This is a genomic window from Pseudoalteromonas sp. SG41-5 (assembly GCF_014164495.1).
GTDB lineage: Bacteria > Pseudomonadota > Gammaproteobacteria > Enterobacterales > Alteromonadaceae > Pseudoalteromonas > Pseudoalteromonas rhizosphaerae.
On record NZ_JACJFH010000016.1, the window covers coordinates 1 to 57671 of the forward strand.

The window sequence follows — 57671 nt, forward strand, 5'->3', positions numbered from 1 at the left end:
GCCCATCACCGCCATATTGTGCGCCAATCAATGCAAATAACACTTGGTTTTGACTTATTGAAAAAGTAGACCCGCTACAAAATGCCCACTGCCTAGGTGAGAATGTAGTAGCAATCATTTTTATTTCACCGACAAATGACTCAGACATGCTAGTTTCCTTTTTTAATTTCTAGCTGGAAAGGTACCTTCCAGTGCAATACAAAAATTAAGTACGAGTAAAGGTTGAAGATTAGTATGTGGCGACCCACTCCCGCTACTACTAACAACATCCTGAGCAAGTTCTGTCAAATCTAACGATGAACCGTATACGAAAGGTTCAGCTGAGGTACCCTTATTATCCTTTGATTCAGAAAATATACGATCTGTAAACGCGGGGCTATTAGCGGCTATGCTAGCCGTAGCTTTTACTGCATGCGTATGCGCTGGCATTTCATCTAACGTTAACCTAACCGTTTCCTCCCCTGAACTATCTCCAGCATAAAAGGGACGGTTTTCAGTGCTCAAAAACCCACTACCGATAGGCGTGCGCCCCCGTAAGTCCGGTAACTTAAAATCACTTGTTCCATTACCACCAAACTGAGTCCCTAATAGAGCATACAGTGCCCCATTCTGTGTAATTGCGATCACTCCACCATTACAGAATGCCCAATTTTTTGGGGCAAAATCAAACGCAAATGGTCGTATTTCAGATATAAACGGATCAGCCATATAAATCTCCCTACTCACTTTTATTAAACGAATAATTTAGTCTATTAAACACGAAGTACTATTTTTGTGTCGTGATGTATATCTCATACTCAGTTTCGCTATTTGGTGATAGAAACAGCTCTGCATCATTAAATGCATCGTGTGTGAGTCTATATGTGCCTTGTTCTAAAGGTTCATTTGCAGAGCCTTTAAGCAAAACACGAAATGCATCCCATTGTTCCCCATTCAGTTTTGTTCTATCAACTGATGATACCTTTAACTCTACTTCACCATCTTGACCAGCAACCTTAACAATTGACCCTTGTGCTCTTTCAACATTTTCAAACGTAAACTTTTCCATATTCAACTCCTGTGTTTAACTTCGCTTAGTCACACACCACTCATTAATTTCACTGGGTGTGGGTACCACGCCATAAATTCATATGGCGGGCTAATTGATTCAACTTGAAACCCTAAACGCGCATACAACTGCTTAGCAGCAAAATTATATTGCTCAACGGTCAGTGTTAAAGGTGCACCAGATTGTAATGCAGCACTTTGAAACGATTGGATTATCGCTGAGCCAAAACCATGCCCTCTCGCACTTGGTAAAAAGCCAATATCGACGATACGAATTTCATTTGGGCCAAAATCAATGGTTGCCTTACCGATTGCTTCATGATGTTTTTCAATAATAAAGTACATTGCATTGGGGAACTTATCTCCATACCCTTGGGTTTGAGCTTTAAACTGCATTTCCACAATTGACTCTACAAAATCTTTTTCGCCATCAATTAACTGTAAGTCTTGTCGCATTAAACTATGCAGCTTTTCTAAAAAAGGCTTATCGTTTGCATTTGACGGTCTTATATTTAAGCCCTTAGGAATATTAAGTTTCATTACCTCTTTAGCTCCTTAGCTTACTTTTTTTACTACAATATGTTTTTTCTTTAGAGTTCATAATTAAATCCAACAACCACTCATTAACATTACAGTCTATGACAAGGTTGATTCTTGGTGTATCACCAGTATTTATTACAGAATGTTCCGCATCGGCATTTATATACCAACAGCTGCTCTGACTTATTGGAACTTTTAAATCATCCACTAAAAATTCAACATGTTCAGATGTCTCTAAAGAAATATGAATACGTGCCTGGGCTGATAGCTCAATACTCAATCCAAGGTCTCGGTGGGGTTTAATCAAAGAGTTGGGGGAAAGGCGCATAAGCCGTGCAGATAAAATGTTACATTTAAATTGTGACAATAACTCACTAATAGAAGGTAAATATTGAAGGTGATCGCCATCAATAAAACTTGAGCTAGACTCAATTGCGAAAGATTGCAGAATCACATCCTTATCAGCATGTTCAACAGGCACTCTTAAAGGCAATACATCCCAATCGCCCTGATAACACTGGGTATTAACATGTCTAACCCATTCTAATTTTTTTGCTACAAGCAAATCGGCAGACATCTTTTTTACATTATAAAAAATTTCAAGCTTGGCAAACGAAATGACTGGAGAGACTATATTCTCACCAGCATTAACAACTTCAGGAATAAGTATGTCATCATTCATTATTTGTTCTCAAACGAAGAGAATGAATGAGCAAGTATTTAATCTTAAAACAAAGTGTATACAGGATGGGGGTGAAATCGATTTCTGTATGTATATTGTTGCGGTATGTTGAGCTACTTTCACTCACTATAACGGCTTTAGCACATGACTCTAATTGCATTTTAAGTAAAGACTTTAAATAACAAATTATTGGTTTTGCGCGCCGTAAACGCTTTGTAAGCTGTGAACTTTGTGCTTCCATACTGAAATATTCCTTTGATATCCAATTATCGTGCTAAATTCTATTAGGGAATTAATGCTACATTCAGTTAAGAGCTTAGTTTAAAAGCTATAGGGTACAACTTTAATTTTCATTTATTTTATATAGCTTTAATTTATTTGACTTATATCAAACATCATAAAAAACCATAAAAAATAAAAGGCTTAGTAAATGCAGCTTAATTTAAATTATCTTGAGCATGGCACAGGAGTGTTATAAAAAACATTACACGTTATTACATGGCATCATTTTTATTCTTATAAATAACTGCAGGCTTGATTTTGCTTAGCTTTATAATGAGCTCATATTTATATATTGCACAATTCGAGGACTATTCGTCCTATTTGGACAACTACCATGCGGCAGTGTATGTTGCCAAACAATTAAACTGCCCGCTTTTGCAGGCAAAGGCGTACTGTGCCATTGTTGGCAATTAAAATGATGTGGATTGGTGTTTTTAGGTAAGCTAGCAAGCCAGCCGTCTATTTTTTTATGAAAACCAGGAACACAACTAAACGCACCTTGATCAGCGGTAACGTCAGTAAGGTACAGTAACCCTTGCGTTGCAAAGGTGAGCGGTTTATTAAAATTAATATCCCAGTGCAGATTTGGCCCGGGAAACTGCCAACTCAATGTCTCTGGCGGGTTAAAACCAACCCTATCTGTACTTACAGTTAAATTACTTTTACCCCACAGTTGCTCAAAAACATCCCGCACCTGAGGCTGCTTCCGAATAGCTTGCATTGTTATATCATTAAAAATTTGTACCATAACTCCTTGTTTAAGATCATGATTTCGGTACCATGAAGCAGGATTGTTTTTATCCATATTCAAACGTTCATAAATCATATTACAAACGTTTTCACATAGCGTTTTTTCTACCAACTCAGGAATAATAACGTAACCATTATCATCCCAGCTTTGCCACTGCTGTGATGTTAAAACATAATGACGAGGCTGATTTAGTAATATTTTTTGTTGTTTTGGGTCTTTTTGCTGAAAAAATGCTGCTACCTTTTCATTTAACTTACTTTTAACTGTATTTGAAATAGCTATGCCATAACGCTGTTCTACCCAGTTTTCGAACGTTAAAAAACTATCACTCGCAAAAATATATTCTATAGTCGGTGTAAGCCCTAAACCTAAAGTATCCATGATCATGACATCAAGCGACCATTCGTCTTCTATTATTTTTTTATCCGCACAGCCTTGTTTTTGTAATTGCGCTTTGTGCCACATTCGTTTTAATTGAAATAGACCTAAGCGCCCAGTTTCTTTATAACAAGGTAGTATGCTCTGCGTTGTTGTGTGCAGAGATGGCACTTTTGCTATCAATTCATTTTGCATAATAACTCCTTTTTCTTACCTGATTTTAGACAAGCAAAACACCTTAAATTGATTTATTAACACTAGCTAAACTTAATTAGAATAGAGTGCTATATTACTGTAAGCAACAATTGTAATTGCTAAATACAGGGAGTGGTATGAACACTGAGATTGAAAAAATTCTCGCCTTTGTTACTCATATTGGAATAAAGCACAGGTATCAAACGTTAAACGAAAAGACTTTTTTGCCGGGAATTAAAGTAGCCCAGGGAACTTTACTACTTGATTTAGAAAAATGCCTCTACCCTGGTGACATCCTTCATGAAGCAGGGCATATTGCAGTAACCTCAGAGACAAACAGAACCTGTTTAACCGGCGATATGAAAAACCATGATCACCAAGCCGCTGAAGAAATGACCGCGATTGCATGGTCATGGGCCGCAGCCTGTTACTTAAATATTGCACCCGATGTTTTATTTCATAAACACGGTTATAGAGGCAGTTCAGCTAGCTTAATAACCGCTTTTAGCAATAATACTGGCTTTGGCTATCCGCTGTTGTATTCATGGTTTATGTGCGAACAACCTGATCACCCCAACGGTTATCCAAACATGTTAAGGTGGCTTAGAGATGACGCCTACACACAAGCTCAACTAAAAAAATTACAATAAATACGATAAGGAATATACGTGCTTGATAATAACTTTTCCTCAGAGCAGCTTACTTTACTATGTGCTGACTTAGCTCAACTAAGATTAATAGCCGATTTAACACTTGCACCTACGATGCCTTACTTTGCTGAAAAACCTTATCCAATTGGCCGCTGTAGAGAAATAAGAGACGAGGTATTTACATTACTACAAGCACAACTGCCGCACACAAACAAACCTGGACTTAGCTTATTAAAAGGTCTTATTGCACAGGGCAATCCTTTACAAAAAGCCTGGGGTTCACTGCGGGATGAGTATTTTCAAAACGCATTTATTATTGGTCCTTGGTATATTGATGTTTCTAACGACACCGTGAATGCCAATAAACCCAGAGTAGAGATTTTGCCTTTAGCGACATCAAACTTTACCCCAATTAAAGATTTTACTCAGTTTGTAAAAATAGCCCGTAACTATTGGAAAGTTGAGGTGTATAGAAATGATGTATGCCCAGCTCTTGCGCCTTATATGCCACTTTTATGTGTTGGCGATAACGGTACTAGCTGGCTAGGAGCTGCAAACGACGACATGCTAAACATCGCAATAAACAGCCAATTTACCCAATCAAAAGCAATATTAAAAGTTCTGCCAAGCCCACCAAAAGAAATAATACAGCGCTGGCAATCGCTGTTATTAAACTTCACTCACGACCCTTTATTGATAACAAAAGGAGATGCAATCATCTTTTGTGATGAATACAGTAAAAAGTTACAGCACCCCGATCTAGCACACAGGGATGCCGCTGTGATTGCCTATTCATCGTTACCAAAGTCAGTGTGATTTAGAATATCAGTGCAACACTCATTGTAATGATGTGTAATAGAAAAGCCTGCCCTTGTCCCTGTACTCCTTAGAATTTATAAAGCGCTATGACACCTAGACTTATAGCGCTTTAACAAATTGTTAGCTAAAACGCTTGTAACCCCTGCCATGCCAATTGCAGCGCAAGTAAGGTTAAAACAACCCGAAAAATACGTTTAAACTTAGCCGCAGAAATCCGCTGTAATAACTGTAAACCAAGCCACGTGCCAAGCCCACCACTGATGATCATTGCCGCAACTAAAGGCAACCACTGCCAAAACGAAAAACCTACAAAGCCATACAAAATAGCTTTAAAAGTATGTTGCACACTCATACAAGCGGAAAAAGTAGCGGTATATCTTAGCTTTTCATAATTATTAACATACAAACAACTGCCCACTAACGGGCCACTTGCGCCAACAAACATCGATAAAAATGTTGTCACAGCACCAGCTGTACTGCGCCATAAAGCTGAGGTTTCACGCAACTTTGGCGTCACTCCCCATAATAAATAAAGTACAAACCCTGCCACGACAATTTTCATCAATTCAAGTGGAATACGGGTCACAATAGACGACGCAGCAAACGCACCAATAAGCCCACCGAGTGAAAAGTACGCAAACATACTTTTATCAAGGTGTTTAAAAGTCAGCATAAACCTATTGGCATTTGAGCCCAGCTGCACTAACCCATGCACCGGAATAACAATACTCATAGGCAATAACGATGCCATCACCACCAACAACATCAACCCGCCACCAGCACCAAAAGCCGCCGAAATCATCGACGTTACAGCCGATAATATAATAAGCCCAATCACGCTGAGCGGCGTTAATAAATCGCCAGCTAAAAATTCCATATAAGATCACTTGGCAAGTAAAAGAGAATAATGACGTTAACATGAGTAAAAATAAGATGCGAGTACCTAAAGCACCAGTAAAATGAAGCGCTTATTTCAATAAAATAAAAATAAGCGATGAGCTATTAAAACAATAAAACACTTCGCCTTAAACATAAAAAAACCCGCAAAATTGATTACTCAAATTTGCGGGTTTTTTAGGGTTTTTAAATCAACGAATTTAAAAACCGATATTGGTGGAGCTGGGGGAAGCCCAATCAACAAAATAACCCTATGTTATTAAAGAGATAACGATATTTTAAATTTCATAATATGGTACTGGCTGTGGTACTACCAATTCGCTATCGGAAAGGGATATGAACCGCCGTCTGAAGCCCTTTAAGCAAATGAAAAATAACAAATAATACTTTCAGCAGTTGTATATTATCGTGTATGTTCGAAGATTATAGATGCTGTTCCTATTCAAAGCAATATTTATGCTTTTTACAGCAATTTTAAGCCGTGTATTTTTTCATAATGAGGTGTTTTTATGGCAAGTGATCAACCAACTGCAAATGAAATTGAGAGTATTTATATTGATGGTCAACTCGTTCACCCTTTAGATATAGAAAATCCTGATGCCTTTTTTACAAATTTAGTGCGGGATGAACTTGAAAACTATTTAGTAGAGGAAATACAACAACTCGATAATTTAACAGCAGCAACAAACGTCTTTAATAAAATGGTTGATGAATTCATTAATTACGCTGTAACGACTTATCTTGGGCACGTAGAAACTGATTCAATAGTCGTTGTAAAAGAAGAAAGTACGATACTACAAGTTATTGAAGAGTATCGTGAAGCTGACGCAAAGCTAGGTGCAAATGAACTTAACCATAATAACTTAGATATTTTTGATTATGCGGGTGATTTACTAAGAGGGCTGGGAATTCCAAACTTGGGATTGGCTATAAAAGCAAAACGAATTGAAATTATGATTCGCGAGCAAACACAAATTCAACTTGAAAAAATAGGTGGGCTAAAATATTTAAATGCCCAAGCTATTGAACGCGGCAGGCAAGGTGGTCAAAACAAAGCTCTTAAACAAAAAGAAGTTGTGTTTTTTGTTTTAAGGGAATACGAAAATAACTATATGAATTCAAAGCATAGCCAAGCCCGTGCTGCAAAAATGATAAAAGATAAAACCAATGAGCACATCCAAAACACACCAGAACTAAGGGCACAACTTCAGCCGTTTAGCGAAACCTCTGAAGCCGTTTTGAAATGGATTTCTAACTTTAGTAGCTACATGACAAACCAAGTTTGGCCGCCAAAAACCTCATCTGCGGTTAAAGAATATTATGAGTCTAGGTAATAGGTCATTGTATGGTTTTGGTATTAATACCAACCCACGCTGACTAAATGATCAATAATAGACAATCAGCTTTTGGGGAAAAGGTACGGCCATAAAGCCGTACCCACTGTACCTCCGTTATTTTTTGCCTTGGTAATTAGGATTATTCGGGTTTAACTGATTACCACGATTATCCTGCGCTTTTTGATACGCAGGGTTATTACCTGAAGTACCTTTATTACCGTTATTTTGATTAGCTTTGTGATTGTTGTTAGACATAGTAGTCTCCTTTAAAGATTAAAAAGTAAATTCGATTTTAGGAACTTCAGCGATTGCTAAAGCTCCTTCAATCGTCGAATATCCTTTTTAAAATTTTTAAACGCTCTACAATCACTAGGGGTACTTGGCACCGTTACTTTTATACCTGAAGGTGTTATTAGTCTTGGGTGCCTGCCTTGTTTAATAGACCACCCTTTCTTCTTCAACAAGCTGCGCACTAGCATATTTATATCTTTGTCACTGCTATACTTTTTCATTAACAAAGTCCTAAAAGAGTAACTTTGTTTATTGACGTATAACATTGCTTCTTAGCATCACTGGTACCACGACGAAAATTACAGCTTTCTGTCATGTTACAGCTAATAGTGAACTCTTTAATGTTTGTCATGTAAACCTCCATTTGTTGCTGACAAACACAGATTCACCTAGTGCAATGCACTAAAAAGCTTTATTTTAAAATAATTACATTTTTTGAAAATAATCTAACAAATCATCAAATTCTTCAGCCTCTTTGTGCTGGGCATGGACATGACCAATAAGTTGTTTAACACCGCTATTATTAGCCTTAAATTGGTTTGATAACGCTAAAGCCTTTTCCATATCATTATTTAGATAAGCCAAAAGTAGGTTGTCTGTAGGGCTAATAAGTGCGGATTGGGTAAGGAGCGCATGAAGTAAACTCAGGTTTTTACCTAACACAAGCTGTGGGAGTGTAGCAAAAGGGTTGGGAAGCCTGACAGAATAAAGATCCATCTCACTTGCCAAGTCATCAATAAATTGAACTGCGTTTTGATTACTAAGAGCAATTCCCATTAAAGAATTATTTTCAGCAAAAAGCAGTTTAATCGTTTTTACAGATTCATCTCTAAAGCGCCTGTCTTCGAAAATCTTTTTTACGTCTTTAGGATCAGTAAAAATAGCATTCAGCAATAACGCGTTAAACAACACATCTAACTGCCCTTCAGCTAGATATTGTTTAGATCTCTGAACAACTTTCTCAGTATTAACTTTGATAAGCTTGTTTCGCACTAAAGAATTAGCTTTGTCTTTTAAGTAAGGACTCTCTTTGGCAACATCAATTCCAAATAAATCACGAATTGCATCGGGGATTGTTAAACCACTAGCCATTGCATGATGCTTCTTCAATTAACTCATTTGACGTTATTTCTTTGAGGTTTTTTCTAGTAATCGATAATTGAGCCACTGCTTTAGCTAAATCTAGCCACTTTCGAATTCCACCTTGTTGCCTATTCGACTGATAGTAATTAGGACAATTATGCTGTTGTTTTATATATTGCTGAAGAACGCCAATACAATAACCTGCTCTCATAGCTTCAGCCATTGACGTATGAAGTGCTGCAAACTTTCCCTGCTCGTTTTGACGATCAAAAATAACGGTCGCCTCTAAACAAGATGCCTGTAAAAAAGCAGCATCCTCGACTTCAAAAGTAGATTGCTTAGCATATATTTGGGTGCTATAGAGAATACATAGTAGGGTTAATCCGATTATTTTTGTCATACTTCATCCATGTTTTAGTTATTTATAGCATCATAATATGCTTCGAATATAAGGTTCTCGAAAAGCCCACTTATCAAGTAGGGTTTTTAGACGCATCAAAATCAACAGGTTTTTCAGTATGCTCTAATAGGTCAACTAATGGGGTTGCAGCATATACAGCCAAAATAGTCATTAATACTAGAGCAAAACGTATCGATTCAGACGTGTGATTTAGGTACTCAATACCTATGAAGCCTTGAGTACTTATCTCCGCAAAAATAACAAAATAACAGCCAGAAAATAAAATCAAATATACACTCGCTATTGAGAAAGCAAAGCGCTTCAGGGACTCTTTAAGCCCAACATTCAATCTATAACTTCGAGTAATAAAACGCCAAATAACCGCAACGAGTATGATAAAGGAACTTATTTCAATAATATCTAATTCGGCCAAACTCACGCTGTATTCAAAAAATGAAAACGGTATAAATAAAAGTCCTATTACAGTAACCAAACCATAAATTAAATTTAATAAAAAAGACCTGACACCCGCAACGAAGTGTACGAGTAGGTTATCAATTGTGCTAAGAAGTGATTTCATTTTCATCCTTGAATTTATTAGAAAATATATTTTTCAATATCATCCCTTGTTGCATAATAAAGGTCCAGAAAAATATAAGTAAATAGATTATTAAACTCAAAAGGGCAATAACATGGAAGACTTTAAACGCTTTGATGAAATAACACAGATGGATGACAGGCACCGGCTAATGGGCTTAATTACAGGAGCTCCTATTAGCCTTGAATACATTTACAAATGCTTAGAGCAAGAAAAATTACACACAAACGTACCTGAAGAGGTCAAAAATCAGTTTAATGTCCTTAAGAATATGGCTTTATATACATATTTTTCTTACTCCTTAGCGCCAGAAGTTAACTTCAAAACATACACTCTTTTTGAACTTTCATTACGTTTAAAAATAAAACCAGAAAAAAGAATGATGCTTCGACAACTCTTAAATCATGCAGTAACTCAACAACTCATCTCCGATAAAGGATTCCGACATATCAAATCACCTTCAAAAAATAATAAATGGTGTAAATCACTACCTAAACTATTACCAGATTTAAGAAACCCAAAGGCGCACGGCTCAACAAGCTTGACCGGTGACTGCCTAACTAACATATCAATATGTGTAGATTTTATTAATCAATTATTCACTGAAGCAGATTCAAGTAATGTTGATTAGCGAAAGTAATAGGCTGCAAAGTTTACAAATCATACTTTTATACTAATATTGGTTAGGGTTACTATAATTTTAATAAGGATGAATATGAATGTAAAACACACACCACCTAATGGCGAAAGCATTGTTCACAAAGGACAGAAAGGTGGGACAACTGGTTGTGGTATAAACACAAGAGATAATTCAACTCATTGGGCAAATACTACAGATAGGATCACATGCAACAAAAATGGTTGTAAGAATTAATTTAGCTTGAAATCAAGGGCCAACTTACTAGCCCTTAATCTACTTCTAAATCCAGTCGTAACTCTTTAGCTGCTCCCACGCGGAGGTTACATGCTCTAAAGACATTAAGCTCTTCTTACGCTCATTCCAATTTTGAATAGCCATAAATGCTTGCTCAGGTGTGTTTGCATGCTCTTGTTTAGCAACCCAATGAACTGTCGCTAATAACTCCACACCATATGGTGACTCATACCCTTCGATTAAATCTGTAACACGCGCTATTCGAGAACTTATTTCAGGGTTAGAGCTTGCTAAAAATAACTTTGCATCTTCGAGTGTAGTTTCAACTGGACGGATTTCAGACTCAACAACACCATCGCCTACACCTTGAATATAATGACCGTCCATCGTATTTAAAGCATGCCTTAACGCATCAGCATAAGGACCAAACTTATCTTTAACAAAGTTAAGTCGCATATCTTCACCAGCTGCCTGTAAAAAGTAGGCAAGCTTTTGCACTTCAATTTTTGATAAGCCATAACTAACTGATTGGTACGATTGTAATAGAGCTAAAATTGCAGCCCTACCTGGAGTCATTTTTGGCTTAGGGGTACTTGTTTGCATGTCTTGTGCTTTTATAGAATCTGTCGGTTCATATAAATAAACATCAAGTTCTGGAATGTCAGCCAGATACCTTAACATTAAAGGTTTTACTATTTCCCAATCGAGCCCACCATTACCACAACCTAAAGGTGGAATAGCAATAGATTGGATGTTTAACTCTTTAATACGAGCAACTAAATCTTGTAAACCAGCTTCAATATCTTTTAAGCGAGAATCACTGCGCCAATGACCTTTTGTTGGGAAATTAATAATAAGCCGAGGAGTGGCAAGTGCACCCAGTTCAAAAATAAACATTTTACCTAGGGCAACGTCTCCAGCTTTACAGGCTGTCGCATAAGCTTTGTAATTACTTGGCCATTTATTTTTAAACTGTAACGCAATACCTTTACCCATAACGCCAACACAATTAACGGTATTGACTATCGCATCAACATTTTGCTGTTGTAAAAGATTGCCCTCTACTGATTTAATACTCATACAGCCCCAAAATAACTCTTAAAAATACCAAGCTGGCATAACAACTACTGGCAAGTCTAACGCAAAGCGTCTCAAAATAGCATTAACTTCTTGCGCTTTTGTTTGGTTGGCTACACCAATTCGTACTCCCCAAGTAAGTGGTACTTGCTCTTTTATCAAAAACTCAGCCATACGTTTTTCTAGCCTTTGTGTATATCGAGGGTTAGTAGGCACTGCATGAAAAAATTTACAATACCCATCTAAACTAGGCTGTTCTGTTAGAAGCTCCCAGTCAATTAATGTATGTAATTGTTTTAAGTCCGTACTTGGTTTGCTATACGCAATAGTCGCATTTCGATCAAAAAATATATACTCACGCATACCTGAGCGATAAGCTTCCTCTATTGTTAATTCAAAATAAATAATATCAGTTTGACTATACTTACAACCCTCTACTCGCCCATTATGAATTGCAGATAACATTGGTGAACGTGGTGCAAAATAAAAAGGCACATAATCATGAATACTTCCACCAGGAGGGTTAATTACCTTTTTGTTAGCACGAGTGCTTTGCGCGCCTTTATGAGCAATATTATTGTATGTAATGCCTAATCCAGTTGACTTCGCTTTACTCCACAATGCTTCGTGCTGACAAATCATCGGCAAGTTATCAATCGCAGTAATATGGAATATTCGCACAGGCCTAGGCATGGTCATAAACGATTTGTCCTTTTGTAAGGGCGCTTTTCTGCATGTATTTTATCCGCAGGTTCTAGCAAACCTATTGCATCAGTGAAATACCGCAGTCCAGCCCATTGGTTATAGCAGCCAATTATATAAACTCGCTTTTTAGCTCTTGTAACAGCAACATTGAGTAAATTAGGTTTACTAGCAGCCCATTTAGCAGCCCCTGCACTATCAGTTGCACCTAAAACAAAAATTACTAATTTTTCTTCTTTACCCTGGAACGTATGAACAGTTCCTACCCGCCCTTCTAGCCAACTTTTAAACTCGGACTCACTAAATTGCTGGTGTGAAAAATGTTTATTGAGGTATTTAATCATGCCCTTTTTAACATTAGAAAATGGTGAAATGATATAGCAGTCAGGTAAATGATCTTCTCTATTGATGAAATCATAAAGCATTGAAAGTACATATTCAGCTTGTTCAGGGACAAAATGTTTACTCTGCTCTGTTCCACTAACGTCAAACCAGCTACTAGGGCCCCATATAAATGACTCTGTTTCAGCTATATCATCTAAACCATGAATCATTTTATTGTTATAAGCTATTTGATTTGATATTGAAAACATAGGATCACTACAACGACGATGCACGCGCAAAGGACTACCCAGCCATTTATCATATGCTATTTGCGAAGTTCCGTAAGGGTTTACTCTATCGGCAAGTTCCTGCACTGAAGTCAAAGAGGGCGACCAGTCAAGCCAATCATCTTGTAATAAACGCTCTCCCAAAAATTCAACTATGTCTGGCGGTATAGTAAATACAGGCTCAATTTGTAGTGGATCGCCAACAACTACAGCACGTTTTGCTCGTAATAATGCGCCAACGGCTAGCTGAGGTGCAGCTTGACCAGACTCATCGATAAATAACCAACCTATATCACCTTGCCCAAAGCTTGAAAACTGATTCGTTACCGATGCAAACGCGGAAGAGACTACCGGACAGATCATAAAAAACAATTGCCACATTAATTTCGCATCGTCTGGTTTAGTAATTTTGTCTTGCAATAAATCAGGGAGTTTATTGAGAGTTTGACTCAGGCCATTATTGTAACTCGCCACTAGCCAAGCTTCATGCAGGTTAAAAGCTGCAATCGTTAATTCAGAGCGAAGTTTATTAAGTGTTTGACTGTGCCCAAACGCCTTGCGCTGGTGGACTGTTGTATCTAAGTCATCGTTAGCTGATACAAACATCACATCAGGATGAAGCACCAGGATTTCTTTACACGCACTCTCCTCAGCATGTAATTTAGCTTCGAGTGTTACTACTTGGATTTTTAAAGCTTCAAAAGCTCTCTTTCTTTGTTCAACTCGTAAACAGAATGCACTATATAACACCCTTAGTTTACAGCTTTTAAAAATACGATAATGCCACCAAGGCAAACATTTCTGATGAAGCTTTGATGCAAAAAAATGACATTTTTTATAGCTGACTTCACCCTCTAAGCACTTTTGCTTTAGTTGCTCTAAACTATGCTTTAACCCAGTAAGCGCTTCTAAACGATGTAAATCTGCTATCGCTTTATTTACCGCCTTTTCTGCTTTTACATATAGCTGTTGTGCATCTTTAAATAATGTTTCAGGTTCGCCTTTTTGGCTTAATAATTTAATACCATCAACCAAAGTTGTATAGCTTTTAGAGACCTCATCGGTCTGCATCTTATCTGTTTTATCGAAGAACACTTTATTCGTGAAGCGTTTTCTATTGCCACTATTTCCTAATGCAGCTGCAATCATGCCCCAACAGTTATCTTTTTCTTCAAGACCTATTAAACGTTTTTGTTTTATTTCAACATCGGCTGCTACTTTTTGGGCCACTGATTGAAGATAGGTTAAGCAATTAAACTCATTCCCTAGCGCCTTAATTTGAGGCAGCTCCTTTGTGATATTTTCAACAGCATTATTGTTGCTAGAAACAACAACCATTTCAAAACCGGTGAGTGCAGGTTTAAGTACTTGTATTGAAGAGGCCTCATCACCTATTTTTATTTTCTTTGTTTTAGAAAATGCACCTTTAGCGCTTTTTAATCGAGACAGCACTTTTGCGCGCTTAACAATATTAGCCGCAATAATGTCTCGCAGCATAGTTGTTTTACCAGTACCTGGTGGACCGTTCACTGAATATAAGCCACCAGCTTTTATATGGTCACTAGCTGTATTTATCGAAAACTGCTGCATTAAACTCATAGTATGCTTAGCGCTATCTGGCCATCGCCCTAAGGGCGTATAATCATGAGAAAGCTTTTGCTTAATAATACTCTCGCCTGATTTACTCAATAAATCTGCATAATAGTTTGGTTTATTAAGTAAATATGAATACAACGGAGAACTAGTATCTAGCTCATTCTTTTCTACCAATTTAATAGAACGGGCTATATCTTCAATAAAAAAACTATTTAGTATAGGCACATCATTTTCATTAGTGTGTGAATCAAGCTGCTCGACAGATTCTGCGACTACTTCCTCAACATCAGAGCTATCTTCTTTTAATAAATCAGTAAGTTTACGTAACTTTTCTAAGGCAGCATCAGTAATCAATTTTGAACTTTCAGGAGCTGGCTCTCTGGGTGCATTGTTTAATTGCACTATTAAGGAATAACATGTTTCATTTGGTTTGAATCCCGCCCACTGGGACAAAAACTTTAAGATTTCAAATAGCTCAAAATGGGTAAATGCATCACTTGTATTAGTTTCGTGTTTAATGTTTCTAGCTAACTGATGAATTTTTTTTAATTTATCAGAAAAGTCCTCTACGTCTTGGTCAAAATCACTTTTTCGCAGACTATCTATTTCACCCTTTAATAATTTCCCTAAAGCCCATGGCGCAGTAGACATTTCAAGAGAATCAAGTTTAAGCTCAGCTTGTGCATTTAGTTTAATTTTAGCGCAGCAAGTAATACCGCCATCATCACGTCGCTGCTGCCAGTCTTCCTCTTTTTGAGAATTCATGGAGTGATTATCTGCTAAGCCTTTAAAGTACTCTTTCGTCTGCTGTGCAAACTCGTTACGATTAAAAATGCCAATATAAAGAGTATAGTTATATGCTTTATTGGGATGATAATCTTTGCCAGCCAAACGAATTTGCTGACGGTTAAACCAAGGCAAACTATTTGGATCGTTTTTTAAATCACTTGCTGTGTATTGTAAAAAACCATCATCAGCACCTGGTAGCATATTTTTTAAATCAAAGGTATTAAAGAACTCAGTTTGCAGCCAAAACTGCAAAACCTTTAATGCATGGTTTTTATCAAAATTCATTAATTAAACAATCCTTTTCATTTTTTATTACTGGCCCATCTAAAGTATCTGAAATGATATTTCTATCCATAAGTTTCAAAACCGAGCTATCAATATCAAATGGTAATACTTTAAGTGTGAGCCCGTTCTCAAAAATAAAATCAGGTAAAGGCTTCAAAAATTGAGGTGTCATAGGGAAGATCAGCCAAATCACTGCGGGTTCAAACTCCCCCTTCTGGTAAGTTTGGTTATAGGCCAACATCTGGTATATGTCGCCCTCACTTATTCCATATTTTTTGTTAGGTAAGCTTTCATCAATCACCTTCCACTTTGTATCACCAATAATTAATTTATTTTCTGCTTGAATATGTAAGTCAGGCTTTAATTGGAAAAGCTTGCCATTATTGGGGCGTTTTTTATTGTCGTTAGGCTTATGGCTGATTAAATATTGACTGCTGGTTTGTGTTTTAATGTCATAATTTTGAAATTGTTTTTTCAGACAAATTGGTACGTAATCCTCAAATACACGTTCCATAGGAAATAATATAGACAACATACTTTTAGAACCGTTTATCGATGTAGGACTTTGATCTTTAAAAATCATCTCGATCCACGGTCTAATCGCTTCATAGTGAGACAAATGCCTGCCCCGTTGCCAAGCATTGAGATCCTGCCATATAGCTTTTGAGCTTGTTACTTCTTCAAAGTGAAATAGTAACTCTCTGCAAAGGTGTTGTGTTTTTGCTGTCACGCGTTTGAGCGACCAGAGCAAAGCACTTTTAATTAATCGGTTTTCAGGGCGGTTAGTCGTTAGCTCGTCAAAGGCTATAAAGTGATGGTGTTTATTAACTAAGTTATGCCTGATTTGCTGGCTAACCAGTATTCTACCCTTTATAAAAGGCTCATTACTTTCATGCGTTTCATACTGCCTTGCCACACCACGCTTAATTAATAAGCTAATCTCTTGCAAAAACAATTGAATGAATACGTCAAGTAACGGCATTTTAGCCATATCTAACGATGCATTGTCAGCAACCTTACCTGGTAAATACTGTGTTGCCTTTAACATCTTTATGAGGTTGGAGCGGTTCCAGCTAATACTTTCATCACTCTCAGTATTTACGCTTTTCCGATGTGTTTTAGGCAATATTTCAATTTGATCGCCGCAAGGTAAGCAAATTACACCAACGTAGTTTTGGCAAACTAATACCTCTTGGCGCTTTTCAAAGCCATATCTAAATAACTTATCATGGTCTGCCTCACTGCAAGTTAACAGCTGTTTGAGCGCTTCAAATTGAGAGTGTTTTAGGTTTAAATGATCACCCTCATATTTAGTAATATTACTTTTATACAAGCGAGAAAACTCATAAACAGACCATGTACGCATAAACCTTCCTTAGTTTTGCTCTTGTTCAGAAAAAAGCTCGACAAAATTTTTGTCATCAATACCTTGATAAACAGCTGTATAGTTTTCAATCTCGTCAAAAGCTTTACTGTCTACAAAGTAAGACTTCGCTGCATACTCATCAGAGTCACCAAGCCAAGTTGTATGAGCATCTTTGAGCTCTGAAACAAATCCGTTGCCGTTAAATACTTGCTTAATTTTGTCCCAATCTTCAAAAAAGTATTCTTCCAGTAGCGGCATGATGTTAGTGATAAATACTTGTTTAAGATCCGCTAAGTTACTTACTTTCATTAATAAAGCATGGCCAATAATGTGCTCTCTATCTAATAAAAGTTCTATACGTTTATTAATAGTGAATAAGAGCTTTCTTAAGTTAATACCATCTACATTATCGCTTAATAATGAGTAGTCAGTTCTCAGCTCTTTAAATTCAAAGCGGCGTCTTAATGCTATATCTATATGCGTTAAAGAACGGTCAGCCGTGTTCATTGTGCCAATAATATCGAGGTTGCTAGGTACCGAAAAAGGTAAGTTTGAGTATGGCAAAGTAACGGTAAGTGAATGCTCTTTACCAGCCCGTTTATCTATTTCAATAAGGCTTATCAACTCACCAAATATCTTACTAATATTACCTCGGTTAATTTCATCAATTACTAAGGCATATTGATGTTTAGAGTCAGCTTCAGCACGCTTACACAGCCGTTTTAATATACCAGGCTTTACAACGTAACTTATATCACCATCGTCGTTAGTAACAGGCCTTAAACCCTCAATAAACTCTTCATATCCATAAGATTGGTGAAAAGTCACAAATTCAAAGCGCTTTATTTCGTCCTCAACAGGTGGGCCTGCTTTAAGCTCATTTAGTTGCTCTCTAAAACCAACAATTAATTCATGTTCTTTATCAACAATAGTCCACTTACTATCTGTATCTTTGTCAAAAATTAACGGTTCAATGCGCTTGGCGTACTTAACAGTTTTTGAGTCTTGAATTGCATGAGTTTGCAAAGCAGCCCAAGCTGTCTGACGTATATTGGCAGTTCTTCCATTAAGCGCTAACTTCTTGATAAAATACTCATGATTCACAATATCTGAGACAGATAAATCGTTATCTGCATCCAACAAGATAAGAGTAATAATTTCAAACCAACTTAAATCACTCAATTTATTATTCAACCAAACCCCAAGCTCTTCAGAAGTGCTATTTTCTGTGTATTGTTCTTTTAAAATCTTTTGCAGGGTAAAAGTTTTACCAGTACCAGGTGGGCCGTAGTAAATTAAGTTCGTTGATGTAGTTGTCATATGAGTAGCCAAATCTGAGTTAGTTGGATCACCATTATTGTAATCTCTCGGTAAATGCTTATTACCAGCAAGATCATTTTCTTTGAAAAACGCTTCGTTGCTTACCAGCTCAGCATTTAATTGTGCTTCATTACTTTCAAGGTCATCTGTCAACTCAATCGCAACTCCTTCTTCCCTGCCGTAACGCTCCGGAAACCAAACGATTAATCGGCCTTTATACACTTCAAACTGACCTGCAACTTTCCCTCGAGTTGAATCTAACTGGCGATTTCCAAACCTTAGGGCTGATTCAACATGATCTACATGATAAAAGTCAAAGTTTAAGTTACTTTGACTTATCACCCTGATTGCATCATCTAACACTGTAAAATTAACTGCTTTCTTTTTTAAAAAATTATCGAATGCTTGGGTAGCCCTACATTTTTCAACCCATTGAAACTGGCTGCTATTCTTTGAGTCTATTTGGGTTACGCCTAGATCTTTAAGTGAACAATCATAATATTTCTTTAAAATCCATTCCTCAAACTCTTGCCATTCACCTTTAGGAACTTTAAAAAAAGTACCGTTATAATTTGGTGTCCAGCCTTTCTTATCACCATGATAAGGCTTTAAAGAAGGTAACTCATGAATAATTTCATATTGCCTAAACACCCAACCTTCAGTAAACGGAGCGTTTTCAATTGGTAAAATATCACTAGTAACTTTTACTAATGCTTTAAGGTCGCCACTGCGTGATAGGCTAACAATGTCACCAATATCCACTTGATTAATGAAATGCTGCCCTTGAGACTTTTTAGTACTTTCATGTAATGAAAGGTAATTATGTTCATCCAACCAATCAGATAGCTCTTTTGGGATATCATTATATCCATGTGATAGCTTCCAAATTTTCATCATTCATCCCTTTGCTGATTAAGCGCTATTTTAGTTTTTTAGCTCTTTTATAATTTTCTCTAAATCTTCATGCCAATGATTGCTCGCCGCTGTACTTGATTTTACTAAATGAGCTTTATGTTTTTCGAGCTGGGATTTAATTGTAGCAACCCACTTTTCATCATTTGGTTTAGCTTCTAAGACTTGTTCAAAAGCGAATAACATACTTGAGAAAAACCACGTATATTTTGCGTATTCAGGATCATTTTCTCCTTCAGCAACGTAGTCACCGCTTGCAAGTTTAGGATGAGCGATACATAGTGCTAAATACTGCTGATATATTCCATGCGCTTGTGCTGAAGCCGAAGTATTGCGCCCTACCTGAACTTGCCAGAAAGCAATAGATAAAGCCCCTATTGCCACAAATAAACTAATAATTGGAACCCAGTTTTTCCAAGTCTCAATATTTAATAAAACGGCAAAACCTGTTTCAAAACATGTCATCTATTTACTCCTGCTGGTTTAGTTTTAACGGCTCTATATTTTTTTATTTTTCTTGTGAAAGCTGCTAAGTCAATATCAGCAGTACTAATTGATATTTGTTGACTTCCATGCGCATGAGATATTAAACGGTCATATCGTTCTTTATAAGGAGCTTGTATCGTAGAGCCTCCAAATTCGCCAATATTACAAATAACGATATGTTGATACATATGATATTGAAGAGCAGCAGCCATATTATCGAAGGTGTTTACATCTTGGTTATGAGCAACCACTACAAATAAATCTGTAGTATTTCTTAAATCCGCTGCAAGCTTGATATCTGTCGCGTCATAACAAATGGCTCCACTAATTCTGAAAGGCCCTTCATCATACCCATGTAATTCTAAAATGTGCTGGCAAGGCCTATAACCAGTAATACCAAGAGTAAGCTCATCCTGAGTCATGTTTTCTTTACCTTGATCTCTAATCACCCATTGCCTTCCGCTTTCTCTGTAGTCAGGTATGAACCACCTAGCTACATTAACTAACTTTCCTTCATGATTGGTAAATACCAATCCGGCAAAAATAATAGCACCAGTTGTATCAGCGAGTCGTTTGATGAGATCTTGATCATCAATATGTACAGCAACTTCTGCAAAAACAATTAAGTCAGCAAAGGGTTTAGTTTTTTCACCTTGAGCTTGTGCTTTACTTTCTAAAGTTTTTAACGTTAGTTTACAAACCGAAGATAAGTGCGCACGATGCTTAGTCCTATAGACGGGATTATCAAGTTCAGGATCGGAAACGTTAAAGTCCGACGACGTAGGCAAAAGCTGCTGAACTGTTGCGATCCTAAAGTAATTACGTTTGCTGGGCCTTGCAACTCTCGTTGGTAACGCAGGTAAGGAAGAAGCATGACAAATAAGACTATTTAAATAGCTCAACCTTTTTCTTAAGCAAAATTCAAATGTTTCTAAGCACTCTATAGAGCGTACGTCTAAATCACTCACAAATGTTGATTCAAATCCAGGCCACTGTAAGCAACGAATTAATAAGTCTGAAAACCAGTCTGTGACTGTAGAGTATTCCCCAGTTAAAGTTTCAGGTGAATGCATCATACCCATGCGCCTTTTGAACCAACTTGTTTTCACTCCTTTGTAAGCGACGATATCACCTTGCTTCCAACGGTTAGTTGTAAAGTCTGCACTACCAATTACAGAGGCCCTTAAGATAGTACCGATCCAGTAAATGACCTTTTTACTTTCACTATCTTTATCTATCCATTCCGGAAACTCATATCGAGGGTCCTTAAATGGTACAGTTCCTTTTCGCTTAGATTCAGCAATATTAACTGACGGTCTCCACAACTCAGACCAACTTGTAACCGCATCCAATTTAATTTCTATTTCAGCCGGTGTGGCACCCATTATCGGTGTATTTACAGAGTTCTCCGGTTGAGTTGCTTGTAATAAACTCAATGCTAACTTTATTAGCGCATGCTCAAACTCAAACCCATTTGAATCAGAATGAATAACCTTGGATAAAAGCTGCTTTTTAGCTCTAGGCTGAGTACTTGATTGAGGGGCTGCCCAATCAAATTTATTAGTAAGTGTTTGTTGAAATTTCCTTTTTTTAAGCTGTTTCCATATCGCATTCCAAAAGAGGCCGCCTCTCTTTGCGAAAACGTCCAAGACCTTAGCTTTATTTACATCATCCAAATCACACATTGACTTAATAAGAGAAGCAGCATAAATATCAAACTTTCCCGTCATTTGTGCTGAGATTTCATATAAGGCACAGTGTTCATATTTAAACTCTGATTGAGCGCCAGCCAAAATGATGTGCAACTCATTTTGGATAGTCGCATTTGCCTTTTCTTTAATAACGGGTTTATTAGTTGCCGCAAGTAACATTAATGCTTGTCTTTCAACAAATTTAGAACTTTTATTAGCGCTTGCAATAACTGCTAATGCATAGTTAGCAATCAAATCAATCACGGACTCCGGATTAATCGAACTTGGGTAAATTGACTTCTGAAATGACAATGTAAAATCAAGGCCACATCTAAATATGTCTGCCAGCAAATAATCCATCATTTGCGCTGTAATAGTGTCATTCACCTTTGCGCTATTCGAATAATTACTTCGAGAAAAAATAGCCTCAACAACTGGCTCAAATAAATCAGCTTCTGGATGAATTTCCATTGCCTTTCTCAACACTAATGCGAGCGAAGGATCTTTCATCCAAGCGGTAATCAACTTTTTAGCTAACAGTTCTTCTCCACCATCTGCGTTACTGATTCTGCGTTTATTTCTTACAATGCTTTCTAACCTATTTGCTGCAAATCGCTTTAATGTATCTGGGCGAATATCATGATCGTAATTAGTAATTTGTAACAACGCAGAATCATCATGGGAACTCGTTAAGGAAGGTAGCTCTATATCTTCAATATCTAAAAAGCTCTCTAAAAGACCTGTAACTGAATCTAAAACATCACGATCAGCTGGACCACTGAGCTCTCCTTGAACCATTTCAATCCGATTCGACATACTACCGCTATCGTCTAAATCTGAAAAAAGAGTCACCTTTGTTTTATTATCATTTAGTTTAAGATCAGTGCCTCCATACTTTCTCAAAAGGTTATTTATATTTCTATTTAAAGCACGCCTTATGAAGCCTACAGATACGTTTTTTACACTTATAACCAAACGCAAATCATCCACATACCGACAATAATCATGGACAATAATCGGACTTTGAGGGCTTAGTTTTCCACCGATTAATTCACCCACCTTTTCATCAAATTCGATTAAAAATGCATTGGCAAAAAAGCCTGCTGATACCAATCCTTGAGGTAAACCTTGCTCAACATTGCCTAGTTTTAAATCGGCAGCTAGTTTTAAATCGTGCTTGTCCCACTTCCAATCTGAAATGCGGCTAAAAGCATTCCAAAATTTGGGGCACTCTGGATTACCAAATTTTTTAGATATTATTTTTAATCTATCTTTTAGTAAGTCTCTACAGATTGTGTTGTAGAACTTTGATAAATCCAAATTAACAACGTAAACCTCCTCTGAAGAAGAAGCTTGATTTAAAACACTTCGACCTAACTCCATTGGCCTTTTTAAAAAATTTTGATAATCGGTAAAAAACTTTCTGTATGTATCGCTATTTCCCCAACGAAACCAAGCTTGATCTTTGTTTTTCCAATCACATACCAGTCTATTGCCGTAGCTATACACCTTGTTACTTCTTGCTTGTGCAAAACTCTGATTTTTATCGCTGCAATTACCTTGTTCTGATTCAACCGCATCAGCCAGGCACAACATAGCAGCACTAGCCCAAGTTTGATCTCTAATAGATATGTGAGCCAATGGTCTTATGGGTGGTTTTTCTGCCCGTTCTTTCGTATTTTTAGGATGCCAACCATCTTGATCAATAACCCATGTTTCACTTTTTGCAGCAGGTACCAGCTCTAAAGGTTTAAGCTTGTTTCTAATAATCTGCCTTTTCCATTCACTTACATTGTCTTCAATATTTAAAGCAGATACATCTAACTCCAATGTATCTGCATACCAGTTAAATGCACGAATATAATTATGTGTTTTTTTCCAAGCTTGAGTAAGCACTACTTCATCAGCAAGATATTTAATCGTTGGTTTTAAAGTACGGTATTTTGGGTTAATTAATTTCATAGCATCCCTGCATCAATTCTAGTTAATGCTGTTTTCAACGATAGCATCTGTGAGGTGGAATTTAGTAGTTTGTGCGTCGGTTAAACGGGCTTTAAGTTGGTCGCAAAGTGCCATTAGTTCATCGACTTTGGCTACTATTTGGTTCTGTTCACATAATGGTGGTAACGGAATTATCATTTCACCGACATCACCCAACCTAAAGCTATTTTTAATACCCCGTTGCGGGGCGTTAAACTGAAAGCTGGCTAATGGTGACCGCATAAGCTCTGGAAAATATCTATTTCTACATTCAGACATAAATCTTAACAAGCAAGTGTGTTGGTTAATATACGCTTCGCCAAAACCTTCTGGTATCAAACCTAAATTCCCAACATCGCCTGTAATTGAAATTAATAAGTCATCTTTCATTAAACTTGTTCTTGAGCCTTCCCCACCTATTGGAGGTGAAACATATCTTAAGTTATCTAGTCTTAGTCTGTAGTCTCCCCTAGCAAGATTTCCCATAGTGACAAAAATAGCACCTGAGTCAGAGTAATATTTCGCCCAATCTCTAGAGCCAGATGTAATTAACTCAGCAACATCCCAAACTCGACACCACTCCCAACCTCTAGGCAGTTCAAACGGTTTTTCTTCGTCGGTAATGGCTGGCAGTGGTTTTTGCTTTTTGATTTTTTTGTCTTTAATCAGTTGGGCTTTTTCTGCTGCTATACGCTCTAGGAGTTTGGCGGCGGGTTCGTCATTTGGGTTTTGTGGGACGAGTTTGCCCATTACGGCTAGTTGTAAAATAGTTTGCTTTAGCGTGTCGATGCTGGCGATGGTGGTGAATAGCGTGTCGAAGTGCTCGCTTAAGCGATGCCAGTTTTGTTGAAACTGTTCAGCGGTTTGTTCCGGTGTTGCTCCTTGCTCTGGCGATTGCAGCAAGGCCTCTAACAGCACTTCAACTAATGTTTGATGTGCTGTAATACTATTTTCAGTTTGCGCCTCAAGCGCATCACACAAGCTCATTAACTCATCGACTTTAGCAACGATGCGTTGTTGTTCCTTGGTAGGAGGTATAGCAACAACTATTGGGTAAACTTTACTTCCAGATATAACTGGTTGGGCTGTAGCACTATCATTTTTACTTAGGTTAGTATTTTTAAAAAGCCAATATAAAAACTCTATAAACAAGCCTTCTTCATCAAAACGAGTAATAAAAGCATTATCTGTAACCCAAGCTGAGTCAGGTGTTATATGAACTGAACCGCAGTAGAACCCAACTCTACCTATCACTAAAGTAGAGCTCGATACATTATAAGTATCATGGTAACCAGTAATGCCATTTCCACCATATACTGGTACATCACCGCCTTGTACCATTTTTTTTGATGTAAGATTTTTGCCTGAAGATATTTGGATAATATCTTGCAGCCTTGTCCACTCCCATCCTTTCGGCAATTCAAACGGTTTTTCATCCTCACTAATCTCTGGTAATGCTTTAGGCTTTTTAATTTTTTTATCTTTTACCAATTGTGCTTTTTCAGCGGCTATTCGCTCAAGCAATACTGAAGCGGGTTCGTCATTTGGATCTTGCGGCACCAGTTTTCCGCGCACTGCGAGCTCTAAAATAAGTTCGCGGAGTTTTTTAATGCCATGTAGTGAAAACTTTTTCGATGAACCACGACCTGATGACGACTTTTGCTCTATGGCCGTCGTCCAAATATCAAGGTGCTCGGTTATTAGCTGCTCTGCGCTTGTGTTTGGTGCTTTAGTCTCAGCCATTACTTGTCCTCGCTATCTTTAGCAAGGGCTGCTGACAATATGCCTTTAAGCTGATCGCGCAGTGCTTGTATGTCGGCTTGTTGTTTTGAGTAGTCGGCTAATAACTCTTCTGGGTCGTGGCTGATTACTTCGCCTACATGCGGGTTTTTAATATCGAGATTGTAGTTACGAGCAATAATATCGTCGATTGAAACCTTCCATGCTTGCTCTGTTTCAGTACGGCTGGCAAAGCCGTCTGCCTCATTGCCCCACCATTCAAGTTCGGTTTTAAATTCTTCAAACTTCATTGGTTTGGTTTTGTTGTAGTTTTTAACGCCTGCTGGGTATGGGTGCTCGTAAAACCACACGTCTTTTGTTGGCGTGCCTTTAGTAAAAAACAGAATATTAGTTTTAATGCTTGTGTACGGGGCAAATACACCATTAGGTAAGCGTACTATGGTATGTAAGTTACACTCCTCAACTAACAGCTTTTTAATTTTGGTTTTTACGCCTTCACCAAACAAGGTGCCGTCTGGCAATACAACCGCCGCGCGGCCTTTAGTGTTGAGCACTTCTATAATGAGCTGTAAGAACAAGTCGGCGGTTTCACGAGTTTGCATGTCGCTTGGGAAGTTTTTTTCTATGCCGTCTTCTTCGGTGCCGCCAAACGGAGGGTTGGTGATAATTACATCTACTTGGTCATCCCAGCTTGATAGCGGTTTATTTAGGGTATTGCCGTGTTTAACTTGTACCGGTACTTCAATGCCGTGAAGCATCATGTTGGTAGTACACAGTAAGTGCGGGAGTTGTTTTTTCTCTACACCGTGTATTTGCTTTTGCAATATTTGGTGGTCGTCGCCCGATTTAACATAGTTTGCTTTTACGTGGTCGAACGCACAGGCTAAAAAGCCACCGGTACCACAAGCAGGGTCCATGATTGACTCGCCTAGTTTTGGATCGGTTACTGCCACTATAAATTTAGTAATGGCACGCGGGGTATAAAATTCGCCGGCGTTACCTGCGCTTTGTAAATCTTTTAATATTTGCTCGTACAGGTCGCCAAATAAGTGGCGCTCTTTTGAGTCGGTAAAGTCTATTTCGTTTAGCTTATTAATCACCTGGCGCAGTAACGTGCCGTTTTTCATGTAGTTAAAGGCATCAGAAAATGCCTCTTTTACTACATAGCCGCGTGGATTTTTATCTACGGGTGCGGTTAGGTTTTTAAGCTCAGGGAATAGCTTGTCGTTTACAAACTCTAAAAGCTCATCGCCAGTTATGCCTTCGTTATCGGCCGCCCAATTGCGCCATAAAAACTGCTCAGGGATTGGCTCGCGGTAGTCGTCTAATTCTAGTTCTAGCTCTTCTTCTTGTGCGTCAAATACTTTTAAAAATAGTAACCACGACATTTGACCAAGGCGTTGGGCGTCGCCATCGACACCGGCGTCTTTACGCATAATATCTTGAATAGATTTAATAGCTGAACTGATAGACATAGTATTCTCTTGTTAGATTATTTTTATAAACAGCGGCTAAAAGCGAGTATGAAAGCTGTTTACTTTAAATGGTTTAATATTTGCTATCGCCAATACAGAACAACAAACATAAATTTAGGCTGTTTTAGGCGCTGGCATTTGGTAAATTTCGGCCTCGAGCTCTTTAAGTGCTTGCTCATATTGTGGTTTGCCACCAAAGCCTTTTTTCACTATTTCACTTAGGCTGCCAATTTCGTTAAACGGCGCCACTTTAAGCGCTTGCATAGATTCTATTTCTTGCACGCCTACATCAGCGTATTTTATCAGAAGGTTCTCGAGTACAGTGTGTGCGGTACCCGAATATTTAGTGAAATAGTTACGCTTTTGTACGTTATCTGCGCGTTCTTTACGAGTAAGGGGAGGTTGGTCGTAAACTACATGGCAGATCATATCAAATGGGTCCATATCTTTGCCTACTTCTTCCTCAAGCGCTGACCAAATAATCCCCTCTTGTGCAAGCTCATCAATAATTACTTGTTTACGGTCTGATTCGTTCCAGCGCTTTACAAAATCATCCAGTGAGCTGAATTGTTTACTCATGGTTTTACGGGTGTAATCTATAAATGACTCGGTAACAAGTTTGCCGTCGGTATCGTAATACTGTACTCGCTCTGCGACTTTATTAACGGTAACACCGGACACGCGGTACTTAACCATTTTGGTTGTTTCATCGTCCCACTCACCGTACTCCCCATCAGAAAAAGTACCACCGCCTTTGGGATCGTTAACGGTATCGCCTGTTTGGTCAGCAGTTGACTCGTCAATCGTTGATTGGCCTGCGTCAATTGTTTCGTCATCATGTGATTCAATATCAACATTTTCGTCTTCAATATCAGTGGGGGTTACTTTTATTACTTTTTCAGGTGTGCCATCAAAGCGTTTATCGGCAAATAACTCGGTGGCTTTTTTAAAATCAAGTATAGTAAACCAAAGCTTACCGTAGCGATCGTCAATACGCGTCCCCCTACCAATGATTTGTTTAAACTTGGTCATTGATTGTATATTTTGATCGAGTACTACCAACTTACAGGTTTTAGCGTCTACCCCTGTGGTCATTAATTCTGAAGTAGTGGCTATAACTGGGTAAGCTCGTTTAGGGCTACAAAAGTTATATAGTTGAGCTTTTCCTAATTCGTCATCGCCGGTGATCTTCATCACGTATTTATCGTTTTTAGCCATTTGCTCTGGATTTAAGTTAGCTATGGCTCGGCGCATACGTTCGGCGTGATCTATGTCGTTACAAAACACAATAGTTTTAGCCATAGGATCGGTGCGTTTTAAATAGTTAGTTATGGTTTCAGCTACCAGCTGGGTGCGCTCATCAATTACCATTGTTCGGTCAAAGTCTTTTTGGTTGTATATGCGGTCTTGTATTACTTCACCGTTGTTATCAACCTGGCCTTTTGTTGGTCTCCAGCCTTGTAGGTCTACATCAAGATCAACACGTACTACTTTGTATGGAGATAAAAAGCCGTCTTCAATGCCTTCTTTTAGGGAATAAGTATACGTAGGGTCACCAAAGTAATCAGAGTTTGATACCTCGTTAGTTTCTTTTGGTGTAGCAGTTAAACCTATTTGAGCTGCACTTTTAAAATACGTTAGTATTTCTCGCCAAGCACTTTCTTCGCTTGCGCTGCCTCGGTGGCATTCGTCAATAACAATCAAATCAAAAAAATTAGGATCTACGTTTTTAAATGCTTTTTGATGCTCTTCAGGTCCAGTTAGACCTTGATAAAGCGCCAAGTGAATCTCGTAAGCGGGATCAATCGTTCTGCCAGTAATTTTGGTCATTGCTGTATCGAACGGCGCAAAATCACCACTTTGAGTTTGCTCTATCAAAGCTGTGCGGTCAGCTAGAAATAAGATTCGTTTTTTCGCGCGTGATTTCCATAAACGCCAAATGATTTGAAACGCGGTATAAGTTTTACCGGTTCCTGTTGCCATAACGAGGAGTACGCGGTCTTTACCTGACGATATAGCCTCTACTGTTTTATTAATTGCTTGGAGCTGATAGTAACGAGGATGTTTACCACTACCATCATCATAATAGGCTTGATTAATTATAGGGAGTTGCGAGTCTGTATAGCCTTTGTAAGCACAGTATTTAGCCCAAAGTTCTTGCGGTGATGGGAAGTCTTCTAAGCGTATTTCGGTTTCAAGGTTATGCGCATCAGGCGTGCCGCCTTCGTTTTTAATTAAGGTGGTTTTATCATGGAAAATAAAGCCATCGCCATTAGAGGCAAATACAAAAGGCACATCAAGTAAATTGGCATAATCGAGCGCTTGTTGCATGCCCTTACCTACTTCGTGCTTATTAGCTTTAGCCTCAATGACAGCAAGTGGCATACTAGGTTTATGGTAAAGCACTATATCAGCCGATTTAACCGATTTACGTACACCGAGTTGTCCACGGACAATAACTTTGCCGTCGCGTAGCTTAACTTCTTGCCGTATTTGGGTAATGTCGTCCCACCCTGCTGTTTTAACTGCGGGTAGAATAAACTTACTGATTATATCGGTTTCGCTGAGCTTTCTTTTATCCATAATCTAACATTCCCTGCAATCCCATTGTTAATGTAACTAACTGACGAGAAAGTAATATGACGTTCAGTTATGCTATATAAAACAGCTCAAATAAGCAAAGGTTAGCGCTCTAGTTACAGCATTCAATAAGCGAGAATTATATAAATTTCTATAATAATGATGGGATAACACTCTAAAAAAGTGATAGAGTTTCATGAGCTTACTGTTCAATTAGAATCTTATGGTGGTAGATAAATGGAAATATCTTATAAAATTTATTGTAAGGGTGAAATTACTAGTGGAGAAAACCATGAAAATGTTGTGGCTGCTCTTTCTGATTATTTAGGCATATCTCTTACCGCAAGTAGGTTGCTTTTTGATGGTAAAACAAGGTGTATCTCAAAAAACTTATCCAAACAAGAAGCATTGAGAAAATACAATGATCTCAATAAAATGGGCATAAAGATAAGTTTGAAAAAATCAGAAATTGAGCCAACTAGCTCTAATGATGCTAATGACAATCAAAATGAAAAAGTTAAAGATTTAAAAGGTACCTACAAACAAGCAAAGCAAACAGTTACAGAATTAAAAGACAAATTATCAGAGTTTAGTAAAAATAATAAACACACAGTTACCGATGATGGTGCACTTAAAAATTCAGCTAAAAACACAAATTTTGAGGACAAATATTTTGTAGTAACTCGCTATTTTAGCTTTATAACTGCTACGTTATCATTGTTACTAGCCGCAATTTTAGTCTGTGTTTTGATTTTTGATTATTTAGATAGTAATAAAATTAAAAGTTTTGAAGAAAGTCAAATAGAGTTCAATACATTCAAAAACCAACTAGAGGATACTGAGAAGTCTCGATATTCAAGTGCTGGAGAGAATGAACTTAATAGCAATTTTGATATTACCACAGCCCAAGAAATTCAGCTTGAATATAATAAGAAAGTAGATATGTACTTTTCTTCAATTGAACAAAATATCAATGTATTTGCTAATGCGACAAAGGACATATCTGTAAAAGAGTATGGTAGTAATCAACTAAAAAACACTCTAAAACAAGTAGATTCGCAATACTCTATCGAGCCATATCACTTTTTTGAAACCTTATTAGAGTTTACTGAAGACTTAGGTGACAGCGGTGACTTTGTAAGTTCTCTTAAAGATGGAGATACAAGAAAAATAAATTGGATAGACTCTGTTACATGGTTTATTAATAACTATAAAAGTGAAATATCTTCAATTGCAGAAAGTAAGAGATATGCCGAATCCAAAAACTCTGAAAATCAAGAAGAAAGATTATATATTGCTATTCTTATTGGATTACTTTTTGGAGGCTTCGTAACTTACACAATGGTTTTAGCTTTGTTAAGAATAGAGAAAAACACAAGACCAACTAATTAAGTTGATAATCTTATACTCCTTCTCAATAGCTTTGACAGCACTTAAGAAGGAGTTTTTAGAATTAATCTACCTAAAACATTAATTAAATATTCACTCCACCAAATCATCATTTCTTTTCTGCGCGCTAAATGTTGAGCACAGTTGTATGCCCTTCTAACTTCATTCTTATCAGTATGTGCAAGCGCACTTTTCTATTAAATCAGGGTCAAACCTTACTCCTTTAATTTCGTACCCTAACAGTCGCAAACTAAGGCGCACTAGTATGCCTTGCAAACCCTTTCGTTTTAAAGCGGCATTAGCAGTTTGGGAGTTTGTATTTATTCTTTGATTTCTATCCACAGGAAAAATGATTATAAATGTCACGCACTGGTTTCCTTGGCTCCAATCAATTTAGGATTGTTTGGCAAGTGGTCTTTTATGCTCTTTACACGTTTTCATTAGCTCAGCCGATTTGCTCCTTACAACTCAATAACAGCCCAGTCTTTGCGTGCCAGCGACTATTTCGATGATTTAACCACATTTGTCGTTATGACAAACTTTGCCAAATGACAGAAACTTTGTCATTCTAATTAGTAAATTATTCACTCTGTGAATAATTTAAAATAATAATATTCAAATAGTTAAACATAAAGAGTGAATAAACACGCCAAACGGATTCATTTTAAACGCGAAGTGAAATTACTAGTTTCAGCGTACCAAACCCTATTAATCATGGTCTTATATGTGCTGAAATTCCCCCCTTAAAACACCTTAAATATACAAAAATGGCAAACTCTATCTATAAGATTGTCATAAATCACCTCTGAGCCCTTTATACACAAGGGCTCTAACAGGCATGAACAAAACGCCAATCTAACGAGGATCTAACATTTATCAGCAAAAAAACGGCTAAAAAACAGTCTTTGATTCTTGAAGTAGTGCAATTGGTAACGATGGTTGATTACTTTTACTACATCGAGCAACGGAGCTTATAATTTCCGTCTCTGTCATTGTTTGCTTTGCAAACATAACTGTCGGCCCATACTGGTTACGTAAGTGTAAAAGCCGCTTATCAAGCGTAACTTTACAACGTGTTTTGACTTCTCGAACAATCGCTCTTGGCTCAACACTCTTGAGCATACGACTATATGCCTTGGGGTATGCTGCAACAAAATAGCTGTCTGGTGCTGTAAATATATCAAGCGGTATCGGTTGAGCCCGCTTACCTTGTAAACGTAATTCGTGACGCGTCCAATTTTTATAAAAAGGTTCATCTGCAGGTAGCTTGAGTTGCTTACCCTTTTCATAAATTACCATCTTTTTATGAGAGCTATTGGCACCTATGTAAATTGTTCTTCCTTCGTTTGATTTAAGATCCCTTCGAGTCGGCACAGTACCGGACTTAGGCGAGTAGTCACCTTTACTAAACGACTTTTGAACATGACGTATGTTGTATTTACCGCTTAAATCATCGAGCGCTAAATCAATTCGCCTAATATCCAACTTAGCAAACTTATCGAGTTGTAATAGCGGGAAAAAATAGCGGTCGTCTAAATTGATTAACTCACATGCAAAACCTGTTAGCTCCAATCGAATACTTGTTTTATTGTTAGACCATTTAATTGCACCGCAATTTTGTTTAACCACATCATAACTGTTGAGTAATTGTCCATCATCAAAGTGTTTTAGCTTAGGCTTAAACTGACTGACTTTAATCAATAATGACTTTAGCCAGTCTTTGAGCTTTTGCATAACCTCATCAAATTGGTCCTTACAAACAAGTACTAAATTAATAGTTACATAATCAATTCGTGTTTTAATATTATTGTTTACTAAAAAAAGACAATCTGTCTTTATTAATGACTCTTTATGAGACCCTGTAAGTGTATTGTTTTTACTTACTTTATTAGTATTATCTGTCGGTGTTAATGCCCCTTTTATGATCTTATTATCCATTAATGCATGCCTCCATCCAGTTTAAGAGGTCGGATAATCGCCATGCTGTCGTTCTTTTATTTAATTGAATTCGCTTTGGAAACGTACCCGCCTGCTCCATCTCATAACGTGATGTACGTGATAGCCCTGTAATATGCTGGCATTCTTTTTCTCTAACAAAACGGTCAATACTTGGTGTTTGCTGTTCGATATGATTTTTATTCATTTCAATTTCTCTATTTTTTATTTCGATTCGATCGAGTGTGATCGCATCAGTTCGAGAGCCATTAAATAGAAAAATTAAAAGTCTGAGAATCGAGCCTAGCTGCTAGGCTCAGACTTTTTTAAAATTGAACAAATCGAAAAGCCACTTCTACGACATAAAAATAAAAATGCAAGCAATTGATTTTAAAAAACTAATAACAAAAGGTGGAATGCTTCATACAAACCGTGGATTTACATGGAGATTTATTTAAACGTAGGCTAAACAATTACTATTGATAATAATGAGGTATAAGTAGGATGTTCAAGGCCTCTTTTTTGTCAAAAGATAGCCTTGATTATATGGCATGATTTAAGGGGTTTTACTCGCTCAGATTTGTTCCATCTGAGCTAACTATTAACTCGCTTTTGCTATGTGTTCGCTCCACCAGTCCATCATTTCTCGTCTGCGGTCGATATACTGTGCACGGTTATAAGCGCGTCTGACTTCGTTTTTTTCTATGTGTGCTAAAGCAGTTTCTATTAAGTCTGGATCAAACCCTTGCTCATTTAAAATGGTGCTAGCAAGCGCACGCATACCATGGGCCACCAGCGCACCTTCAAGCCCCATCCTTTTTATTGCCGCATTAGCTGTTTGCGAATTTGTATGACTTCGAGGATTTCTATCAGCAGGAAAAATATACTCTCTGTGGCCACTAACTGGTTTCATTAATTCCAGTAAATGAAGCGTTTGTTTAGTCAAAGGTACTTTGTGCTCTTTTCGCATTTTCATCCGCTCGGCAGGGATTATCCATAACCCGTCATCAAAATTGATTTCAGACCATTTAGCAGCTGCTGCTTCCATGGGTCGGCACATAGTGTGTAACTGCCATTCAATCAAACAGCGTGTTGTATATTTTATACTTGCACGATTTAGCATTGTCATTAATTCAGGCAATCTTTCTGGCTCAATCGTACTCATGTGAGTTCGTTTTGGTGATTGAAATGCACTGCGAATACCTGCCAACGGGTTTGATTGGATCAAGCCCACGTTAACAGCATAGGTCATGACTTCATTCACTCGTTGACTTAATCGTCTAATTTGTTCAAGCACACCTTTCGATGCAAGTGGTTTCATTACAGCGATGACCATGGGCGCTGTTAATGTATTAATCGGTCTGTTTGCTAATTGCGGAAATAAGTGATTTTCAAACGAACGCCAAATATCTTCAGCATATCCTTCACTGACTGATGCACGCTTTACATCAAACCATTGCTCAGAAACATATTTAAATGTATTTTGAGTTTCGTTAAGTACATCAGTTTTTTCTTGCTCGGCTTGTTCTTTCGGATCAATGCTTTTTGCAAGGAGCGCACGCGCTTGCTCCCTTAATACTCTGGCTTCTTGAAGTGTGGTTGTAGGATATGCACCCAAAACCATATTGTTACGCTTTTTAGTGTAGGGGCGATAGTAACGGAATATCCAAGATTTATTACCTGAGACGCGTATTCTTAAATAAAGACCGTTGCCATCTGCAAGTTCATAATCCTTATCTTTTGCCTTTGCGCGCTTTAATTGGGTGTCGCTGAGAGGTTTGATCAATTTTGCCATTAGTTACCTTCTTAAACTTAGCTACAATCAACTGAAATTTATAGTAAAAATGCTTTTTGGTACCACAAGTTTATTCTCAGCGGTTTATGGTACTTGCAATGGTACTTAGTGTTCCGAATAGTACCATACATCTTCGAACCATTTAGAAACAAAAAAGCCCTTAACTCATTAAAAGTTAAGGGCTTTTTGAACGTATTCGGCACTTGCCGAACACTATATTGGTGGAGCTGGGGGGATTTGAACCCCCGTCCGAAAAGCCTCGACCGTCGGTACTACATGTTTAGTATTGTCATTTAATTAACCTTTAAGTCCCGGACAAACACGGTAAGTAAAGGCGAGGCCGCTTAGTTTTAGCGCTTCAACCCCGGCCAGGGTTTCCGTCGCGATCAGGTGTTAGGGTGACACTCCAAAATCCAGTCCACAAGAATACATGGAAGGAGCGCTAGCTAGCCTAAGCTGCTAGAGAGTAGTTATCGTCGTTTGCGATTACTTTAAGTTGCGGCTTTTTAACGAGGCAAACCGCACCTCGACATGCACCTTGGGCTTCTTGAATTCCGTCGAATCCTAATCAGCCCCTGAATTAGTAAACTCATTCAGAGCGTGCAGCCAGTATAACCGAGTAACGCGCTGATACTCAAGGCCCTTTTATGCTTTATTTTATATTGCTATGTAGTTGCGGATTAAACACGCAACAAAATGTTACTATTCTCTCCTAGAACAAGCAAAGCAGTAACATTTACTTAACAATATTTGAAAGTTATGTTCAAATGGTCTGCTACTTTGAAAATGCCTGACTATGGGTTTTAGCCGAGCGGCATATAAATAAAAAACATCTACATCCAAAATAATAAAAACAGGCATATTACATAGGAAATTAATAAATGTCGTTGTTTATACATAACCCTGTAACGGGTTTTGTGTCACTGCTTGAGCACCCTAAAAATAGCGGTTTCCCAGTGACAAGTTCGCAACTTATTGAGTTAATCGAACAGTCTCCGTTTGCTGATTTTGCTATAGTCAGTGCAAATATTGGTAAGTTATTCTCACCGAGCAAAAACTATCAGGATGATTCTTTAATTGTTGCTCGTGCACTCGATGCGTCGATATTCATTCAAGTTGATGAAAAAAATATGGTCGCTGAAGCCACATTAACCACGGCTAAAGGTGGGGCCTTAATGTCGATTGACAAGGCTCGCGAAGCACTCGTTAATGCTGGCGTATTACATGGCATTAGCACTCGTGCACTGGACAATTTTTTAGGTCAGCAATTTGACAAGCCTGCGGGTGTTTCCTATAGAGCGATTGTTGCTCATGGTCGTAGACCAAAAGAAGGCAGCGACGCTAAATTTGTACGTTTGTGCGCTACAGCACAAGATCGTGTATTGAGTCCACAAGCAAAAGAAGGTGGTAAGGTCGATATGCGCAATTTAGGCGCGATCATCACTGTAAAACCGGGCACTCCTCTAATGCAGCGTGTTGCTGCAACTCCTGGGGAAGATGGTTATACGGTATTTGGTGATGTGCTGCCCGCCATACCAGGTAAAGATCTACCATTGCAACCATTTGAAGGCACTAAACTCGATCCAACTAATCCCAATGTACTGATTGCAGATTGTAAAGGTGTGCCTGTCGCCCTCCCTCGTGGTATGCGCGTTGATGACGTGTTGTGTTTTGATAATGTTGATATTGGCACCGGTCATGTTGATTTTGACGGCAGCGTAATTATCAGTGGCGATATAAAAGATGGTATGCACGTGCGTGCCAGTGGTGATATCACGGTATTGGGATTTGTTGAATCAGGCCAGATCGAAAGTGCCAGTGCGGTCACAATTATGCTTGGTGCAATTGGTCGTAAGCGTGAAAATGACGAAGCGTTTACTTGCAAAATTAAAGCCGCTCGGACTATTTCAATTGGCTATGCCCAGTATTGCCATATTCATAGCGAACACGATCTCTTTATTGAACGACAAGCATTACATTGTGACTTGAGTGCTCGGCGGTTGATCCGCGTTGGTAAAGCAAATAATCCGCGCGGTAAAATTATTGGCGGCAATATTTTAGATGCCATGCGAATTGAAACCGGAGAGCTAGGTGCCCCATCGGGCACAAAAACACGAGTTTTCATCGCGCAGTATTGGCATGACTTGAGACAAAAACAATTGCAAATTGCCGATTTTGAAAAACTGTTAGCCACTAAATCCGCAGCATTAAAGCAAGCACGTAAAAAAGCAGTTAAAATTCCAGCACCAGCAAAACGACAATTATTTTTAGAAAAAATTAGTGCCAGCGAGCAACAAATTAATATTCGTATTGCCAACACCAAACGTAAAAAACATTTAGTAAAACAAAAAATAGCTCAGCTTTTAGCTACTAGCCGTTTAAAAATTAATGAGTTAATGCATCCCGGTGTGGAGCTAAAAATCGCAAAAGATTCAAAACAATTTTCGCGTATTTATCCGCCCCACTTAGTTAAAATGAGCGAAGGTAAAATTACTCAGTCGTTTTAACGGCTGAGTCTTCGTTATGACCAGCTTGCTCTGCATCTTCTGGCACTTCTTCAGCTAAAGGCCAGCCACCCAGCTGTTGCCAACGATTAACTATCAAACAATATAGCTCTGCCGTACGTTCGGTGTCATATAATGCTGAATGAGCCTGTTTGTTGTCAAATTCAATGCCAGCTGCACGACATGCTTTAGCAAGTACCGTTTGACCAAGTGCCAAACCCGCTAATGAGGTTGTGTCAAAACTAACAAACGGATGAAATGGCGTACGCTTAATATTATTACGTTCTATTGCTGCATTTAAAAAACCATGGTCGAACGCCGCATTATGAGCAACAACCACAGAACGCTGACACCCCGCTGCTTTTTGAGCTTTACGTACCACTTTACAAATTTCTTTGATCGCTTCCTCTTCAGATACTGCGCCACGTAATGGCGAGAAAGGATCAATACCATTAAAATCAATAGCGGCTTGTTCAATGTTTGCGCCTTCAAATGGCTCAACATGAAAATGCACAGTATGATCAATACTGAGTAGGCCTTCATCATCCATTTTTAATACTGACACCGCAATTTCTAACAGTGCATCGGTTACTTTATTAAAGCCTGCAGTTTCAACATCAATAACCACCGGGAAAAAGCCACGAAAGCGTTTTGCGAAAAGAGTTTGTTCAGTATTTGCCATAGTATTCTTGGTTTGCCAGAGTAAGCTGGCTATTATGTCAAAAATCATAGTGGCTAGGCTAGCGCTTTACAGATTAAATTAACACTTACATTTAGGCATATAACTTGCTTTACTTAACTAGAACTAGAGCTAGCTAACGACACTTTGATGACTGTTAGCCTCTGTAAATGCAGCTTTTGCCAAGATATTGGCGTAATAAATTGTTGGAGATCCCGTAATGAAGCTTTCAATGCTGTTTATCAGTCTAAGCATTGCAACTGCATGCCTTTCAGATACGGCCAGCGCTGCAATGCGCCAGTACACAGCCACGGCAGATAACTCACAATGGGAAGTTGTAAAAACAACTCGCTTACAATGCCAATTAAATCATGAAGTTCCATATTATGGCGAAGCTATTTTCAGCGCTACCGCGAGCAAAAATAAAGACCTGCTATTTAACTTGGATATGGTTGTCCGTCCTGACAATTACAGTATTGCTGGTTTAAAAGCAGTCCCGCCAATCTGGCGAGCAGGTTTACCAGCACGTGATATTGCTGACATGAAATTACTACGAAAATTTGACGGCGAACTGGGTAACAAAACGGCATGGGAAATGTTGACCGAGCTTGAAAAAGGCTACCAACCTACTTTTTATTACCAAGACTGGCAAAATAGTGCCGATAAAATTGCCGTTGGCTTATCGAACATTAATTTTAAACAAGCCTATTGGGCATTTTTACAATGCCGCGATGAATTACTGCCATACAGCTTTGAAGATATTTCCTTCACGATTATGAATTATCAACCAAATACCAGTAAACTTACTAAATCATCAAAACAACGTTTAGATAAAATTGCTGAGTATTTAAAGTACGATACGACGATTGCGGCTATTTCGATTGACTCATACACAGATAGCTACGGTGGTCGTTGGAACAACTTAGAGCTGTCTAAAAAACGAGCTCAAGCGATCAAAGAATATATGGTGAGCCTAGGAATTGATGAAACTAAAGTTGAAACGCAAGGCTTTGGTGAAAAACGTCACGTAGCGACTAACGATAATATTTTGGGCCGCGATAAAAACCGCCGCTTAGTGATACAAATTGAGAAAATGTAGCTAAAAGAAGTAATGCCTTTTAGCTACATGACGACTGTTGTTAAGGGTTAAGCTTTTTAAACGTGGCTCTTTTTTTCAACCAACCATCACCAAACTGAAACACCGCTAAGCTCAGTAATATGATGGCAGCGCCAATAAGTAATTGTTGATCAATTGCTTCATTATTTAACCAGCCCCCTAAGCCAATCGCAAAGCTTGGTGTGATCAAGGTGGTTAGCGCCACGGTACTAGCTGGTAATTTTTGTAACACATGAAAATAAGCAAGCGAACCAACCAATGAGCCAAACACGCCCAAATACACAATTGACCACAGTGATTTTACTGTCCACGTACTCGTATTGAGCTCACCATCGAACAACCACCAAGTAATAAAAAATAAGGGCGTAACAAATACTAATGCACCAAATGTGGTCGCCATTGGATGAATAGCAATTTTTATTCGCTTGATCATCACCCCACTTAAACTAAAAAAGCACACAGCCATAAATACGTAAGCTAAACCCTGCATTTGCATCAATGAGCCTTGCATGTGTTTTTCACTTACCAAAAATAACCCCAATAGCGCAAATGCTAACGCAATTAGTTTAACAACGCTGAATTTTGGCTCGTTGAGTAATCGCTGTGCTAATAAACCAGATAAAATTGGTGCCAGACCAAACATTAATGATATCAGCCCTGATGGAACTGTTTTAGCTGCCATATAACTCAACAGCATGCCACCATATATGCCGATACTCGAATAACCATACAAAAAACACGCACGACGGTGCCAAGGGACACGAATATTAGCAATCGCCACAACTAATGCAGCCAGCACTAATCCTATCGACATCCGTAACAATACCGCGAGCGTTGGTGTAACAGACTCACTGCTCCAAACAATTCCCAAAGGCGTTGTTGACCAAATTAAGACCATTAAAAAATATGATGCTTTAACGCTCACAAGCGGATCCTTTTAGCAAAGTGGCGATAACAAAGAGGAAGGAGATACAGCACTAACCGCTTTGAAATCGCGGTTAGTAAAAAACAACTTAACCGCAGCGCAGCAATGGGCGCACAACTGATAGATTCAGCCATGGGCGCATGGTTAGGGCTCGGTTAACTTGTTGCATGTAAATAGTATTCTTAATAATAAATTGAATTTATAGAAATAGCAGAACTGGTTAATAAGTCAACTGCTAGAGTGGTTTTTATACCAAAAACTGACTTCACAATGATGGCTTGTAAATCATAAGTTACATTTAATTTCTTTGATTTGTAACAAAACTATTTAAGTTTGTGCCAACTAGTTATATCTTGCCTGCCTCTCACGATGTTTTAGGGGCAAAAAGTGCTTAAAAATAAAACAATAGGCAGCATGTTAATTGTTGCAGGTACCACTATCGGCGCAGGGATGTTGGCGCTACCAATCGCTTCTGCGGGACTTGGCTTTACAACCGCATTAGCATTAATTATTTCAATATGGGCGTTAATGACTTATACCGCATTATTAATGCTCGAATTACATCAACATGCTGATCGCGATGCCACGCTAAATACGTTAGCAAAATCATGGTTAGGTAAACGCGGCCAATATCTGGCTAATTTTTCGGTGATGTTTTTATTCTATGCGCTTTGCTCAGCTTACATTGCAGGTGGTGGTGCGCAACTACAAGAAAAAATAAATAACGGCTTTAGCCTCGATATTGCTCCGCAAGTAGGTTCAATCATTCTAGCGATTGTAATAGGCACAGTTGTTACCTTAGGCACCAGTAAGGTCGATAAGCTAAACCGAGTGTTATTTAGCATCAAAATTGTGGTACTGGCGAGCTTATTTTATATGTTAACCCCGTATGTTCATGGCCAACATTTACTCGAAATGCCCATTGAACAAGGCCTTATTTTATCAGCTATTCCTGTGGTATTTACCTCTTTTGGTTTTCATGGTTCGATCCCATCGATCGTTAAATATGTTGGTTTAGATATTAAAACCTTACGCCGTGTCATGATTGCCGGAGCAGCTTTACCGCTGGTTATTTACATTTTTTGGCAGTTGATCAGCCAAGGTATGATGAGTCAAGCTGAATTACTAAAAAGCTCTGGCTTACCAGGCTTTGTGGCAAGTATTGCCAGTATCGCTAATAACGCAGCTGTTGCCACTGCAGTTAACCTATTTGCAGACTTAGCACTGGCAACCTCATTTTTAGGGGTGAGCCTAGGATTATTTGATTTCTTTGCTGATGCCTTTAAAAAAGGAGATGGTAATAAAGATCGGATAAAAACAGCCCTCATTACTTTTATCCCGCCATTAGGATTTGCATTGTTTTACCCACAAGGTTTTATTATGGCGCTTGGCTATGCAGCTATCGCTTTAGTCGTACTAGCAGTGTTTTTACCCGTAGCAATGGTTTATAAGCAGCGTAGCAGCGATAAAGGCGGCTATACAGTGCGTGGTGGTAATTTTGGTCTGGCAGTAGCGGCGCTTTGCGGCGTGCTTATTATCAGCGCCCAAGGGCTGCAGATGGCAGGTTTAATCCCCGCGATAGGTTAATGCAAAAAGGCACCTAAATGGTGCCTTTTGGTATTTTAACTAACTTGAGTTAGATTAAACATGTGTTTAACTCAATCATCAAGCTTTGCAAATAGCTTTGGCAAATCTTGCTCTGCTATAGGCGGGCTATAATAATAGCCTTGCACTATAAAGCAGTTATTGTTTTGTAAAAACTCCACTTGTTCTATGGTCTCAACGCCTTCGGCTACCACATTCAATTTTAACTTTTGTGCCATCGCTATAATTGCCGCAGTGATCTCCATGTCATTTGGATCATCCGGTATATCTTTAACAAACGAGCGGTCAACTTTTAAAATATCAACTGGGAAACGTTTTAAGTAGCTCAATGACGAATAACCCGTGCCAAAGTCGTCTATCGATATTGACACGCCAAGCGCTTTTAGCTGATGTAATTGCGTAATTGCCGCTTCCACATTACCCATTAGCATACTTTCGGTTAATTCCAGGTGTAACCGCTTAGCCGACACCTTGGTTTTCTTAATAATCGATGCCAATAATGGCACTAACTTAGCATCTTTAAACTGACGAGCAGAGAGATTAATCGAAATATTATTTTCTCGCCCTTGCGCTGCTAATCTTGCTGCAAACTCACACGCTTCTTGTAGCACCCAAGCACCTAACTCAACTATTAAACCTGTTGCTTCAGCTATTGGGATAAACTTGGTAGGTGGGATCATCCCTTCAGTTGGGTGGAACCAGCGGATCAAGGCTTCATAACCGACCACATGCTGAGTGCGACTATCAACTTGTGGTTGATAGAAAATCACAAATTGCCGTGCTTTGATTGCTAAACGCAGTTCGTTTTCAATAAACAGTCGCTCATTTGCTGCAGCATCTAATTCTTGGCTATAAAAGTGATAAGTATTACGCCCTTTTGCTTTAGCCTCATACATAGCTAAATCAGCGTGTTTTAATAACTGGTCTTCTTCTTTGCTATCATATGGTGCCATAGTAATGCCAATACTAGCACTAATAATGACCTCGTTATTGCCAAGCATTATTGGCACATTCAATGTTTTTTGAATCGTGTTAGCAACATCCATTGCATGCTCTTGACGCTCAATTCCACTGAGTAAAACTGCAAACTCATCGCCACCTAAACGGGCAATTGTATCTTCCGCTCGCAGTCGTTTTTTCAAACGGTTAGCAACCTCAACTAGTAGCTGATCGCCTGCATCATGACCAAGTGTATCGTTAATACGCTTAAACTCATCTAAATCAAAATAGAATAAAGCAAACGCATAATGGCCACGCTCTGCAAGCGCCATTGACTTACGTAATTGCATTCTAAAGAAGGTACGGTTAGCCAGCCCTGTTAAGGTGTCGAAATAAGCCAATTGCTCCATTTTCCGCTGGCTTTCTTTAACAAACGAAATATCCTGTGCTGAGGCAACATAACTGGTGATGCTGCCACCGTCTTCGCGAATTGGTGAGATACTGAGCGACACCCAGATTGGCTTTTTATCTAGACCTTGGATCAAAGTATCGCCACGCCAATAATTTCGGCTGCGTAAATCAATATCAATGTCATCAACCAAAATAGCCATTTCTTTGGCGATAATACTTAATAGCGGTGACTGCATAAAGTGATTTTCTTCAAATCCGGTCATTTCTAACATTTTTGGATTGACGTATTCAATCACGAAGTTTTGATCGGTGATGACCACTGCAGTGCCAGAAAAAGCAACCGCTTTAGATAATCGATTTGCGGCTTTTTCGGCAATCTCTTTTTCTGTAATACGCTGATTCAGACCATCAATAAGCTTACGAATTTCAATAGCCATATCGCGAAAAGAGCCATTTAAAGTACCAATTTCGTCTTTATTTTCTTTTGGAAATTCAATTTGTAAGTGCCCTTTGCCAAAGCTGGTTACCGCATGTACTAATGAATGAATACGACGTAACACCAGTTGGTAAAGTGCTTGATGTAATAACAGTGCGACTAAAATGGCATATAAAATAAACAACCCAAAAAACTTCACTTTTAGCTCTTCAAGTGCTGAAAGTGCTGATGAACGTTTTTTGTAAATTCCTATATACCAGTCTAAATTATCAACTTTACGAATATTAATGATGTGCGTTTCACCATCTTGTACAAAAGAGTCTGCGTATTCTGGTAAATGCATTTTGATAGTTTGATTGATCAGCTCTTGTAGATCGCCATTAACAAAATCATGAGTGCGTAGTGGTTTGCCTGCTTTACCGTAGGTTTCGTAAAGATTTTTATTCAGATCAGGATGAGCAAGTAATTGCCCTTGGCTATCAAAAACAAATAAGTGCTGCTCCTTGTCACCGATCGGTAATTGCGAAATAAGCGTATCGAGTGCTAAATCGCTGCCAGTAACACCTAAAAATTCATTTTCAAGATAAACTGGCACCAGTAAACTCACCACCCATTTATGCCAAATTTTATCGTAGTAAACTTTAGACCACACAGCCGAGCGGGTTGGGTTAAGCGCTTCTTTTGCGTAATTAAAACTTTGATTATCAATAAACTGATGAGAGCCTGCAACATTCAGAGCCCAATTAGGTGGCGCAATACGGATAAAATTATCTTTGGTGATTAAATAAAAGTTAAAGAAATCTTGGATCAAGGTAGGCGCTACAATTTTCCATAGCGATTCAGAATCATTAATGAGTTTTTTATAAAAAGGTGAGTACTTATCTTGTGGCATAAAAGCCGCAGATAAACCATCATCAGAGGCACTGCGAATACTGCCATCGGGGTCAAAGCTGAGCTGCGCACTTTGGCTACTGAGCAATTGCGAGGAATTATAAAATAATTGGCTAGAGACGACATTATTCGCTTGCTCCGCAATATTAATTTTGGTTTTCACCAGAGTATTAAACTGACGGATCAGACGTTCGCTGGAATGCTTGAGAACTTCATGTTCTTCAAATACCAATTGTTTTTCTTCTGATTTTAGCATTAACACCGCTGCACAGATCCCAGCAATTAAACAAATTGCCGAAATTAACAGCGAAAGCTTCATACTCAACGAATTTACACCAAAGCGTGATGGTGGGCGTCTATACACCACAGGACAACCTTATTTTTAATAATTATTTTTATTTAAATTCACCTAAATAAATATACCAGATCCCTATTTAGATTTATAAATTTTTCGTTGAAATTACTGAAAAAATCCCATATCAAAAATAAACTATCCTTTGGCGGCGATAAAACCCGCTAGAGTGTTGACTTTATAGCCCACTCTCCATACATTAAGAGTATGAATATAATATTTTCGCAATTACATTTTTCGTTTTTTAGCTTCTTTAGATAGAAGAGGCTTACCTGTTTGCGAGATTAAATCAACCGAATAGCAAAGCCTCCCAATTGGGAGGCTTTTTTGTTTTTATTACCCAAAAGGTAATTTTTTGGAATGAGGAACCCAAAAATGACTAATGATGTACTTAATTCACTTAGACACGATATCAATGAAATTGATTCTGACCTATTAGTGCTATTAGCAAAACGTCGCCGTATTAGCCACGGCGTTGTAGAATATAAGATTGCTAATAATAAACCGATACGTGATGAGGCCCGTGAACTTGCCTTGTTAGAAAAACTCATCGGTTATGGTAAGTCTCTTGGTTTGGACGCTTATTATGTGAATAACGTTTTCCAAACAATTTTAGAAGATTCAGTACTTAATCAACAAGCCATGTTACAGAAGAACTTAAACCCAGATGCTATGAGTGAAACACACCGTGTTGCTTATTTAGGTGGTCAAGGTTCTTACAGCCAACTTGCTTGTCATAAATATTTTAGCCGTCGCCCAGGTAAACTTGTTGAAATGGGCTGCTCTAGCTTTGAACAGATCACTGGTAAAGTTGAAAATGGTCAAGCAGATTTTGGCTTATTACCCATTGAAAACACCAGCTCTGGCAGTATTAACGAAGTGTTTGATTTACTGCAACACGCACAAGTCTCCATCGTTGGTGAAGTAACCCACAGTGTTGAACATTGTTTATTGGTCACACCGGGTACTGAGCTTAGTCAGATCAGTAAGATTTTTGCTCACCCGCAACCATTCGCTCAATGTAGTCGCTTTTTACAAGGCTTAGGAGATATTCAACATGAAACATGCGATTCAACCTCAAGCGCTCTACAATTAGCATTAGATACCCCTAATAGCGCAGCAATTGGTTCAGCTCAAGCGGGTAAGAATGTGGGTTTAGAAGTGATTAAATCAGGCCTTGCGAATCAACGTGAAAATCATAGCCGTTTTATTGTAGTTGCCCGTAAGCCTCTTTATGTATCAAAACAGATCCCGACTAAAACCAGTTTAATTATGGCAACTAAACAACAAGCAGGTTCTTTGGCTGATGCGTTGATGATTTTCAAAGAACATAATATCAACTTAGTAAAACTAGAATCACGCCCTGTGCCGGGTAACCCATGGGAAGAAGTATTCTATGTGGATTTAGAAGCAAACCTGGTTGATAACCATGTTAAGCAAGCACTTGAAGAACTTAAAGAACACACCCAATATGTACGCGTACTGGGCTGTTACCAAAGTGAATCGCTGCAAGCTGTTAGTATAGAAAGTTAAGCGCTAAGTAAAATATAAAAAAGGGGCTAAAATTAGCCCTTTTTTATTATCTGTTTTTCACACAGCGGTTATCAATCAAGTACTTTCGCATCATTAGCTTTGTTTAACAGGCTGCGACTTTGCGTTAAAAAATGCGCAGTAGCATCTGAAAAATACGCTTTAGCATCCGCAAATGAATCAATTAAAGCGGCCTTATCACCGGCTTTTAATTTTGCCAAGGTACTTGCAAACGTATCTTGATATTGTGCAAGTAAAGGCTCTACGTTATCAAATTGCGCTAGCATAATGTCTGAATAAAGCTCTGGTGATTGTGCGAATAAGCGCCCTACCATCATCAACTCTAATTGGTAAATCGGTGATGAACAACTGCGGAGCTCTTCGAGGGTATGACCTTGTTTTGCTAAAAACTGGCCGTATACAAAAGTGGTTAAATGGCGCATAACCTGAATAATTTGCATAGCTTCATCGTGCTTTTGCGCATCGAGTTCAACAAGTTGACAGCCCCACACTTGCAGTTGCGATAATAAACCTTGGGCAATCTCATGGTTACGGCCTTCGCAAACCACCACTGTTTGCTTTACCCAATGAGAAATATCAGGACCAAACATTGGATGTAAACCGACTACAGGACCGCTATGCACTGCTTTTAATACTTTTAACGGTGCTTGCTTAACTGAAGTAATATCAACTAATAAACAATCATCATCGAGCTTAGGTAAGGCAGTGACCACTGTTTCTAAGGCATTAATTGGCACACTGATCATCACCAGTTTTGCACCCGCTAATATTTCTTGCGCGTTACTTTGCTGTTCTTTGTCGAGTATTCTAACTTCATACCCTGAGCGGATAAATTGCTGAGCAAACAATTGCCCCATAGCGCCTTGACCACCAACAATCACAATAGGTGATAACTGTGGCGCGCTACATGCTAATTTAGCCTGTTGATTTTGGTAAGCTTCGCGCATCATACGGCGTAGGATATCTTCCACCAATTCAGGATTAACACCTTGGTTAATCGCTTCTTGGCGACGAGCAGCTAATAAAGTAGCTTCACGATCAGGCGCATGCAGTGGCGCACCCGTTTGTTGTTTGATTGCGCCGATCTGCTCGGTAATACTATTACGTCTAGCCAGCAGTGCAACCAACTGGGCATCACATTCATCGATCCCCTCTCTTAACTTATCTAACTCTTTTATATCCGCCACGCGACTACCACCTTAGAAACTGCAATTTCGTACATTTAAATTTACATAAAAGTAAACTAATCAATACGATAAATACTAACAGGATCGCTTAGTTGTTAAAAGGCTAAATAAGCAAAAGAATGAGGGTTTAAGCGTTAAGCCATAAGTTATAAGTTGGCCGAGTTGTATTTGATTTATGAGTAATTCTTGGATGGGTATTTTTTTACTGAACTTCTCTGCGCTCTAATCAAGTTATGGTGATCACTTTAACGTTGAGCGATCTTAATCTTTTAACTTTATCCTTTAACCTCACTAGCCTTCTAATTCGATAACTTTACTCTACCTAACTTACTATCTCTAAAAACCAAAACGGGTTGCAGCCCGAAGGTTGCAACCCGTTTTTTTGCGTTGATAAACAGCGCGTATTAGTTAAGTTTTTCTCTAATACGTGCAGATTTACCAGAACGCTCACGTAGATAGTAAAGTTTCGCACGGCGAACTGCACCGCGACGCTTAACTGCTACGCTATCGATAAGAGGGCTGTGCGTTTGGAATACACGCTCAACACCTTCACCGTTCGAAATTTTACGAACTGTGAATGCTGAGTGAAGACCACGGTTACGCTTAGCGATTACAACACCTTCAAAGGCCTGTAGACGCTCTTTAGCACCTTCTTTTACTTTTACCTGTACAACCACTGTATCACCAGGGCCAAATGCAGGTACGTCTGTTTTAAGCTGCTCATCTTCAAGCGCTTTAATAATATTTTGGTTTACTTTTGCCATTATGTTTCTCACTTTCCTAGGTGTAACTGTCTTCTAGCCACAAGCTTTTTGGTACTCTTGCTGAAATTTCGCGAGTAATACCGCTTGCTCCTCAGTCAGAGCTAGGTTATGCAACAAGTCAGGACGGCGTAACCAAGTTCTGCCTAATGACTGCATCAGCCGCCATTTTGCTATCTCTTGGTGGTTTCCGCTGAGTAATACAGCAGGAACCTGTTTGTCGTCCAATGTTTCTGGCCGTGTATAGTGAGGACAATCTAGCAAGCCATCCGAAAATGAGTCTTGCTCTGCTGACTGGTTGTGTCCTAATACACCCGGCACTAATCGCGCTACTGCGTCAATTAATGTCATGGCTGGTAGTTCACCACCACTCAAAATAAAATCACCAATCGACCATTCTTCGTCAACGTATGATTCTATTATTCTCTCGTCTATACCTTCATAGCGACCGGCAATTAAAATCAGTTTTTTAGAGCTGGCGAGTTCGCTTGCCCCTTGCTGATCTAATTTGCGCCCTTGCGGGGACATATAAATTACTTTTGCACCATCTCCTGCCGCCTGTTTGGCGTCAAGAATGGCTTGTTTCAGTGGTTCAACCATCATTAACATACCTGGACCGCCCCCGTAAGGACGATCATCCACGGTTCTATGCTTATCAATAGCATAATCTCGTGGGTTCCAGCAGTTAAAGTCGATCAGACCATTTTTTACTGCTCGACCAGTTACACCTTGAGTTGTAATGGCATCAAACATGTCCGGGAAAAGGCTGATAACCCCTACCCACAACGAACTCGTTTGACTCATTAAAAGCCAGGATCCCAGTCTACTGTAATTTCTTTTGCATCGTGCTTAATCTCTTTAATAACTGAATCAGTTAAAAACGGAATTAAACGCTCTGCTTGGCCAAATGCATCTTTATTGTTTGCTTTCACAACCAATACGTCATTTGAGCCTGTCTCCATCAGGTCATCAACTATGCCTAAGTCATAACCTTTATCGGTTACAACAGACATGCCAATGAGATCTCGCCAATAGAACTCACCTTGCGGGAGCTCTGGTAATTGCGCTGCATCCATTGAGATTTCTGCATGGGTATAAGCCATTGCTTCGTCTCGATCGTTTACTTGCGCAAATTTAGCGATAAAGCCTTTGTTGTGGCGACGCCAGTCGACCACTTCTAAGGTCTGCCATTTACCTTGCTGCCCTATCAACCACGGGCTGAAATCGAAGATCCCTATGGGATCATCAGTAAATGAATGTACCTTAAGCCAGCCCTTTATACCATATGGGGCACCGAGCTTTCCTACGACAATGATTGATGAGGTGTTCTCTTGACTCATGGTTACACTTACGCCTATTAAGCCGCTTTACGAGCGTCTTTAACTAACTTATTTACGCGATCTGAAAGAGATGCGCCCTGACCTACCCAGTGTTCTACACGAGATAAATCTAAACGTACTTTTTCTTCTTGACCACTAGCAATTGGGTTAAAAAAGCCTACTTTCTCGATGAAGCGACCGTCACGCGAGAAACGGCTATCCGCAACCACAATTTGATAGAAAGGGCGTTTTTTAGCGCCACCACGTTGCAAACGAATAGTTACCATACCGTCCTCTAAATAGATTGACTGTTTTCATTAATAAGATTTACTCCCCAGTATGGGGAGCTGGGGAATTGTACGAGTTTTTAGCAACAATGCAAGTAAGAAGTGACTCGAAATGACTGTTAAGTTGATTAAACTATGATCTACGCGTTAAATCAGGCTATATAGAACTTTCAACGCATAATTTATCTACAAAAAAAGAGGCTATTTGCCTCTCTTTTTAGTTAACTGACTCGCTACATCAGCATGGCGTCAGTTAAAACATTAAAATTTAGGGCCACCGCCACCCATCATTCCTGGTGGTAACATGCCTTTCATGCCGCGCATCATTTTCATCATGCCGCCTTTACCTTTCATTTTTTTCATCATTTTTTGCATCTGCGTAAACTGTTTTAGCAGCTTATTGATCTCTTGTACTTGCGTACCAGAGCCTGCTGCAATACGCTTTTTACGAGAGCCTTTAATGATCTCTGGACGCGCACGCTCTTTTTTCGTCATTGAGCTGATGATCGCTTCCATCTGAATAAAGGTTTTATCACCCATCTGACCTTTCACTGCATCAGGCAGGTTTTGCATACCAGGTAATTTATCAAGCATTGACATCATGCCGCCCATGCTTTTCATTTGCTTTAATTGATCAGCAAAATCATCAAGAGTAAAGCCATCACCTTTAAAAACTTTTTCAGCAACTTTTGCAGCTTGCTCTTTATCGACTTTCATTTCGACTTCTTCGATCAATGAAAGTACATCCCCCATACCAAGTATACGCGATGCGATACGATCTGGATGGAAAGGCTCAAGCGCATCAGTGCGCTCACCAACACCCATAAACTTAATAGGCTTGCCGGTAATATGGCGGATTGATAGTGCAGCACCACCGCGCGCATCACCATCGGTCTTGGTTAGTATCACACCGGTCAGAGGTAATGCTTCATCAAACGCTTTGGCAGTATTGGCAGCATCTTGACCCGTCATGGCATCAACCACAAACAAGGTTTCGATTGGGTTAATAGCATGATGAAGATTTTTAATCTCGTCCATCATGTCATTATCAACATGCAAACGACCTGCGGTATCAACTAATACAACATCGATAAATTTCTTTTTCGCATGAGAAATAGCTGCCTTCGCAATATCAACCGGCTGTTGTGAAATGTCACTTGGGAAAAACTCAACACCTACTTCATCGGCCAGTGTTTCCAACTGTTTAATAGCCGCAGGACGATAAACGTCGGCACTGACTACTAATACTGATTTCTTTTTACGTTCTTTTAAGAATTTGGCAAGCTTAGCAACACTGGTCGTTTTACCCGCACCTTGCAGACCCGCCATCATTACAACGGCTGGCGGTTGTGCGTTTAGGCTCAACTCTTCGTTTGCTTCACCCATGGCTTTTTCAAGCTCTTCGCGAACGATTTTAATGAACACTTGCCCAGGACTTAGGCTCTTAGTTACTTCAATACCTACCGCGCGCTCTTTAACTTGTTTAACAAACTCACGAACAACGGGTAAAGCGACGTCGGCTTCTAAAAAAGCCATACGCACTTCGCGTAGTGTATCTTTTATATTGTCTTCAGTAAGGCGTCCACGGCCGCTGATATTCTTTAAGGTTTTACCTAATCGTTCTTGGAGGTTCTCAAACATGTAAAGGTTCCGATCAAACGTGATATACCAATTTCCCAACCAACGTTATTGCCGCAAGTTTAGCACTTACTATTAATAGCGCTGATTTCATATAATCAGTATTATTAAAATTTTAATTAAAAACAGTATACCGTAAATGGTGGCGCACAATACAGTGTTCAAGTGAGCTGTTTGAGTTTCTTTTTACAAACTCTATGCATTTGCCTCACTATAAAATACAATGCCATTACTCTAACAAGGAATATTTGACTCAAATTGAGTGGCCCAAGCACTATGCTGATTATTAGTTTAACTATTATTGCCAGTTTATTTTATATCTTCGCGACGTCTCACGTGCTGTCTCGGTTATTTCACCAACAAGGTCCGAGCCAAAAGCTGACGGTTATCCTCAGCACGGTGGCAATTTTAGCCCACATGTTATTACTGGTGAATTCAGTGTTTCGCGCCGATGGCCAAGATTTAAGTATTGTTAATGTATCACTGTTAACCTGCTGGGTGATTGTGGTCTCTGTCACTACGGTGTCGTTAAAATTCCCTGCCACATTATTACTGCCTGTTGTCTATGGCTTTGCTGCTTTGCTAACAATTGCCAGCTTATTTATCCCGCATCATATTTTATTGCAAAGTATTGATGTTGAAATAGGTTTAGTCACTCATATTTCGCTTTCCCTGCTTGCATACTGTGTGTTAATTATTGCCACTTTATATGGCGTACAGTTTTACTTTATTGATAAACGCTTAAAACGAAAAGACTTAGCGATTGTGCATAGCCATTTACCGCCATTAATGGTGGTTGAACGCCAACTCTATCACTTATTAACGCTAGGCACGGTTTTGTTAACCTTAGCGTTATTATCTGGTTTTATTTTTCTTGATGGCATGTTTGCTAGTGAATTTATTCATAAAACTGTTTTATCATTAATTGCTTGGGCTATGTTTGCAACGGTGACAATTGGTCACTTAAAGCAAGGCTGGCGTGGGAAACCGGTCGTACTAGCTATCATGGCTGCTGCTTTTGTTTTAACGCTGGCTTATTTTGGCAGTCGTTTTGTGCAAGAGGTGATCCTGAATAAGTTTTAACTTGACTCAGGCAGCTCACTCCCGCTTAATACGCATTGGTTAAATAAAAAAGGATCCTTCTTTGGACGACATCTCTACAAGTGTTTTGTTTATAATACTTGGAATACTCATACTTTGTTCTGCATATTTTTCTGGTTCTGAAACGGGCATTATGTCAATTAACAGAATCCGCTTACGCCACCTTGCTAAAGAAAATCACCGCGCAGCAAAGCGTGTCAACAAACTTTTGAGCCGTCCTGATAGACTTATTGGCCTTATCCTTATCGGTAATAACTTGGTGAATATTGCTGCCGCGCAGGTTGCAACCATTATCGGTATTCGTTTATATGGTGATTTAGGTATCGCTATTGCCACTGGCGCACTAACTTTAGTAGTGCTTATATTTGCAGAAGTTACGCCTAAAACGCTAGCTGCGCTTTACCCTGAAAAAGTTGCCTTTCCTAGTTCGGTGATACTCAAAGGGTTACTAAAAATTCTCTTTCCATTTGTCGTCGTCGTTAACTGGATGACCAATGGCATATTACGCCTATTTGGTATTAGTGCTGCACAAATAGATGAGCACAGCATGAGTAAAGAAGAATTAAAAACGGTGCTGAATGAATCGGGTGCGCTGATCCCCGCGCGTCACCAAAGTATGTTGACCTCCATTTTAGATTTAGAGCAAGTCACTGTCGAAGATATTATGATCCCGCGCAACGAAATTGTTGCCATTGATATCAATGATGACTGGAAACTAATTAGTAAACAGCTTACCCATGCACAACACACGCGAGTACTTTTATATCGCGACCAAATTGATGATGCGGTAGGCTTTATTCACTCACGGGATGCACTGCGGTTATTAACAAAAGAGCAATTTGATAAACCATCATTGCTTCGCGCAGTTCGTGAGATTTATTTTATTCCTGAAGGTACGTCGCTCAATACTCAGCTATTTAAATTTCAGCAATCAAAAGAGCGTATCGGTTTAGTAGTTGATGAATATGGTGATATTCAAGGATTAGTTACCCTCGAAGATATTCTTGAAGAAGTGGTCGGTGACTTTACCACTACGCAAACACGTACTCCAAGTGAAGAAGTTGTGTCACAAGATGATGGCTCATTTTTAGTTGATGGCGGTGCTAACGTACGCGATCTAAACAAAGAAATGGATTGGGAGTTCCCTCTTGATGGCCCGAAAACATTAAGTGGCTTAATTGTCGAATACTTAGAAGACATTCCTGATGCCAACTTGAGTTTGCGTATTGCAGGCTATCCGATTGAAGTTGTTGAAGTAAAAGAGAACATGATCAAACTGGTGCGCATTCAAGCGAACAAGCGCAAAATATAAGCAATATCTGTAGAGTAACCTATGGTTACTCTACTCCCTCAGCTCATCCCCGCAACAAATTTTTTGTTCATTATTCTCTATAAAGTGTTAATTATTAGGCTATTATATTTGTAACTTTATAGATGTGGAAAATGCAATGGAAGATATCTCTATCGAGACCCTGTACACCAAAGCGATTGAAATGCTAATGACCTATGGCCCTCGATTTTTATTGGCAATCTTTGTTTTAATTGTTGGTTGGTGGTTTGTTGGCCGTATTGCCAGTATGGCTGAAAAATCAATGGCAAAGGTAAAATTTGAAGCCGGATTAAGTCATTTTTTGGTCTCCTTCTTATCGGTTATTTTAAAGTTGCTATTACTGATCTCAGTCGCATCAATGATTGGTATAGAAACAACCTCGTTCATTGCTATGCTCGGTGCTGCAGGCTTAGCGGTCGGTATGGCATTACAAGGCAGCCTAGCGAATTTCGCTGGTGGTGTGCTGATCTTATTTTTTAAACCATTTAAAATTGGTGATGTCATTGAAGCCCAAGGCTATATGGGCAAAGTGGTTGAAATTCAAATATTTGTTACCGTACTACTCACTTATGATAATGAAAAAATTATCATCCCAAATGGTGCACTTTCTAATGGCTGTGTAAAAAACAAGTTTGCAGAACCAACTCGCCGCGTCGATATTGAGTTTGGTATTAGCTACAGTGATGATGTGCTTAAAGCGCGAGAAGTACTAATGGGCGTGTTAAATAGCTACGAGTTAGTACTCAAAGATGAGGCAAAACAACCGGTTGTGCATGTAAGTCAGCATGGCGATAGCCATATCGGCATGTTGGTCTGGGCATGGGTTGATTCTGAAAATTACTGGCCAGTGTATTTTGGTTTATACGAACGCGTTAAAATTGCCTTCGATAAAGAAAATATTACCATTCCATTCCCACAGCGCGATGTACATATTCATCAATTCCCAGGGAAATAAACTAATATTAAAAAGCCCGCACAGCGGGCTTTTTAAAATCTTGAATCTTGTCAGATCAGCTAAATAATCTTTCTAACCACCCTTTATCTAAATCGTCTTCACAACGTTTAAGCTGAGCCGCATAGCGACTTGCACGATTTTTTACTTTATTAGCCACTGCCATTAACCACTTTTTATTTTTATAGGTGCCGCGTTTATAACCGCCCCAGCCTTCGTGGTAATTTAGGTATTGCGCGTAGGCATCCCATTTCGAGATGCCATTAACTTTATGAGTCTTATAAACAAACCAGCCCATAAAGTCGATAGCGTCATCAAAATCATCGCGATCTGCGCCACTATTACCCGTTTCACGAATATCATCAGACCAGGTGGGTGTTTTTGCTTGTGAATAGCCGTAAGGTGAACTTGCTCGCCCTGTTGGAATAACCCACAAAAAGTATTCCATTGGCGGTGCAGCATCGTGTTTAAAGGAGCTTTCTTGATACATCATGCTCATTAGTACATGTTTAGGTGAGCCCCATTTTTCTTGGGCATCTTTTGCGTCATAGTACCAATCGCTTTTTTCTTCAAAAATTTTACATATATCATTAGGTTGCTTTGGAGGGGCTGTTGCGCAACCAGTTAACAGAGCCCCCAGCGATAAAATAATTAAACTATTTTTCATTTTTTTTGTTGCTCGCTGAACTTTTTATAAAAGTATAAGTCTTATTTTATGAATGCGCAGTTTAGCATTGTTTATCCCTGAAGAATCTTTACGCAGCCAACTTGGGCTGCGTTTTTTTTGCCTGCTTATTTAGCTGCAAACTTACTTAGTGGCAAAATAATCATCTAAAAATGCATTAAATGTTTGATTATCAGCGGCTTTCAACTCGCGTTCAGCAATAACTGACTGTTCTGCTTGTTGTTTTAAATAGCTGTCTGAATACACTTTATATGGCGTATCTTGATGTTGTTGCTGGTAACTTTTTGCCAACGATAAGGCAAAATAACCATTATCAATACCAGACCCTTTCAGTTGACTAACGTAGCGCCCTGAGTATGTTAATTCAGGATCTGCTATCCATTGGCTTAATCGAGTAATCGTTTCGCTGTAATAGCTAACGCCGTAAGCATTATCCATATAGGCTGCAACTTGTTGTAACTGTACGAAGATCTCTGCTCCCCACGTTGCTAGACTGCATAAACTACCAGAGCGATTTAGCATCACTTCTAAAGCGCGACCTTGGCTTACAACCGTATCTAAATTTTCGGTGCTACGCTGTTGCGAATCCCAATCCATTGTTGGAGAATCTTTCAATAAGCAATAAGTTAGAAAAACATCTAGGAAATGAATTTGCTCAATATCAATTCCCGTTGCTGCAAATGGATTTACATCTAGAGCCCTGATTTCAATATACTCAATACCGCCACGTAACAGTGCGTCAGTCGGTGTTTCACCACTTTTAGCATTGCGCTTAGGACGAATTGGCGAATAAAATTCGTTTTCAATCTGCAATACATTTTTATTCAATTGTTTAGGCTGGGCATCTTTATAATCAGCAAGCTGACCATAAATATCTGACGGTGAATGAATCGCACTTTTTAATCCTGCTACATATTCATCTAGTGAGTTATACAGTACTTTTAGTGATGACTGAGCACTGTTGGTATAACCCAAATTACCTAAGCGCAAAGCTGTACCCACTTCAAGATAAAGCGTACCTTTACCTAGCTTTTTAAAAGGAAGATCCGTACTACGCCCTTGTAAAAATGAATTACACAGCGCTGGCGATGCACCAAATAAATAACTGATCAACCATAGTTCTCGTTTGAAGTTACGGATCAGTCCTAAATAACCTGCCGAAATAAACTCTTGTAATGAGCCAGTATCGCCTTTAATCGTTTTTAAACTCTGCCAAAATGACTCTGGAAACGATATATTAAAGTGCACACCGGCAATCGCTTGCATCATGCTGCCATAACGATTTTTAAGACCTTCGCGGTACAAGGTTTTCATGCGTCCAATATTAGAATCACCAAATTGAGCTAATACAATGTCATCTTGATGTTCTATAAAACACGGCATACTGATAGGCCATAATAATTCATCGCCCATCTGTGATAGGGTAAACTTTTGTAAGTCTTGCAGCTGATTTAACGTTTCTTCAGCAGATTCACTAACGGGTGTTATAAACTCTAGTAAAGACTCAGAAAAATCAGTGGTGATATGCCCGTTAGTTAACGCACAACCAACCCCTTTTGGATGACCTTGCTGTGAAATTACACCGTTTGGCTTGATCCGCAACGCTTCTCTTTCAATACCGCGTTGAATGCCTTTAATTGCGTATTTATGCTGTTCTGGGGCTAGCGCTGCTAACGCTTTAGTTAAATCATGTGTAGTCAAAAATGCTTCCTCGAGCCACGTGGCCTAATCATAAGTCAATGGGGGCAAATTGATAATACTCAAGGTTTAATAGTGGCATAACTCTAATTTCCACTATTTTCCAAGAAGGTCACCGTATGTTTGTAAAGCAAACTTGCTGCGGGCAGCCAAGCTATAATAGCCAAATATTTACTAATCTTGCCATTGTAAGAGCTAATATACAATTGCTTTAATGACACCACAGTAATGCAAGATACTGACTAATTAAATGTTTGCTTGTTATGTGCAACTCATTGCTGACATTTACTCATTGCTCGCACTAGAGCAATGATATCTATTTATATATTAAGCTATTACCCGCGCACTTTTTGCAAGTTTCTTTGTTTTAGATCATTAAAAAGCTATTTAATAGCTATTTTACTCCTGTGATCACTGAACCTGCTATCATTACATTTGTATGAACTTTATAATCATCACTAATAATAAAGCATGTTTAAGGACTACCTATGCGTCGGGGTCAGCAGTTAATAAACGAAGAAGTCACCTTTTCAGATCACCAGCAGCTCGTCTCCACTACAGATATACGTGGAGTGATAACCTATGCAAATAAAGAATTTTGCAACATTGCCGGCTTCACCCTTGAAGAACTGATTGGCAAAAATCATAATATTGTTCGCCACCCAGATATGCCTAAAGCAGCATTTAAAGAAATGTGGGGAAAACTCAAACAAGGTCATTCATGGCGCGGCATGGTAAAGAATCGCTGCA

General features: G+C 38.8%; 48 protein-coding genes and 1 other RNA gene (1 of these 49 running past the window's edge). 13 read left to right on the top strand and 36 right to left on the bottom strand.

Translation table 11 applies throughout. The features are described 5' to 3' along the window. From H5232_RS06425 to H5232_RS06450, 6 genes are all read right to left on the bottom strand, one after another. Nucleotides 1–148, bottom strand: a 148-nt coding sequence (locus H5232_RS06425; protein ID WP_182830662.1) for a phage tail protein, incomplete at its 3' end; no start/stop codon positions are given. Nucleotides 149–162: 14 nt separating this feature from the next. Then, on the bottom strand, nucleotides 163–708 hold the full coding sequence (locus tag H5232_RS06430; protein ID WP_145242941.1) for a phage tail protein: 546 nt from the start codon (nucleotides 706–708) through the stop codon (nucleotides 163–165). 58 nt (nucleotides 709–766) lie between these two features. Further along, nucleotides 767–1048 carry a DUF6916 family protein gene (locus H5232_RS06435; RefSeq protein WP_054205190.1) on the bottom strand — a complete coding sequence of 94 codons (282 nt, stop codon included), beginning with the start codon at nucleotides 1046–1048 and terminating at the stop codon, nucleotides 767–769. Nucleotides 1049–1077: 29 nt separating this feature from the next. Beyond that, nucleotides 1078–1587, bottom strand: coding sequence for a GNAT family N-acetyltransferase (locus H5232_RS06440; RefSeq protein ID WP_182759879.1), 510 nt, complete (start codon nucleotides 1585–1587; stop codon nucleotides 1078–1080). Between the two features lie 7 nt (nucleotides 1588–1594). Further along, the gene (locus H5232_RS06445; RefSeq protein ID WP_182830663.1) at nucleotides 1595–2269 is read right to left on the bottom strand and encodes an aspartyl/asparaginyl beta-hydroxylase domain-containing protein; all 675 of its coding nucleotides are present in this window, start codon (nucleotides 2267–2269) and stop codon (nucleotides 1595–1597) included. A 550-nt stretch (nucleotides 2270–2819) separates the two neighbouring features. Then, nucleotides 2820–3875 (bottom strand): phytanoyl-CoA dioxygenase family protein, encoded by a 1056-nt coding sequence (locus tag H5232_RS06450; RefSeq protein ID WP_182830664.1) that lies wholly within the window; start codon nucleotides 3873–3875, stop codon nucleotides 2820–2822. 137 nt (nucleotides 3876–4012) lie between these two features. On the opposite strand from H5232_RS06450, the gene H5232_RS06455 reads away from it, so the two are divergent. Together H5232_RS06455 and H5232_RS06460 are read left to right on the top strand one after the other, a co-directional pair. Then, nucleotides 4013–4525: a hypothetical protein gene (locus tag H5232_RS06455; RefSeq protein WP_182794095.1), complete on the top strand. Its 513-nt coding sequence runs from the start codon at nucleotides 4013–4015 to the stop codon at nucleotides 4523–4525. A gap of 18 nt (nucleotides 4526–4543) precedes the next feature. Then, nucleotides 4544–5341, top strand: a complete 798-nt coding sequence (locus H5232_RS06460) for a hypothetical protein (RefSeq protein WP_145242932.1) — start codon at nucleotides 4544–4546, stop codon at nucleotides 5339–5341. 127 nt (nucleotides 5342–5468) lie between these two features. Here the strand turns inward: H5232_RS06460 and H5232_RS06465 are convergent, their stop codons facing one another. Beyond that, nucleotides 5469–6221, bottom strand: coding sequence for a sulfite exporter TauE/SafE family protein (locus H5232_RS06465; RefSeq protein WP_182830665.1), 753 nt, complete (start codon nucleotides 6219–6221; stop codon nucleotides 5469–5471). Between the two features lie 529 nt (nucleotides 6222–6750). Between H5232_RS06465 and H5232_RS06470 the strand changes: the two genes are divergently transcribed. Beyond that, on the top strand, nucleotides 6751–7575 hold the full coding sequence (locus H5232_RS06470; protein WP_182830666.1) for a hypothetical protein: 825 nt from the start codon (nucleotides 6751–6753) through the stop codon (nucleotides 7573–7575). Between the two features lie 117 nt (nucleotides 7576–7692). On the opposite strand, the gene H5232_RS06475 is transcribed toward H5232_RS06470, so the two are convergent. The 4 genes from H5232_RS06475 to H5232_RS06490 all read right to left on the bottom strand — a co-directional run bounded on the left by H5232_RS06475 (nucleotide 7693) and on the right by H5232_RS06490 (nucleotide 9932). Beyond that, nucleotides 7693–7833, bottom strand: coding sequence for an alpha-amylase (locus tag H5232_RS06475; protein WP_182717125.1), 141 nt, complete (start codon nucleotides 7831–7833; stop codon nucleotides 7693–7695). Nucleotides 7834–8295: 462 nt separating this feature from the next. After that, the gene (locus tag H5232_RS06480) at nucleotides 8296–8961 is read right to left on the bottom strand and encodes a hypothetical protein (RefSeq protein ID WP_182830667.1); all 666 of its coding nucleotides are present in this window, start codon (nucleotides 8959–8961) and stop codon (nucleotides 8296–8298) included. Then, nucleotides 8954–9352, bottom strand: a complete 399-nt coding sequence (locus H5232_RS06485; RefSeq protein WP_182830668.1) for a hypothetical protein — start codon at nucleotides 9350–9352, stop codon at nucleotides 8954–8956. The genes H5232_RS06480 and H5232_RS06485 overlap by 8 nt, the downstream gene beginning before the upstream one ends. Nucleotides 9353–9425: 73 nt before the next feature. Then, nucleotides 9426–9932 carry a hypothetical protein gene (locus tag H5232_RS06490; protein ID WP_182830669.1) on the bottom strand — a complete coding sequence of 169 codons (507 nt, stop codon included), beginning with the start codon at nucleotides 9930–9932 and terminating at the stop codon, nucleotides 9426–9428. A gap of 112 nt (nucleotides 9933–10044) precedes the next feature. On the opposite strand from H5232_RS06490, the gene H5232_RS06495 reads away from it, so the two are divergent. Beyond that, nucleotides 10045–10581, top strand: coding sequence for a hypothetical protein (locus H5232_RS06495; RefSeq protein ID WP_182830670.1), 537 nt, complete (start codon nucleotides 10045–10047; stop codon nucleotides 10579–10581). 288 nt (nucleotides 10582–10869) lie between these two features. Here the strand turns inward: H5232_RS06495 and H5232_RS06500 are convergent, their stop codons facing one another. The 10 genes from H5232_RS06500 to hsdR form a co-directional block, all read right to left on the bottom strand. Next, nucleotides 10870–11904, bottom strand: a complete 1035-nt coding sequence (locus tag H5232_RS06500; protein ID WP_182830671.1) for a macro domain-containing protein — start codon at nucleotides 11902–11904, stop codon at nucleotides 10870–10872. 18 nt (nucleotides 11905–11922) lie between these two features. Next, a complete protein-coding gene (locus H5232_RS06505) occupies nucleotides 11923–12600 on the bottom strand; it encodes a DUF4433 domain-containing protein (protein WP_182830672.1) in 678 nt (225 codons plus the stop codon). Further along, nucleotides 12597–15884, bottom strand: coding sequence for an ATP-binding protein (locus H5232_RS06510; protein WP_182830673.1), 3288 nt, complete (start codon nucleotides 15882–15884; stop codon nucleotides 12597–12599). The genes H5232_RS06505 and H5232_RS06510 overlap by 4 nt, the downstream gene beginning before the upstream one ends. Next, nucleotides 15874–17217 carry an McrC family protein gene (locus H5232_RS06515; RefSeq protein ID WP_182830674.1) on the bottom strand — a complete coding sequence of 448 codons (1344 nt, stop codon included), beginning with the start codon at nucleotides 17215–17217 and terminating at the stop codon, nucleotides 15874–15876. The genes H5232_RS06510 and H5232_RS06515 overlap by 11 nt, the downstream gene beginning before the upstream one ends. A gap of 42 nt (nucleotides 17218–17259) precedes the next feature. Beyond that, nucleotides 17260–19467, bottom strand: a complete 2208-nt coding sequence (locus H5232_RS24145) for an McrB family protein (protein ID WP_182830675.1) — start codon at nucleotides 19465–19467, stop codon at nucleotides 17260–17262. A gap of 27 nt (nucleotides 19468–19494) precedes the next feature. Then, nucleotides 19495–19947, bottom strand: a complete 453-nt coding sequence (locus tag H5232_RS06525; protein WP_182717115.1) for a hypothetical protein — start codon at nucleotides 19945–19947, stop codon at nucleotides 19495–19497. Further along, entirely contained in the window at nucleotides 19944–23621 is a 3678-nt protein-coding gene (locus tag H5232_RS06530; protein ID WP_182830676.1) for a reverse transcriptase domain-containing protein, read from the bottom strand. Before H5232_RS06530 ends, H5232_RS06525 begins: the two co-directional genes overlap by 4 nt. A gap of 18 nt (nucleotides 23622–23639) precedes the next feature. After that, nucleotides 23640–25382 carry a restriction endonuclease subunit S gene (locus tag H5232_RS06535; protein ID WP_182717113.1) on the bottom strand — a complete coding sequence of 581 codons (1743 nt, stop codon included), beginning with the start codon at nucleotides 25380–25382 and terminating at the stop codon, nucleotides 23640–23642. Continuing rightward, a complete protein-coding gene (locus tag H5232_RS06540) occupies nucleotides 25382–26854 on the bottom strand; it encodes an N-6 DNA methylase (RefSeq protein WP_182717112.1) in 1473 nt (490 codons plus the stop codon). The genes H5232_RS06535 and H5232_RS06540 overlap by 1 nt, the downstream gene beginning before the upstream one ends. Before the next feature lie 114 nt (nucleotides 26855–26968). Beyond that, nucleotides 26969–29437: an EcoAI/FtnUII family type I restriction enzme subunit R gene (gene hsdR, locus H5232_RS06545; protein WP_182717111.1), complete on the bottom strand. Its 2469-nt coding sequence runs from the start codon at nucleotides 29435–29437 to the stop codon at nucleotides 26969–26971. A 234-nt stretch (nucleotides 29438–29671) separates the two neighbouring features. Between hsdR and H5232_RS06550 the strand changes: the two genes are divergently transcribed. After that, entirely contained in the window at nucleotides 29672–30826 is a 1155-nt protein-coding gene (locus H5232_RS06550; RefSeq protein ID WP_182717110.1) for a hypothetical protein, read from the top strand. A gap of 888 nt (nucleotides 30827–31714) precedes the next feature. On the opposite strand, the gene H5232_RS06555 is transcribed toward H5232_RS06550, so the two are convergent. The 4 genes from H5232_RS06555 to ssrA form a co-directional block, all read right to left on the bottom strand. After that, nucleotides 31715–32761, bottom strand: coding sequence for a replication initiation factor domain-containing protein (locus tag H5232_RS06555; protein WP_182717109.1), 1047 nt, complete (start codon nucleotides 32759–32761; stop codon nucleotides 31715–31717). Next, entirely contained in the window at nucleotides 32754–32966 is a 213-nt protein-coding gene (locus H5232_RS06560; RefSeq protein ID WP_182717108.1) for an AlpA family transcriptional regulator, read from the bottom strand. Before H5232_RS06560 ends, H5232_RS06555 begins: the two co-directional genes overlap by 8 nt. A gap of 393 nt (nucleotides 32967–33359) precedes the next feature. After that, on the bottom strand, nucleotides 33360–34553 hold the full coding sequence (locus tag H5232_RS06565) for an integrase domain-containing protein (RefSeq protein WP_182717107.1): 1194 nt from the start codon (nucleotides 34551–34553) through the stop codon (nucleotides 33360–33362). A 219-nt stretch (nucleotides 34554–34772) separates the two neighbouring features. After that, nucleotides 34773–35129: a transfer-messenger RNA gene (gene ssrA / locus H5232_RS06570) on the bottom strand. A gap of 305 nt (nucleotides 35130–35434) precedes the next feature. Here ssrA and H5232_RS06575 point away from each other — a divergent pair. Further along, a complete protein-coding gene (locus H5232_RS06575; protein ID WP_182761211.1) occupies nucleotides 35435–37060 on the top strand; it encodes a DUF342 domain-containing protein in 1626 nt (541 codons plus the stop codon). On the opposite strand, the gene rnt is transcribed toward H5232_RS06575, so the two are convergent. Beyond that, nucleotides 37044–37739, bottom strand: a complete 696-nt coding sequence (gene rnt / locus H5232_RS06580) for a ribonuclease T (protein WP_182717135.1) — start codon at nucleotides 37737–37739, stop codon at nucleotides 37044–37046. The two genes, H5232_RS06575 and rnt, sit on opposite strands and share 17 nt — an antisense overlap. Nucleotides 37740–37956: 217 nt before the next feature. On the opposite strand from rnt, the gene H5232_RS06585 reads away from it, so the two are divergent. Continuing rightward, the gene (locus H5232_RS06585) at nucleotides 37957–38835 is read left to right on the top strand and encodes an OmpA family protein (RefSeq protein WP_145237165.1); all 879 of its coding nucleotides are present in this window, start codon (nucleotides 37957–37959) and stop codon (nucleotides 38833–38835) included. Nucleotides 38836–38875: 40 nt separating this feature from the next. On the opposite strand, the gene H5232_RS06590 is transcribed toward H5232_RS06585, so the two are convergent. Next, entirely contained in the window at nucleotides 38876–39778 is a 903-nt protein-coding gene (locus tag H5232_RS06590) for a DMT family transporter (RefSeq protein ID WP_145237168.1), read from the bottom strand. 387 nt (nucleotides 39779–40165) lie between these two features. Between H5232_RS06590 and H5232_RS06595 the strand changes: the two genes are divergently transcribed. Further along, entirely contained in the window at nucleotides 40166–41365 is a 1200-nt protein-coding gene (locus H5232_RS06595; RefSeq protein WP_145237171.1) for an aromatic amino acid transport family protein, read from the top strand. A 71-nt stretch (nucleotides 41366–41436) separates the two neighbouring features. Here the strand turns inward: H5232_RS06595 and H5232_RS06600 are convergent, their stop codons facing one another. After that, nucleotides 41437–44427, bottom strand: a complete 2991-nt coding sequence (locus tag H5232_RS06600) for an EAL domain-containing protein (RefSeq protein ID WP_182717095.1) — start codon at nucleotides 44425–44427, stop codon at nucleotides 41437–41439. Nucleotides 44428–44787: 360 nt separating this feature from the next. Between H5232_RS06600 and H5232_RS06605 the strand changes: the two genes are divergently transcribed. Then, entirely contained in the window at nucleotides 44788–45945 is a 1158-nt protein-coding gene (locus H5232_RS06605; protein ID WP_149980790.1) for a chorismate mutase, read from the top strand. A 71-nt stretch (nucleotides 45946–46016) separates the two neighbouring features. Here H5232_RS06605 and tyrA read toward each other — a convergent pair whose 3' ends face one another. The 6 genes from tyrA to ffh form a co-directional block, all read right to left on the bottom strand. After that, on the bottom strand, nucleotides 46017–47150 hold the full coding sequence (gene tyrA / locus H5232_RS06610) for a bifunctional chorismate mutase/prephenate dehydrogenase (RefSeq protein ID WP_145237181.1): 1134 nt from the start codon (nucleotides 47148–47150) through the stop codon (nucleotides 46017–46019). A 404-nt stretch (nucleotides 47151–47554) separates the two neighbouring features. Then, nucleotides 47555–47914: a 50S ribosomal protein L19 gene (gene rplS / locus H5232_RS06615; RefSeq protein ID WP_002962189.1), complete on the bottom strand. Its 360-nt coding sequence runs from the start codon at nucleotides 47912–47914 to the stop codon at nucleotides 47555–47557. A 33-nt stretch (nucleotides 47915–47947) separates the two neighbouring features. Further along, the gene (gene trmD, locus H5232_RS06620; protein WP_145237185.1) at nucleotides 47948–48715 is read right to left on the bottom strand and encodes a tRNA (guanosine(37)-N1)-methyltransferase TrmD; all 768 of its coding nucleotides are present in this window, start codon (nucleotides 48713–48715) and stop codon (nucleotides 47948–47950) included. Continuing rightward, entirely contained in the window at nucleotides 48715–49251 is a 537-nt protein-coding gene (gene rimM, locus H5232_RS06625) for a ribosome maturation factor RimM (protein WP_149980792.1), read from the bottom strand. The genes trmD and rimM overlap by 1 nt, the downstream gene beginning before the upstream one ends. A 17-nt stretch (nucleotides 49252–49268) precedes the next feature. Further along, a complete protein-coding gene (gene rpsP / locus H5232_RS06630; RefSeq protein ID WP_145237191.1) occupies nucleotides 49269–49517 on the bottom strand; it encodes a 30S ribosomal protein S16 in 249 nt (82 codons plus the stop codon). Between the two features lie 261 nt (nucleotides 49518–49778). Further along, a complete protein-coding gene (gene ffh / locus H5232_RS06635; protein ID WP_145237194.1) occupies nucleotides 49779–51158 on the bottom strand; it encodes a signal recognition particle protein in 1380 nt (459 codons plus the stop codon). Nucleotides 51159–51431: 273 nt separating this feature from the next. Between ffh and H5232_RS06640 the strand changes: the two genes are divergently transcribed. The 3 genes from H5232_RS06640 (at nucleotide 51432) to H5232_RS06650 (ending at nucleotide 54541) form a co-directional block, all read left to right on the top strand. After that, nucleotides 51432–52238 carry an inner membrane protein YpjD gene (locus tag H5232_RS06640; RefSeq protein ID WP_145237197.1) on the top strand — a complete coding sequence of 269 codons (807 nt, stop codon included), beginning with the start codon at nucleotides 51432–51434 and terminating at the stop codon, nucleotides 52236–52238. Nucleotides 52239–52299: 61 nt separating this feature from the next. Then, a complete protein-coding gene (locus tag H5232_RS06645) occupies nucleotides 52300–53568 on the top strand; it encodes an HlyC/CorC family transporter (RefSeq protein WP_145237200.1) in 1269 nt (422 codons plus the stop codon). A 136-nt stretch (nucleotides 53569–53704) separates the two neighbouring features. Further along, nucleotides 53705–54541, top strand: coding sequence for a mechanosensitive ion channel family protein (locus H5232_RS06650; protein ID WP_145237203.1), 837 nt, complete (start codon nucleotides 53705–53707; stop codon nucleotides 54539–54541). Nucleotides 54542–54596: 55 nt separating this feature from the next. Here H5232_RS06650 and H5232_RS06655 read toward each other — a convergent pair whose 3' ends face one another. Then, nucleotides 54597–55205 (bottom strand): hypothetical protein, encoded by a 609-nt coding sequence (locus tag H5232_RS06655; protein WP_182830677.1) that lies wholly within the window; start codon nucleotides 55203–55205, stop codon nucleotides 54597–54599. A 141-nt stretch (nucleotides 55206–55346) separates the two neighbouring features. Continuing rightward, a complete protein-coding gene (gshA, locus tag H5232_RS06660; RefSeq protein WP_182717093.1) occupies nucleotides 55347–56924 on the bottom strand; it encodes a glutamate--cysteine ligase in 1578 nt (525 codons plus the stop codon). A 485-nt stretch (nucleotides 56925–57409) separates the two neighbouring features. On the opposite strand from gshA, the gene H5232_RS06665 reads away from it, so the two are divergent. Continuing rightward, nucleotides 57410–57671 carry the start of a PAS domain-containing methyl-accepting chemotaxis protein gene (locus H5232_RS06665; RefSeq protein ID WP_182830678.1) on the top strand. 1286 nt of this gene lie beyond the right edge of the window, so only the first 262 of its 1548 coding nucleotides appear in the window; its start codon is at nucleotides 57410–57412; its stop codon lies beyond the right edge, outside the window.

Coding starts and splice junctions, on each gene's coding strand:
- H5232_RS06655 (WP_182830677.1), bottom strand. CDS start 55,205: ATGAAAAATAGTTTAATTATTTTATCGCTGGGGGCTCTGTTAACTGGT.
- H5232_RS06525 (WP_182717115.1), bottom strand. CDS start 19,947: ATGACATGTTTTGAAACAGGTTTTGCCGTTTTATTAAATATTGAGACT.
- trmD (WP_145237185.1), bottom strand. CDS start 48,715: ATGAGTCAAACGAGTTCGTTGTGGGTAGGGGTTATCAGCCTTTTCCCG.
- H5232_RS06435 (WP_054205190.1), bottom strand. CDS start 1,048: ATGGAAAAGTTTACGTTTGAAAATGTTGAAAGAGCACAAGGGTCAATT.
- H5232_RS06465 (WP_182830665.1), bottom strand. CDS start 6,221: ATGGAATTTTTAGCTGGCGATTTATTAACGCCGCTCAGCGTGATTGGG.
- H5232_RS06530 (WP_182830676.1), bottom strand. CDS start 23,621: ATGAAATTAATTAACCCAAAATACCGTACTTTAAAACCAACGATTAAA.
- H5232_RS06430 (WP_145242941.1), bottom strand. CDS start 708: ATGGCTGATCCGTTTATATCTGAAATACGACCATTTGCGTTTGATTTT.
- H5232_RS06540 (WP_182717112.1), bottom strand. CDS start 26,854: ATGTCTATCAGTTCAGCTATTAAATCTATTCAAGATATTATGCGTAAA.
- H5232_RS06535 (WP_182717113.1), bottom strand. CDS start 25,382: ATGGCTGAGACTAAAGCACCAAACACAAGCGCAGAGCAGCTAATAACC.
- H5232_RS06450 (WP_182830664.1), bottom strand. CDS start 3,875: ATGCAAAATGAATTGATAGCAAAAGTGCCATCTCTGCACACAACAACG.
- rpsP (WP_145237191.1), bottom strand. CDS start 49,517: ATGGTAACTATTCGTTTGCAACGTGGTGGCGCTAAAAAACGCCCTTTC.
- H5232_RS06475 (WP_182717125.1), bottom strand. CDS start 7,833: ATGTCTAACAACAATCACAAAGCTAATCAAAATAACGGTAATAAAGGT.
- rplS (WP_002962189.1), bottom strand. CDS start 47,914: ATGGCAAAAGTAAACCAAAATATTATTAAAGCGCTTGAAGATGAGCAG.
- H5232_RS06550 (WP_182717110.1), top strand. CDS start 29,672: ATGGAAATATCTTATAAAATTTATTGTAAGGGTGAAATTACTAGTGGA.
- H5232_RS24145 (WP_182830675.1), bottom strand. CDS start 19,467: ATGATGAAAATTTGGAAGCTATCACATGGATATAATGATATCCCAAAA.
- rnt (WP_182717135.1), bottom strand. CDS start 37,739: ATGGCAAATACTGAACAAACTCTTTTCGCAAAACGCTTTCGTGGCTTT.
- H5232_RS06440 (WP_182759879.1), bottom strand. CDS start 1,587: ATGAAACTTAATATTCCTAAGGGCTTAAATATAAGACCGTCAAATGCA.
- H5232_RS06565 (WP_182717107.1), bottom strand. CDS start 34,553: ATGGCAAAATTGATCAAACCTCTCAGCGACACCCAATTAAAGCGCGCA.
- H5232_RS06505 (WP_182830672.1), bottom strand. CDS start 12,600: ATGACCATGCCTAGGCCTGTGCGAATATTCCATATTACTGCGATTGAT.
- H5232_RS06555 (WP_182717109.1), bottom strand. CDS start 32,761: ATGGATAATAAGATCATAAAAGGGGCATTAACACCGACAGATAATACT.
- H5232_RS06510 (WP_182830673.1), bottom strand. CDS start 15,884: ATGAATTTTGATAAAAACCATGCATTAAAGGTTTTGCAGTTTTGGCTG.
- H5232_RS06485 (WP_182830668.1), bottom strand. CDS start 9,352: ATGACAAAAATAATCGGATTAACCCTACTATGTATTCTCTATAGCACC.
- H5232_RS06490 (WP_182830669.1), bottom strand. CDS start 9,932: ATGAAATCACTTCTTAGCACAATTGATAACCTACTCGTACACTTCGTT.
- H5232_RS06500 (WP_182830671.1), bottom strand. CDS start 11,904: ATGAGTATTAAATCAGTAGAGGGCAATCTTTTACAACAGCAAAATGTT.
- H5232_RS06495 (WP_182830670.1), top strand. CDS start 10,045: ATGGAAGACTTTAAACGCTTTGATGAAATAACACAGATGGATGACAGG.
- H5232_RS06470 (WP_182830666.1), top strand. CDS start 6,751: ATGGCAAGTGATCAACCAACTGCAAATGAAATTGAGAGTATTTATATT.
- hsdR (WP_182717111.1), bottom strand. CDS start 29,437: ATGGATAAAAGAAAGCTCAGCGAAACCGATATAATCAGTAAGTTTATT.
- H5232_RS06445 (WP_182830663.1), bottom strand. CDS start 2,269: ATGAATGATGACATACTTATTCCTGAAGTTGTTAATGCTGGTGAGAAT.
- H5232_RS06455 (WP_182794095.1), top strand. CDS start 4,013: ATGAACACTGAGATTGAAAAAATTCTCGCCTTTGTTACTCATATTGGA.
- H5232_RS06605 (WP_149980790.1), top strand. CDS start 44,788: ATGACTAATGATGTACTTAATTCACTTAGACACGATATCAATGAAATT.
- H5232_RS06560 (WP_182717108.1), bottom strand. CDS start 32,966: ATGAATAAAAATCATATCGAACAGCAAACACCAAGTATTGACCGTTTT.
- rimM (WP_149980792.1), bottom strand. CDS start 49,251: ATGAGTCAAGAGAACACCTCATCAATCATTGTCGTAGGAAAGCTCGGT.
- ffh (WP_145237194.1), bottom strand. CDS start 51,158: ATGTTTGAGAACCTCCAAGAACGATTAGGTAAAACCTTAAAGAATATC.
- H5232_RS06575 (WP_182761211.1), top strand. CDS start 35,435: ATGTCGTTGTTTATACATAACCCTGTAACGGGTTTTGTGTCACTGCTT.
- H5232_RS06650 (WP_145237203.1), top strand. CDS start 53,705: ATGGAAGATATCTCTATCGAGACCCTGTACACCAAAGCGATTGAAATG.
- H5232_RS06640 (WP_145237197.1), top strand. CDS start 51,432: ATGCTGATTATTAGTTTAACTATTATTGCCAGTTTATTTTATATCTTC.
- H5232_RS06480 (WP_182830667.1), bottom strand. CDS start 8,961: ATGGCTAGTGGTTTAACAATCCCCGATGCAATTCGTGATTTATTTGGA.
- H5232_RS06585 (WP_145237165.1), top strand. CDS start 37,957: ATGAAGCTTTCAATGCTGTTTATCAGTCTAAGCATTGCAACTGCATGC.